At 65.1% G+C, this 55676-nt stretch carries 54 protein-coding genes, 1 tRNA gene and 1 pseudogene (2 of these 56 running past the window's edge); 16 read left to right on the forward strand and 40 right to left on the reverse strand.

The window, feature by feature from the left end:
• Nucleotides 1-355, forward strand: partial view of a tRNA guanosine(34) transglycosylase Tgt gene (tgt, locus tag AC3WW4_RS14695; protein ID WP_488829205.1) — the final stretch only. 785 nt of this gene lie to the left of the window's left edge; only the last 355 of its 1140 coding nucleotides appear in the window; its start codon lies beyond the left edge, outside the window; it ends in the stop codon at nt 353-355.
• A gap of 3 nt (nt 356-358) precedes the next feature.
• On the opposite strand, the gene AC3WW4_RS14700 is transcribed toward tgt, so the two are convergent.
• Both AC3WW4_RS14700 and AC3WW4_RS14705 read right to left on the reverse strand, forming a co-directional pair.
• Nucleotides 359-1039, reverse strand: coding sequence for a CAAX prenyl protease-related protein (locus tag AC3WW4_RS14700; RefSeq protein WP_488829206.1), 681 nt, complete (start codon nt 1037-1039; stop codon nt 359-361).
• A gap of 58 nt (nt 1040-1097) precedes the next feature.
• Nucleotides 1098-3008 carry an MFS transporter gene (locus AC3WW4_RS14705; protein WP_488829207.1) on the reverse strand — a complete coding sequence of 637 codons (1911 nt, stop codon included), beginning with the start codon at nt 3006-3008 and terminating at the stop codon, nt 1098-1100.
• A gap of 41 nt (nt 3009-3049) precedes the next feature.
• Here AC3WW4_RS14705 and thpR point away from each other — a divergent pair, with 41 nt between their 5' ends.
• The gene (thpR, locus tag AC3WW4_RS14710) at nt 3050-3550 is read left to right on the forward strand and encodes an RNA 2',3'-cyclic phosphodiesterase (RefSeq protein WP_488829208.1); all 501 of its coding nucleotides are present in this window, start codon (nt 3050-3052) and stop codon (nt 3548-3550) included.
• 26 nt (nt 3551-3576) lie between these two features.
• Here the strand turns inward: thpR and AC3WW4_RS14715 are convergent, their stop codons facing one another.
• The 4 genes from AC3WW4_RS14715 to AC3WW4_RS14730 all read right to left on the reverse strand — a co-directional run bounded on the left by AC3WW4_RS14715 (nt 3577) and on the right by AC3WW4_RS14730 (nt 6974).
• On the reverse strand, nt 3577-4806 hold the full coding sequence (locus AC3WW4_RS14715) for a CaiB/BaiF CoA transferase family protein (protein ID WP_488829209.1): 1230 nt from the start codon (nt 4804-4806) through the stop codon (nt 3577-3579).
• A gap of 109 nt (nt 4807-4915) precedes the next feature.
• The gene (locus AC3WW4_RS14720) at nt 4916-5383 is read right to left on the reverse strand and encodes an ExbD/TolR family protein (RefSeq protein WP_488829210.1); all 468 of its coding nucleotides are present in this window, start codon (nt 5381-5383) and stop codon (nt 4916-4918) included.
• 23 nt (nt 5384-5406) lie between these two features.
• Nucleotides 5407-6189 carry a MotA/TolQ/ExbB proton channel family protein gene (locus AC3WW4_RS14725; RefSeq protein ID WP_488829211.1) on the reverse strand — a complete coding sequence of 261 codons (783 nt, stop codon included), beginning with the start codon at nt 6187-6189 and terminating at the stop codon, nt 5407-5409.
• A 2-nt stretch (nt 6190-6191) separates the two neighbouring features.
• A complete protein-coding gene (locus tag AC3WW4_RS14730) occupies nt 6192-6974 on the reverse strand; it encodes an energy transducer TonB (RefSeq protein WP_488829212.1) in 783 nt (260 codons plus the stop codon).
• A 182-nt stretch (nt 6975-7156) separates the two neighbouring features.
• Here AC3WW4_RS14730 and tssA point away from each other — a divergent pair, with 182 nt between their 5' ends.
• Nucleotides 7157-8236, forward strand: a complete 1080-nt coding sequence (gene tssA, locus AC3WW4_RS14735) for a type VI secretion system protein TssA (protein WP_488829213.1) — start codon at nt 7157-7159, stop codon at nt 8234-8236.
• 70 nt (nt 8237-8306) lie between these two features.
• Here tssA and AC3WW4_RS14740 read toward each other — a convergent pair whose 3' ends face one another.
• From AC3WW4_RS14740 to AC3WW4_RS14765, 6 genes are all read right to left on the reverse strand, one after another.
• Nucleotides 8307-9110, reverse strand: coding sequence for an OmpA family protein (locus tag AC3WW4_RS14740; protein WP_488829214.1), 804 nt, complete (start codon nt 9108-9110; stop codon nt 8307-8309).
• Between the two features lie 4 nt (nt 9111-9114).
• Nucleotides 9115-10101, reverse strand: a complete 987-nt coding sequence (tagF, locus tag AC3WW4_RS14745; RefSeq protein WP_488829215.1) for a type VI secretion system-associated protein TagF — start codon at nt 10099-10101, stop codon at nt 9115-9117.
• Nucleotides 10098-13976, reverse strand: a complete 3879-nt coding sequence (tssM, locus tag AC3WW4_RS14750; protein WP_488829216.1) for a type VI secretion system membrane subunit TssM — start codon at nt 13974-13976, stop codon at nt 10098-10100. The genes tagF and tssM overlap by 4 nt, the downstream gene beginning before the upstream one ends.
• 17 nt (nt 13977-13993) lie before the next feature.
• The gene (locus tag AC3WW4_RS14755) at nt 13994-15553 is read right to left on the reverse strand and encodes a hypothetical protein (RefSeq protein WP_488829217.1); all 1560 of its coding nucleotides are present in this window, start codon (nt 15551-15553) and stop codon (nt 13994-13996) included.
• A gap of 73 nt (nt 15554-15626) precedes the next feature.
• Entirely contained in the window at nt 15627-15896 is a 270-nt protein-coding gene (locus tag AC3WW4_RS14760; RefSeq protein WP_488829218.1) for a PAAR domain-containing protein, read from the reverse strand.
• A 132-nt stretch (nt 15897-16028) separates the two neighbouring features.
• On the reverse strand, nt 16029-16877 hold the full coding sequence (locus AC3WW4_RS14765; protein WP_488829219.1) for a M15 family metallopeptidase: 849 nt from the start codon (nt 16875-16877) through the stop codon (nt 16029-16031).
• A 139-nt stretch (nt 16878-17016) separates the two neighbouring features.
• Here AC3WW4_RS14765 and AC3WW4_RS14770 point away from each other — a divergent pair, with 139 nt between their 5' ends.
• From AC3WW4_RS14770 to AC3WW4_RS14790, 5 genes are all read left to right on the forward strand, one after another.
• Nucleotides 17017-17814: a hypothetical protein gene (locus tag AC3WW4_RS14770; protein ID WP_488829220.1), complete on the forward strand. Its 798-nt coding sequence runs from the start codon at nt 17017-17019 to the stop codon at nt 17812-17814.
• A 119-nt stretch (nt 17815-17933) separates the two neighbouring features.
• Nucleotides 17934-18662 (forward strand): GTP cyclohydrolase I, encoded by a 729-nt coding sequence (gene folE, locus AC3WW4_RS14775; RefSeq protein WP_488829221.1) that lies wholly within the window; start codon nt 17934-17936, stop codon nt 18660-18662.
• A 4-nt stretch (nt 18663-18666) separates the two neighbouring features.
• Nucleotides 18667-19095, forward strand: a complete 429-nt coding sequence (locus tag AC3WW4_RS14780) for a BLUF domain-containing protein (protein ID WP_488829222.1) — start codon at nt 18667-18669, stop codon at nt 19093-19095.
• Complete coding sequence (locus AC3WW4_RS14785; RefSeq protein ID WP_488829223.1) at nt 19092-20018, forward strand: DUF429 domain-containing protein; 927 nt, start codon at nt 19092-19094, stop codon at nt 20016-20018. The genes AC3WW4_RS14780 and AC3WW4_RS14785 overlap by 4 nt, the downstream gene beginning before the upstream one ends.
• Nucleotides 20015-20875 carry a D-hexose-6-phosphate mutarotase gene (locus AC3WW4_RS14790; RefSeq protein ID WP_488829224.1) on the forward strand — a complete coding sequence of 287 codons (861 nt, stop codon included), beginning with the start codon at nt 20015-20017 and terminating at the stop codon, nt 20873-20875. The genes AC3WW4_RS14785 and AC3WW4_RS14790 overlap by 4 nt, the downstream gene beginning before the upstream one ends.
• A gap of 49 nt (nt 20876-20924) precedes the next feature.
• Here the strand turns inward: AC3WW4_RS14790 and AC3WW4_RS14795 are convergent, their stop codons facing one another.
• From AC3WW4_RS14795 to AC3WW4_RS14815, 5 genes are read right to left on the reverse strand one after another with little or no spacing between them, the layout of a single operon-like run.
• A complete protein-coding gene (locus AC3WW4_RS14795; RefSeq protein WP_488829225.1) occupies nt 20925-21608 on the reverse strand; it encodes an SCO family protein in 684 nt (227 codons plus the stop codon).
• Between the two features lie 8 nt (nt 21609-21616).
• Nucleotides 21617-22543, reverse strand: coding sequence for a heme o synthase (cyoE, locus tag AC3WW4_RS14800; protein WP_488829226.1), 927 nt, complete (start codon nt 22541-22543; stop codon nt 21617-21619).
• 25 nt (nt 22544-22568) lie between these two features.
• Nucleotides 22569-23873 (reverse strand): COX15/CtaA family protein, encoded by a 1305-nt coding sequence (locus AC3WW4_RS14805; RefSeq protein WP_488829227.1) that lies wholly within the window; start codon nt 23871-23873, stop codon nt 22569-22571.
• A gap of 10 nt (nt 23874-23883) precedes the next feature.
• Entirely contained in the window at nt 23884-24567 is a 684-nt protein-coding gene (locus AC3WW4_RS14810; RefSeq protein WP_488829228.1) for an SCO family protein, read from the reverse strand.
• On the reverse strand, nt 24554-25351 hold the full coding sequence (locus tag AC3WW4_RS14815; protein ID WP_488829229.1) for an SURF1 family protein: 798 nt from the start codon (nt 25349-25351) through the stop codon (nt 24554-24556). Before AC3WW4_RS14815 ends, AC3WW4_RS14810 begins: the two co-directional genes overlap by 14 nt.
• A 42-nt stretch (nt 25352-25393) precedes the next feature.
• Here AC3WW4_RS14815 and AC3WW4_RS14820 point away from each other — a divergent pair, with 42 nt between their 5' ends.
• On the forward strand, nt 25394-25615 hold the full coding sequence (locus AC3WW4_RS14820; RefSeq protein WP_488829230.1) for a DUF2909 domain-containing protein: 222 nt from the start codon (nt 25394-25396) through the stop codon (nt 25613-25615).
• Nucleotides 25616-25639: 24 nt separating this feature from the next.
• Here the strand turns inward: AC3WW4_RS14820 and AC3WW4_RS14825 are convergent, their stop codons facing one another.
• The 7 genes from AC3WW4_RS14825 to AC3WW4_RS14855 form a co-directional block, all read right to left on the reverse strand.
• On the reverse strand, nt 25640-26524 hold the full coding sequence (locus AC3WW4_RS14825) for a cytochrome c oxidase subunit 3 (protein WP_488829231.1): 885 nt from the start codon (nt 26522-26524) through the stop codon (nt 25640-25642).
• Nucleotides 26525-26545: 21 nt separating this feature from the next.
• Nucleotides 26546-26776 carry a DUF2970 domain-containing protein gene (locus AC3WW4_RS14830; RefSeq protein WP_488829232.1) on the reverse strand — a complete coding sequence of 77 codons (231 nt, stop codon included), beginning with the start codon at nt 26774-26776 and terminating at the stop codon, nt 26546-26548.
• Nucleotides 26773-27315, reverse strand: a complete 543-nt coding sequence (locus tag AC3WW4_RS14835) for a cytochrome c oxidase assembly protein (protein WP_488829769.1) — start codon at nt 27313-27315, stop codon at nt 26773-26775. Before AC3WW4_RS14835 ends, AC3WW4_RS14830 begins: the two co-directional genes overlap by 4 nt.
• A 118-nt stretch (nt 27316-27433) precedes the next feature.
• Nucleotides 27434-27562 (reverse strand): cytochrome oxidase small assembly protein, encoded by a 129-nt coding sequence (locus AC3WW4_RS14840; RefSeq protein ID WP_488829233.1) that lies wholly within the window; start codon nt 27560-27562, stop codon nt 27434-27436.
• 51 nt (nt 27563-27613) lie between these two features.
• Nucleotides 27614-29236: a cytochrome c oxidase subunit I gene (gene ctaD, locus AC3WW4_RS14845; protein WP_488829234.1), complete on the reverse strand. Its 1623-nt coding sequence runs from the start codon at nt 29234-29236 to the stop codon at nt 27614-27616.
• 40 nt (nt 29237-29276) lie between these two features.
• Nucleotides 29277-30380 (reverse strand): cytochrome c oxidase subunit II, encoded by a 1104-nt coding sequence (coxB, locus tag AC3WW4_RS14850; RefSeq protein ID WP_488829770.1) that lies wholly within the window; start codon nt 30378-30380, stop codon nt 29277-29279.
• A 321-nt stretch (nt 30381-30701) separates the two neighbouring features.
• On the reverse strand, nt 30702-31661 hold the full coding sequence (locus AC3WW4_RS14855; RefSeq protein WP_488829235.1) for a class I SAM-dependent methyltransferase: 960 nt from the start codon (nt 31659-31661) through the stop codon (nt 30702-30704).
• 72 nt (nt 31662-31733) lie between these two features.
• On the opposite strand from AC3WW4_RS14855, the gene AC3WW4_RS14860 reads away from it, so the two are divergent.
• A complete protein-coding gene (locus AC3WW4_RS14860; RefSeq protein WP_488829236.1) occupies nt 31734-32546 on the forward strand; it encodes a ComF family protein in 813 nt (270 codons plus the stop codon).
• Here the strand turns inward: AC3WW4_RS14860 and AC3WW4_RS14865 are convergent.
• The gene (locus AC3WW4_RS14865) at nt 32492-33547 is read right to left on the reverse strand and encodes an AI-2E family transporter (protein WP_488829237.1); all 1056 of its coding nucleotides are present in this window, start codon (nt 33545-33547) and stop codon (nt 32492-32494) included. The genes AC3WW4_RS14860 and AC3WW4_RS14865 overlap by 55 nt on opposite strands.
• 162 nt (nt 33548-33709) lie before the next feature.
• Here AC3WW4_RS14865 and cfa point away from each other — a divergent pair, with 162 nt between their 5' ends.
• The 3 genes from cfa to AC3WW4_RS14880 all read left to right on the forward strand — a co-directional run bounded on the left by cfa (nt 33710) and on the right by AC3WW4_RS14880 (nt 37852).
• The gene (cfa, locus tag AC3WW4_RS14870) at nt 33710-34879 is read left to right on the forward strand and encodes a cyclopropane fatty acyl phospholipid synthase (RefSeq protein ID WP_488829238.1); all 1170 of its coding nucleotides are present in this window, start codon (nt 33710-33712) and stop codon (nt 34877-34879) included.
• Between the two features lie 164 nt (nt 34880-35043).
• The gene (locus AC3WW4_RS14875; RefSeq protein WP_488829239.1) at nt 35044-37080 is read left to right on the forward strand and encodes a CocE/NonD family hydrolase; all 2037 of its coding nucleotides are present in this window, start codon (nt 35044-35046) and stop codon (nt 37078-37080) included.
• Nucleotides 37081-37156: 76 nt separating this feature from the next.
• Nucleotides 37157-37852: a lipase secretion chaperone gene (locus AC3WW4_RS14880; RefSeq protein WP_488829240.1), complete on the forward strand. Its 696-nt coding sequence runs from the start codon at nt 37157-37159 to the stop codon at nt 37850-37852.
• Nucleotides 37853-37858: 6 nt separating this feature from the next.
• On the opposite strand, the gene AC3WW4_RS14885 is transcribed toward AC3WW4_RS14880, so the two are convergent.
• The 3 genes and pseudogenes from AC3WW4_RS14885 to AC3WW4_RS14895 all read right to left on the reverse strand — a co-directional run.
• The gene (locus AC3WW4_RS14885; RefSeq protein WP_488829241.1) at nt 37859-38383 is read right to left on the reverse strand and encodes a hypothetical protein; all 525 of its coding nucleotides are present in this window, start codon (nt 38381-38383) and stop codon (nt 37859-37861) included.
• On the reverse strand, nt 38373-38807 hold the full coding sequence (locus AC3WW4_RS14890) for a hypothetical protein (RefSeq protein ID WP_488829242.1): 435 nt from the start codon (nt 38805-38807) through the stop codon (nt 38373-38375). Before AC3WW4_RS14890 ends, AC3WW4_RS14885 begins: the two co-directional genes overlap by 11 nt.
• Before the next feature lie 457 nt (nt 38808-39264).
• Nucleotides 39265-39507, reverse strand: a pseudogene (locus AC3WW4_RS14895) (PAAR domain-containing protein); the annotation flags it as partial.
• 563 nt (nt 39508-40070) lie between these two features.
• Here AC3WW4_RS14895 and AC3WW4_RS14900 point away from each other — a divergent pair.
• Both AC3WW4_RS14900 and AC3WW4_RS14905 read left to right on the forward strand, forming a co-directional pair.
• On the forward strand, nt 40071-40265 hold the full coding sequence (locus AC3WW4_RS14900) for a hypothetical protein (protein ID WP_488829243.1): 195 nt from the start codon (nt 40071-40073) through the stop codon (nt 40263-40265).
• 490 nt (nt 40266-40755) lie between these two features.
• Nucleotides 40756-41772 carry a tyrosine-type recombinase/integrase gene (locus AC3WW4_RS14905; protein WP_488829244.1) on the forward strand — a complete coding sequence of 339 codons (1017 nt, stop codon included), beginning with the start codon at nt 40756-40758 and terminating at the stop codon, nt 41770-41772.
• Nucleotides 41773-42435: 663 nt separating this feature from the next.
• Here the strand turns inward: AC3WW4_RS14905 and AC3WW4_RS14910 are convergent.
• The 11 genes from AC3WW4_RS14910 to uvrB form a co-directional block, all read right to left on the reverse strand.
• A tRNA-Val gene (locus AC3WW4_RS14910) sits at nt 42436-42510 on the reverse strand.
• Between the two features lie 61 nt (nt 42511-42571).
• A complete protein-coding gene (dnaQ, locus tag AC3WW4_RS14915; RefSeq protein ID WP_488829245.1) occupies nt 42572-43297 on the reverse strand; it encodes a DNA polymerase III subunit epsilon in 726 nt (241 codons plus the stop codon).
• A 20-nt stretch (nt 43298-43317) separates the two neighbouring features.
• Entirely contained in the window at nt 43318-43656 is a 339-nt protein-coding gene (gene fdx, locus AC3WW4_RS14920; protein WP_290732306.1) for an ISC system 2Fe-2S type ferredoxin, read from the reverse strand.
• 6 nt (nt 43657-43662) lie between these two features.
• Complete coding sequence (gene hscA, locus AC3WW4_RS14925; RefSeq protein ID WP_488829246.1) at nt 43663-45531, reverse strand: Fe-S protein assembly chaperone HscA; 1869 nt, start codon at nt 45529-45531, stop codon at nt 43663-43665.
• A 15-nt stretch (nt 45532-45546) separates the two neighbouring features.
• Entirely contained in the window at nt 45547-46071 is a 525-nt protein-coding gene (gene hscB / locus AC3WW4_RS14930) for a Fe-S protein assembly co-chaperone HscB (RefSeq protein ID WP_488829247.1), read from the reverse strand.
• Nucleotides 46072-46138: 67 nt separating this feature from the next.
• Nucleotides 46139-46462 carry an iron-sulfur cluster assembly protein IscA gene (iscA, locus tag AC3WW4_RS14935; RefSeq protein WP_488829771.1) on the reverse strand — a complete coding sequence of 108 codons (324 nt, stop codon included), beginning with the start codon at nt 46460-46462 and terminating at the stop codon, nt 46139-46141.
• 76 nt (nt 46463-46538) lie between these two features.
• Nucleotides 46539-46925 carry a Fe-S cluster assembly scaffold IscU gene (iscU, locus tag AC3WW4_RS14940; protein WP_290732297.1) on the reverse strand — a complete coding sequence of 129 codons (387 nt, stop codon included), beginning with the start codon at nt 46923-46925 and terminating at the stop codon, nt 46539-46541.
• Nucleotides 46926-46976: 51 nt separating this feature from the next.
• Nucleotides 46977-48197 (reverse strand): IscS subfamily cysteine desulfurase, encoded by a 1221-nt coding sequence (locus AC3WW4_RS14945; protein ID WP_488829248.1) that lies wholly within the window; start codon nt 48195-48197, stop codon nt 46977-46979.
• Nucleotides 48198-48332: 135 nt separating this feature from the next.
• A complete protein-coding gene (gene iscR / locus AC3WW4_RS14950; protein ID WP_290732291.1) occupies nt 48333-48866 on the reverse strand; it encodes a Fe-S cluster assembly transcriptional regulator IscR in 534 nt (177 codons plus the stop codon).
• A 242-nt stretch (nt 48867-49108) separates the two neighbouring features.
• Nucleotides 49109-51136 (reverse strand): PhoX family protein, encoded by a 2028-nt coding sequence (locus tag AC3WW4_RS14955; RefSeq protein ID WP_488829249.1) that lies wholly within the window; start codon nt 51134-51136, stop codon nt 49109-49111.
• Nucleotides 51137-51296: 160 nt separating this feature from the next.
• On the reverse strand, nt 51297-53399 hold the full coding sequence (uvrB, locus tag AC3WW4_RS14960) for an excinuclease ABC subunit UvrB (protein ID WP_488829772.1): 2103 nt from the start codon (nt 53397-53399) through the stop codon (nt 51297-51299).
• 161 nt (nt 53400-53560) lie between these two features.
• On the opposite strand from uvrB, the gene AC3WW4_RS14965 reads away from it, so the two are divergent.
• Complete coding sequence (locus AC3WW4_RS14965; protein WP_488829250.1) at nt 53561-54760, forward strand: amino acid aminotransferase; 1200 nt, start codon at nt 53561-53563, stop codon at nt 54758-54760.
• Between the two features lie 117 nt (nt 54761-54877).
• On the opposite strand, the gene AC3WW4_RS14970 is transcribed toward AC3WW4_RS14965, so the two are convergent.
• Nucleotides 54878-55676, reverse strand: partial view of an IclR family transcriptional regulator domain-containing protein gene (locus AC3WW4_RS14970; RefSeq protein WP_488829251.1) — the 3' portion only. Its footprint extends 2 nt past the window's final position; the window shows 799 of its 801 coding nt (coding positions 3-801); its start codon straddles the right edge of the window (only 1 of its three bases is visible, at nt 55676); the stop codon is at nt 54878-54880.

Consider the following 55676-nt stretch of genomic DNA (forward strand, 5'->3'; position numbering starts at 1 on the left):
GGTGGCCGGCGTGGCCACGGGCGTGGACATGTTCGACTGCGTGATGCCCACACGCAATGCGCGCAACGGCCACCTGTTCACCCGCTTTGGCGACCTGCGCCTGCGCAATGCGCGCAACAAGTCGGACGAGCGCCCGATCGACGAGACCTGCAACTGCTACACCTGCCAGAACTTCAGCCGCGCCTACCTGCACCACCTCGACCGTTGCGGCGAGATGCTCGGCCCGATGCTGACCACCATCCACAACCTGCACTACTACCTGAACCTGATGCAGGAAGTGCGCGATGCGCTGGACGCCGGCCGCTTTGCCGCCTTCCAGCAGCAGTTCGCTGCCGACCGCGCCCGCGGCGTCTGAGCCTTACCAGAACTGCCAGTTGCCCATCACCACCACCCAGGCGCCCAGGATGCCGTTGGTCACGGCATGCGCCAGGATCGGCGCCCACAAGGTGCGGGTGTAGCGGTACAACCAGGCGTAGGCCATGCCGGCCACCAGCGCGGCCAGCCACTGCGTGTGGGCCAGCATGAACACCAGCGACGACAAGAGCATCGCCCGCAGCGTCACCGTGCGCGGGTCTTGCGCTTCAAAGTCGGGCTTGTCCACCCAGCGCATCAGGAAGGAGCGCCAGAACAGCTCCTCCATCACTGGCACCAGCATGGCCGCCCCGATCCAGCGCACGATCACCAAGCCCCACAGCAACTGGCCTTCGTCGTCCACCGGCCGGAAGCTGGCACTGGGCTCGCCGATCAGCATCCACGGCTCCGTGAGCCAGACCCACAGCAGGAACACGCCCACGCCCACCCCCACGGACAGCAAGGCGTGCCAGATCGACAGGCCCGCGCCGCGCCCCAGCTCGCCATAGCGTCGCCAGAAGTACACCAGGCTGCTCCCCACCACCAGCACTGAGGCGCCATAGAGCCAGCGCGGGTCCAGCCAGCCACCTTCACTAGCCGGCCACTGCGCCCGCAAGGCCAGCAAGGCCATGAACAGGGCAAAGGGAATGACGCGCGCCCAGGCCGCGGGAGAGAGCAAGGATTTCATCAAGTCCGGTGTGCAATGACGGGGTTGCGGGGATTCTGCCACCCCATCCCCTCGACCGTCAGGGGCTGGGCTCGTCCAACAGGTTCTGCACCCGCACCTGAAGGGCTTCGGGCGTGACGGCCTCAGGCACGATGGGCTCGCCCACCACCAGGCCAATCCGGTTGAACAGACCCCGGCGCAAAGGACGCGCCATGGCCGCGCCGTCGATGCGCGAGAAGCTGGAGCCCCACAGGTTGTGCAGCGCCGCCGGGATCACCGGCACCGGATCGGACGCCAGGATCTTCATGATGCCGGCCTTGAAGGGCTGCATGCGCCCATCCTTGGTGATGGCCCCTTCCGGGAACAGGCACAGCAGATCGCCCTCGCGCAGCACCTGCCGCGCGCGCTCGAAGGCCTGCTCGTAGGCTTGCGGATCTTCCTTTTGTGGCGCAATCGGAATGGCCTTGACCGCGCGGAAGAACCAGCCAATGCCCGGCGTCTTGAAGATGCGATGGTCCATCAGGAAGACCATCGGACGCGGACTGCACACCCCCAGGATCACCGCATCGATGAAGCTGACGTGGTTGCACACCAGGATGGCCGCCCCCTCGGTGGGCAGGTGCTCGTCACCGCGCACCTTGAGGCGGTACACCACCCGCGTCACCACCAGCATCACCAGGCGCACGATGTACTCGGGCATCAGCCAGAACACATAGCCCACCACCAGAATGTTGAGCAAGGCGGTGGCGCCGAACACCTGCGGGATGCTGAAGCCTGCGCCCAGCATGGCCCCCGCCAGCAGGCTGCTGACGACCATGAACAGCGCGTTGAGGATGTTGTTGGCGGCGATGATGCGCGCGCGGTGGCTGGGTTGGGCGCGCAGCTGGATCAGGGCATACATGGGCACGCTGTACAGGCCCGCGCTGAACGCCAGCAACGCCAGATCGGCCATGACGCGCCAATGGGCCGGCTGGGCCACAAACTCACCCACCGACAGCAAGGCCCCGGTGGCCGCGGGCACGGCTTGCGCGGCCAGGTACAGGTCAAAGGCAAACACCGTCATGCCCAGGGCCCCGATGGGCACCAGGCCGATTTCCACGTGGCGGTGCGAGAAGGTTTCGCACAGCAGCGAGCCCACTGCAATGCCCACCGAGAACACCACCAGCAAGAGCGACGCCACCTGCTCATTGCCCCCCAGCACATCACGGGCGAACGAAGGGAACTGCGACAGGAACACGGCCCCAAAGAACCACATCCACGAGATGCCCAGCAGCGAGCGGAACACACTCGGGTACTGGCGGGCCAGTTGCAGATTGCGCCAGGTCTCGCTGAAAGGATTCCAGTTCAGCTTCAAGGCGGGGTCTGACGCAGGCGACACCGGAATGCGCGCCGAGGTCAGCCAGCCCAGCACGGCCACACCCAGACAGGCCATCGCCACCCAATGTGCGCCGGTACGAGGAATGCTCATCAGGAGACCGCCGCCCACATTGCCCAGCAAGATCGCCACAAAGGTGCCCATCTCGACCAAGCCATTGCCGCCCGTGAGCTCGCGCTCGCTGAGGTGCTGCGGCAGGTAGGCGTACTTCACCGGTCCGAAGAAAGTGGAGTGCAGGCCCATCAGCAGCACGCAGGCCAGCAGCAGCGGCACCAGCTGGAACCAGAAGCCGACGCCGGCCAGAACCATGATGCCGATCTCCAGCAACTTGACCGCCCGCATGATGCGCGCCTTGTCATACTTGTCTGCCCACTGCCCGGCCGTGGCCGACAGCAGCACAAAGGGCAGGATGAACAGCGCCCCGATCACCAGTCCGGCCATCTGCGCCGGCAGCCAGCTCACCTGCAACTGGTAGGTCACCAGCACGGTCAAGGCAAACTTGAACAGGTTGTCGTTGGCGGCCCCCAGAAACTGGGTGAAAAAGAACGGGGCAAACCGCCCCTGCTTCAACAGGGCAAACTGACCCTCATGGGCCGCCGACACGTCTTTCACCATGACATCCTCTGTGTTTGTTTCGCGCACTGTAAAGGCAAGTGATGAACGCTGAACCCGCCCTGCGCCTGTTCCTGGCCCTGTGGCCCGATGACGACACCCGCGCCGCCCTGCTCGCCTGGCAACAGGCGCAGAGCTGGCCTGCCGCCGCCCGCCTCACCCGAGCGATCGACCTGCACCTCACGCTGCATTTCCTCGGTCAGGTGCCTGAGGCGCGCTTGCCTGCGCTGAAGCAGGCCTTACCGACCCCAGGTGCACCCGTAACGCTGACCCTGGACCGTATGGAGGTGTGGCCCAACGGTGTGGCCGTGCTGCTGCCCGAGGCCACCCCACCGGCCCTGCTCGATCTGCACGCGCACCTGGGCGACACGCTCACGCAACTGGGCCTGCCGCTGGAATCACGGGCGTATCAGCCCCACGTCACCCTGGCGCGCCGCGCACGGGGCTTGATCCCCCAACCGGCCCCACCCCTGCGCTGGAAGGCGCAACGCTACGCGCTCGTCCACTCCGATCACGGCTACCACCCGCTCCAGCATTACCACTGACACGGGGGTCGACACCAGCGCGGGCATCAAGGCTGCAGTCGAGACAGCACCGCCTCGGTGTCTTCGCCCAGCTCGGGGGCACGGCGCGTGATGGCGCCCGGGGTGCGCGACAGCTTGGGCACGATGCCCGGCACCTGCACGGTCAGGCCGTCCGGGGTGGTCACCGGCAGGATCATCTCGCGCGCCTGGAAGTGCGGATCGGTCGCGATGTCGGCAGCGGTGTAGATGCGCCCCACCGGCACGCTGGCCGCGTTGAGCACCGCCAGCACCTGCTCCACCCGGCGCGCCTGGGTCCACAGGCCAATGGCGGCGTCGATCTCGGCCACGCGCGCCACCCGGCCCGGGTTGCTCGCCAGCTGCGGATCGGTGGCCAGGTCGTCGCGCCCGATGGCGATCATCAGCCGCTTGAAAATCGAATCCCCATTGCCCCCGATGACCACCATGCCATCGACGCAGGGGTAGGCATTGCTCGGCGCAATGCCCGGCAAAGCGGAGCCCGCCGGCTGGCGCACGGCGCCGAAAGCGCTGTACTCGGGCAGCAGGCTCTCCATGCAGTTGAACACTGACTCGTACAAGGCCACGTCCACCACCTGGCCCAGCCCCTTGGGCGCGTCGCGGCTGATGCTGGCCTGGCGGGCCTGCAAGGCCAGCAGCACACCGATGACCCCATGCAGGGCCGCCAGCGTGTCACCCAGGCTGACGCCGGCCCGCACCGGTGCACGGCCGGGCTCGCCATTGAGGTAGCGCATGCCGCCCATGGCTTCGGCCACCACGGCAAAGCCGGGACGGTCGCGGTAAGGCCCAGTCTGCCCATAGCCGCTGACGCGCAACATGATCAGGCCCGGGTTGCTGCGGCTGAGCACCTCGTAGCCCATGCCCCACTTCTCGAGCGTGCCGGGCTTGAAGTTCTCGATGAGCACGTCGGCCTCGTCGATGAGGCGGCGCACCGTGTCACGGCCAGTCTCGGTGCGCAGGTCCAGCACCACGCTCTGTTTGTTGCGGCTTTGCACCTGCCACCACACGCTGGTGCCGTTGTGCAGCATGCGCCATTGACGCAGGGGGTCGCCGCCCGCCCCGCCCTCGGCGGCCGGCGGTTCGACCTTGATGACCTCGGCCCCGAAATCGGCCAGGGTCTTGCCCGCGAAGGGGCCCGCAATCAACTGCCCGAGTTCAATGACCTTCAGGCCCGCCAAGGCCTGTGGAGGGATCTGAGGCGCAGCCTCAGGCGGCGAGGAAGGGGAAACAGGCGTGCTCATGGTGGGCGATGTTAAACCCGCCTCACCCCGCTTGGCACGCCCCCCATCACGGCGAACGCCCAAAACAAAGGGCGCCCTCCCGGGCGCCCCATTCAGTGACCGCTCAGGCTCAAGGCGCCTGTTTAACCTGGCCCTTGGCAGTGACCGGCACGGGCGCGGACACGGGCGCCGGATCGGTCACAAAGCCGATCTTGCTCAAGCCTGCCTTGGCCGCATCGGCCAGGGTTTCGGCCACGGCGCCATAGGGGACGGTCTTGTCCGCCCGAAGATGGATCTCGGGCTGGGTCGTCTTCTGGCCTTCGGTCATGAACCGCGCAGCCGCTTCCTCGCGGCTCAGGGCGGCACCATTCCAGTAACGCACGCCATTGGCGTCGATCGACAAGTCGATCTTCTCGGCCTTGGCCGACATCACCTGCGCGCTGGCCTTGGGCAGGTCCAGCTTCACGGAGTGGCTCAGCAGCGGCGCCGTCACGATGAAGATCACCAGCAGCACCAACATCACGTCGATGAGCGGCACCATGTTGATCTCGGACACGGGGGCGCTGTTGCTCTTGCTGTCAAAACTGGCGAAGGCCATGGCTCAATCCTCGGAAAGCAACATCAGGCCGCTTGGCCCGGCTTGACCACGCGCACCGGCGCAGCCGACGTGGCCGGGGCCTCGCTCTCGACGCTGGTCTTCAGCGTCTGGCCGGTCGACAAGAAGGTGAACAACTCGAAGGCGAAGGCATCCAGGCGGGCGCCCCAGACGCGGTTGCTGCGGGTCAGCCAGTTGTAGCCCATCACCGCCGGGATGGCCACCGCCAGGCCCACACCGGTCATGATCAGCGCCTCCCCCACCGGTCCGGCCACCTTGTCGAGCGTGCCCGCCCCGGTGGCGCCGATGGCCAGCAGTGCGTGGTACACGCCCCAGACCGTGCCGAACAGGCCCACGAACGGCGCGGTGGCCCCGATGGTCGCCAGCACGCTCAAGCCGCTTTCCATGCGCATGGTTTCCTCATCGAGCACCTTCTTGATGGTGCGGGTCAGGAAGTCCTGGGCGCTGCCAGCCTCTTCCAGCTTGGCCGCGCCGAAACGGGCGTGGTGCGCTTGGGCGTGCATGGCATGGGCCGTCAGGTGCGCAAAAGGCTCGTCCACCCCATGCGTGGCAATTTCGTTTTGCACCGATTCCAGCGAGGTGGCGTTCCAGAAGAAGTTCAAGAAAGCCTGGCTGCGACGCTGGCGACGGAACAAGCCCACCCCCTTGGTCACGATCAGGGCCCAGGACACCAGGGACATGATGACGAGGATCACAAACAGACCCTGCCCCACCACGTCGGTCTGGGCAATGAAGTGTGTGAAACCCAGTTCAGGGGCCGCAGGCACGGCAGCAGCAAGTTCAGTCATGTTCAGTCTTCCAAATTGAATGTCAGGGGGGCCAACACCCACACCGAGCGGGCTTGCCCATCTTCCAGGTGCGGCTGAAAGCGCGCTTTCTTCATGGCCTGCACCGCTTGCTGGTCCAGGCGTGGGTAACCCGAAGACCGGGCCACCTCGATGTCTTTGGGGCGTCCTTGCTCGTCCACCAGCACCTTCAGGCGCACCACACCTTGCTCGCCCAGTTCGCGGGAGATGCGGGGGTAGCTCAGCACCGGCTCCACTAGGTAGCGCACCGCCGACGAGGGCAAGACCTTGGGCTGCGCCGAGGCACGCCCGGTTTGGGCAGCGGGGGCGGCGGTCACCGGCCCGGTAGGGGCCACCTGGGTGGCCGGTGCAGCCTGAACCGCCGGCGCCACCTCAGCCGGAGCGGCCGGCGTGGGCGGGGCGGGCGGGGTCACCGGCACCTGCATTTCCTGCGCGGCGGCCGGCCGGGGCGACGCCACCAAGGGCGTTGCAGGACGTGGGGCGGGCGGCGTGGGACGGGGCTGCACGACCGGCTCGGGCTTGGCCGGTGTGGGGGGCACCACCGGCGGTTGCGCCACCTGGCTCTGCGGTTCGTCCGCGATCAAGGCCACGGTGATCGGGGCGGACTCGGCCACCAGCAAGGGCTGCGGCGCCGAATGCCAGAGCAAGGCCGCCGCCCCGGCATGCACCACCAACACCACGCCCGTCAGCCCAACACGCTGCCCCCACGTCAGCTCGACGGGGGGATGCAACAGCTGGCGTTGAAGAGTGGACGCAAACGAAGTCATGCCGCGCAGTCTACCACATCAGTTGCAATTGCGAATCACTCTCATTTGATGAATTCACAACAGCTTACCTTTGCCCCCGTTTCGGGTGATCGCCTCCGCGCGGGCATCGTGAAATGATCCCGGGGCTACCACCTGCCCCTGCCCGACCCCGCGCAGACAGGTGACGAACACACAGGGAAGTCATGGAAATGGAAGTCTTGCTGACGCCGCTGGCCGCACATGCGCCTTGCGGCGACGATCTGTCATTTTCTTCGGAGTTTGACACCATCAACGAAATGCGGCGTGCCGATGACGCCAGCCTCAATCAGGGTGAATGGGTCACCAGCCTCAAGGTGGCCGACTGGCCTGGCGTGGCCAGCACCTGCGAAACCCTGCTGGGTACCCGCACGAAAGACCTGCGCCTGGCCATGTGGCTGACCGAAGCCTGGGCCCTGACCCAGGGCTACAGCGGCCTGGCGCGCGGGCTGCAGGTCTGCACCGAGCTGTGCGCACGCTACTGGGCGCCCTTGCACCCCATCGCTGACGACGGTGACCATGAGCAACGCATCGGCAACATGCGCTGGCTGCTGCAACGCGTGGTCAGCCTGGCCACCTCGCTGCCGGTCGCGCAGGCCCGCAAAGGCACGGTCTACAGCCTGCACGACCTCACCCTGGCGCGCCAACACGCCGCGCTGCTGGAGCGAGAGCCCGATGAGGCCGCCCGCAGCGCCAGCGACAAAATCACCCTGGAGCAGTTCCAGCGCGCCCTGCGCGACACTCCTGCCGACACCCTGCAAGCGACCCTGGCCGCCGCTCGCCAGTGCGAGGCGGCCTTGCTGGCCTGGCAAGCCGTGGTGGACGCCGAACTGGGCGCCGACGGTCCCAGCTTTGTCGCCGCCAAGGAAGCCCTGTCGCAGGCCGTGCATGACATCGAACGCCTCGCGCGTGAGGTGGGCGCCCTGCACGACATGGCGGGTGCGGCGCCGACAGCGGTTACGGCTGTCGCCGACACCAGCATGCCGTCGACCGGCCCGCAAGGTGCTCCCGTGGCGACCGGCCCCTTGCAAACCCGTGCGCAGGCCTTGCAGCAGCTGCGCGACGTGGCCCACTTCTTCCGCCGCACCGAGCCCCACAGCCCCGTGGCCTATCTGGCGGAGAAGGCCGTCAAATGGGGCGAAATGCCGCTGCATGAATGGCTCAGCCAGGTCATCAAGGACCAGGGCGCCATGTCACACCTCGAAGAGCTGCTGGGCCTGGACAAGCCCGCGCACGATCACGGCTGACCGGGTGGTACGCCGCTCACTCGCGGCGTGTGGTCCGGCCCCATCCGGGCTTGACCCGGTTCAATCCGGCTCAACCGCCCACGCGGAACTCGATGCGGCGGTTGCGAGCCCGGCCCTCGTCGGTGGCGTTGCTCGCCACCGGTTGGTCCGGCCCCAGACCTGAGGTGCCCAGGCTGTCGGCGGGCAGGCCCTTGCTGACCAGATAGCCTTTGACCGCCTGTGCCCGCGCGAGCGACAGGCTCACATTCGACGCATGGCTGCCCTGTGCATCGGTGTGCCCGATGACCTCGAAGCGCCGACCCGGCAGACGCGCCAGCGCCGCGGCCATCTCGTCGAGGATCAACAAGCCGGCCGGCCGCAAGACCGCGCTGCCCGGCTCGAACTCGACGATGCGATTGGCCAGCGCCTGGTCCACCACCGCCTGTTCCCGCACGGCCACACGCAGGCCGTTGCGCACGGTGTAGGTCGGGTTGAGCGACTGCGCCATCTCGCTGGCCAGTTGCTGGCGCACCGCCTCGTTGCCCACCTCACCCTTCAGGTCCACCGTCTGCCCCTGTACGCTGAGCTGACCGTGACTGACCTGCTTCAAGGCAGGTGACAGCAGCTTTTGCACATGCTGCGACCACTGCGGCGGCGCCACCACCGAGCCCAGCGACAGCTGGTCCACCACCCGCTCGGCCCCATACAGCTCACGCAGGCGCGTGATCACCGCCACCCGCGTGGCCTCGTCCGGCACGGTCCCGGCCACCACCACCTGGCCCGGCCCCTGAATCTGCGCGCCCCCAGCGGTTTGCGCCCCAACCCAGCTCGAACCTGCCACCAGCCCGGCGAGCACGCCCAGGCGCACCGTGTGCATCCATTTCACCGCTTGCATCACATCAGACTCCGAGAAACACTTCCTGGTAGGTGGCCAGCGCCTGCGACAGGGACAGGCCCGGGTCCCGCAGGTAATTGGACAGTTTGCGCAGCCCGTAATCTGCCTGCACCTCGTCTTCGACCCATTCAGCCTGGTTGACGCTGACCGCCTCTTGCGCCAGCGTGTGCGGGTCGATCAAGGTGCTCAAAGTGGCGGCAGACGCCCCCTGAAAGCCCAGCACCAGCCAGGTCTGACCTTCGTGGCCGACCAGGTACAGCCCCAACTCCACGTCGTGCCGGCGGAAGAAGCCCAGCACCAGCGACAGCCAGAACGCCGCCACCGGTCCGCGCAAGCTGGCATCGTTCACCAGCGGCAGGCACAAGGCCTTGGTCAGGCGCGCGGCGCCCTGGCTCATCACCGGCTGCAGCAGCAGGCCCAGAGCCAGCGTGGCCTGTCGCAGCGACACCTTGACGCCACTGGCCGCGAGCATCTGCTCTAGGCTGGCCACAGTGTGCGTGTCGAGGAACTCCTGCAAGGCATTGCGAGCGGCCGGCTCCTGGACCTCATGGGGCACGGGGGCCTGCAGACTCGCCTGAGCGTGGACCAGATCGGTCGCGGCGTGGGCCACCCCTGCCACCTGATCCAGTCGGTTCCAGACCCGCGACAAGGCCACCGGCGCCACATCCGGGAAGGCGCGCGGCGTGTGAACGTCGAACGAACACGCCGTCACGAAAGGAAAGCGGCGCCCGGACGCATCCTGGCTGGCACGCCAGTGCCCGGCCAGGCCCACCCGGCTGGCCGTGCCCAGGATCGCAAACTGCACAGTGGGCGCGGCGTCGTAGCGCAGCTTCCAGCGTGGGTCGGTGGCCAGACGCTCCATGGTCTGCGACTGCCAGCGATCGAGGTGCTCAATCAAGGCGCTGTGATGGGCGCTGCGCACGAAGTCGCCGCGCGAGGGCAATTTGCCAAAGTACACCAGGTCGTGGCTGGCCGAGGGTGTGGCGCTCACAGTGTGCCCTCCGTCGCCGCCGGCTCGACCGGGCCGGCGATGATGGCCGGCAAGGCGCCCAGGCTCGCCGAAGGCGGCTTGCCACCGGAGGTGTCCTGTGCAGCTGCCGGTGCCGTGGGCGTGTCGGCGTTGGAGATGATGCGCAACTGCACCGCCACCGAGGCCCCGCCCTGCACCCAGCGCAGCTCGAACACCCCGTCATCAATGCGCCGACGTTGGGCCGAGTTGATCATCTTCTCCAGGCCAAAGCGCCCGGGTTCCTGGAAGAAAGTGATCGGTGTGCCGTCGTACGTCACCCCGGCGATCTTCACGCCCGGCGTACCCGGCCCCGGCCAGACGAAGTGCGCCCAGCTGGCCTTGCCGTTGCGATAGCGCAGCACCTGACCATCTACCTCGACGGAGTACTCGGTCAGCCCAGGCACCGCCTGCGGCAGCATCTGGAACACCGTCTGCACCTCGGGGGCCGAACCGCCTGCGGCCCCACCTGCCGAGGCGGCCGTTTGCCCGCCCAGCGGTGCCATCCAGGCGCCCACTCCACCGACGAACTCGGGTCGCAGGCGCACGCCCATGTCGGCCCAGGTGCGCGGCGTGAGGCTGTCGCCGCGCTTGAGCACCAGCGCGCCCAGCGACTGTTCAACGAACTTGCTCACCGCGCCTTCGGCGCCGAAAACCTTGGCCACCTCGACCGGACTGGCCTCGATGCGGGCGTTGCGGTCGAAGGGGTACTTGCTGGCCAGGGTACGCTGATAGGGCTCGAACACCTGGGCCATCCACACGCGGTTGAGCTCGGCCTCGGCGGGCTTGACGATGACGCCATAGGCCTGCATCAGCGGTCGCACCAGGATGGGTCGCAAGGCATTGCGCGCCGACTCGTTCAGGCCGTTGAGCAGTTGCTCGTCTACCAGCTTGAGCGCCTCGGCCAGCTCGCCGCTGCCCTCCAACGTCTGCACCATGAACTGACGCGAAGCCGGGCCGGCATCGCCCTGGGTCTTCATCTGGTTGAAGCGCGAGCGGATCTTGGACAGCGCGCCCAGGTAGTGCCGGATCAGCGGCTCCTGCCCTTCACGCGGCATCATCAGGCGGTTGAGGCTGGCGAACTCCTGACCGATCGGGCCCATGGGAATCTGGGCGTCCTGGCCCAGCGTGAGGTTCAGGTTCACCGGCGTGGGGCTGGGCGTCACGCTGAGGATGCGTTGCTTGAACCACTCCAGGAAGCTCTTCTGGCCCTTGGCCAGGCGCTCGTTGACCAGCGAGGGGTTGTCCCAGGAGGTCTGCTCATACAGGGTGTGCAGCAGCATGCCCACCGGCGAGTTGCTCGGGTCGCCCAGGCGGTTCATGTGCACCACGGCCTGATCGAAACTGGCGAAATCGTGCACCGTGATGCCCTGCATGAACTTCTGCCACTCGCGCACGTACTCGGTCTTGTAGAGCGTGGTGAGCGCCTTCTGGATCTGCTCCGGGCTGCCCTCCAGGGTCAGGTCATCGGCCGCCGCGGTCTTGAGCACCCAGTCGCTGGTCTGCAGCTCCTTGTGCGCGGCGTTCTGGATGGCCTCCTTGACGTACTGCTCCCATGCCTCACGCGTGAAGGCGCCGGACACGGCGTGGCTGCCGGCCACGATCTGGCGGTCGTTCTCGGTGACAAAGCGCGTGACGGTGACGGGCGCAAAGCGGGTGGCGGCACGCGCCTTGATCTCGCCGTACACGCGCTCGCGCGCTGGCATGCCCTTGACGACGCGGCGCAGGTTCTCGCGCGTCTGGTCCAGCAGGGTCAGGTTGAGCTCCTGTTGCGGGAAGGCGGGATCGCTCATCTGCGCCAGGGCAAAGGACATGATGCGCTCGGCGCGCTGGATCAGTTGCTCACGCGGCATGGCACCGCGGTTGGTCTCCAGCCAGCTGCGCCAGAAGCGGGTGAGCTGGTCGCTCATGTGACCGGCTTCCAGGCGGCTGCGGTCACCCAGCATCAGATAGGCCTTCAGCGCGTTGTAGGCCTCGGTGACATTGGTGCTGGACGCCTGGGTGTAGGGGGCGCCGGTCGCTGCGGTGGCCGGTGCGGCTGGCGTGCGGGCGTTCGCCACGGCCTGGGTGCTGACCAGCATCACACCGGAGGCGGCGCCCGCGGGTGCCAGCGGGGTGGCGGTGTCGGCGGCGGTTACCACGGGCGGTTCGCTGTTGCGCTGCAGCGGGCGCAGCTCGGCCGCGCGGCTGTTGACCTCGGTGAGGTAGCCCGCGATGGACTGGGCAGCGGGCTTGAGCATCACAGCCTGCAGGCCATGGAAGTACTCTTCCTTCAAACGCGCTTCAATGGTCTCGCCCTGGTACAGGCCCAGACCAATCGACCAGGGCCGCTCGGCGCGGTAACGCTGCATCTGCTCCAGGCGGTCTTGCAAGATCTCCAGCGCCTCCAGTCTCGACTGCAGGTCGACACGCTGCTGCTGCACCTGCTGCGCCTTGAGCAGATCGGCCTGCACGTGTGCCACCAGCTGGCGGTTGCCCATGTAGGACCAGGTCCAGCCCGCCAGCACGGCACCCACCAGGGTCAGCCCGCCGAAGAAGGCCGCATAGCGCAGGCGCAGCTTGTGGCGGCTGGTGTACTGCTTGACCAGATCGCGGTCGGCAAAGATGACGCGCGAGAACAGCTCCTTGAGGAAGAAACCGCTCTGCGAATAGACCGCGGCCGCCGGGCCCGGCTGCAGCTGCAGCCCGAATTGCTCGGCCACACGCTCGCTGGCGCGGCTGGTGGACTGACCTTCCTGCACGGCGCTGGTGAAGTAGAAGCCGCGGAAGATGGGGCGGAACTGATAGGGGTTGTCCTCGAACAGGGTGTTGAGGAAGGTGCGCAGTGCCGGCTTGAGGGCGGCAAATTCGAGCGGGAAGGTCAGCACGCCTGGCGGCAGTTGCTCCCCGCGGTGCAGCGACATGCGCGCCACCGAGGCGTCTTTCAAACCCTGGTAGAGCACATCGAACTGCTGCTCAAACTGGGCGACGACATCGCCCCGGCCGGTGGTGTCGTACGGCAGGGTCGCGCCCCAGACCTTGTCACGCTCGCTGCGTTCACGGTCTTCGAAAAAGTCGACGAAGCCGGCAATCAGGTCGGCCTTGGTGAACAGCACGTAGACCGGCGCGAACACCTCGAGCTTCTCGGTGAGCTCCTGCACGCGCTGGCGCAGCTTGCGCGCCAGGTCGATCGCGAACTCGGGCTTGTTGGCGCCCAACTCGGCCACGCTGACGGCGATGATGACGCCATTGAGCGGCGCCTTGGGACGGTGCTTTTTGAGCAGAGACAGAAAGCCCAGCCACTCGCCCCGGTCTTCTTCGTGCACCGAGTAGCGGCCGGCCGTGTCCAGCAAGATGCCTTCGGTGGTGAAGTACCAGTCGCAATGGCGTGTGCCGCCAATGCCCTGGATGACGTTGTCGGTGTTGTCGGCAAAGGGGAACTTCAGGCCCGACTTGACCACGGCCGAGCTCTTGCCGGCGGCCGGGTTGCCGATGACGGCATACCAGGGCAACTCGTACAGCGCGGCCGCGCCGGAGGTTTCGCCCAGACGCGAGGTCTTGATGAGCTTGACGGCCTCGGTCATGCGCTCGCGCACGGCCGCCACCTCGTCCTGGCGACCCACATCGGCCGCTTCGCGCACGGCCTTGTCGGCCTCGTCGGACATGGCCTGCTCCAGCGACTGCGCCGCGCGTTGCGCCCGCCAGCGCCGCACGCCCCAGACGATCAGCCAGGCCAGCCCCAGCAGGCCCAGCACGGCCCCGGCCCAGATCAGCCCGACCTTCAGGGTGTCGGCGCCCAGCAGCAGCAGGCCCGCCAGCGCCGCCACGCCGATGACGGTCAGCGTGCGGGTGTCAAGAAGAAAACGCCAGATTCTTTGCATGGGGACTTCCAGGTCGTTCAGGCCGCTTCGGGGACGGCGGGCATGGGGGGCATGGGCGACAGGGCCACCACCACGCGTTCATGAGAGGACTGCACATGGGTGGCCACGGCCACCCGCTGCGCCTGTTCGCTTTGACGCAAGGCCGCGCAAGCCAGCGCCGTGGGCACGAGCGCACGGGCCACGCCCAGGTCGCCGCAGGCCTCGCCCACACGGATCACCTGCTGCAAGGGGTCGAGCTCGGGCGCGACGCTTTGCAGGGCTTCGAACAGCTCGCCGGTGCGGCTGGCACGGTGATCGGCGTCCGACACCACCATCAGGCCCTCATGGGGTGGCGTCGAGCGCTGCAGGACTTCGGTGAGCACGGCCGTCAAGGTGGTGCAACCGATGCGTCCGGCGGCATCGGCCGATTTGTCACGCCGGCTGGAGACCGGGCGCCACAGGCGCATCGCCTCCGGCATCTGGGCACTCAGGTGAGGCCATTGCGGATGAGCCAACAGCAAGGCGGCCGCGCCCTCGCCCGGCACGCGTCCGGTCTGGTGCTGAGCGGTGAACAGCTCGCCCATGGCCTGCAGGTGATCGATGCGATCGGCATCGATGGCGCTGTCCACAGCCAGGATGAGCAGCAGTTCGGGACGCGGCTCGCGGGCCCAGCGCAGCAGGTGCTGGTCGATCTCGGCCCAGAGGCTCTCGGCCTGAGCCAGGGATGCGACCTGCCAGACAGGCGTGTGGGCGTTCACCGCGGCCACCCAGTCCAGCAACATGCCGCACTGGGACTGCAACCAGGCGGTGGCTGCCTCGCGATCGGCCTCTTGCCAATGGGCCGGCCACAGCACCCGCACGGCGACCCGCGGGCGCTGCGCCTCGCGGGAGGCTTGTTGGGCCAGCGCCATGGGCCGCGCGACACCGGACAGGTGCGCCTTGCCGAAGGCCTCTCCGTCGCTGAACGCTGCTGCCTCGCCAGATGCCGATGACATGCCGCCATCTGTCAGGTCGGTGCGCAGGCTGGTCAAGGTGTCCAGAACCCGGTGCAGCGGTGCCTCAATCAGGGCCAAGACCCGCAGCACGCCGACAGGCAGCCCGCCCTCGTCGGGATGGGTCAGTTCGCCATGGGCCAGCAGCCAGTCTTCCAACTCGATCTCGGGCACCCGGGCAGTGAACACGGGCAGTCCGTCGAGGTCCTGCAGGTGGGCGTCCAGATCCGGGCGCGCACCGCCCGCTTGCAGCGTGGACCAGGCCGTGTCGGCATCGGTCCCAACGGGCAGGTGGACCGCTTCGGCCAGCACCCAGGCCGAGGCATCGCGCTGCGCCTGGGCTTCGGCCGACAGCGCCAAGTCAAGCTGCCCCTCGCCCGACGACAGCGAGGCTGCCGGCGTCGCTACCGGTGCGCGCAGGCGCTGCACGCCCCACAGCGCGGTCAGCAGGCCCAGGGTCAACAGCACGGGCAACACGATCAACTGCACGACGATGTCGGCCATGCCGATGTCACGCTCGGCGTTCTGCCATTGCCAGAGGGTGACCAGCCACACGATCGTGGCGATCACCAACCCCAAACCCAGCGCTTTCAAAATCCTGGCCATGCCCTGACTGCCTGCTCGATGACCGTGCTGCCACGCGGCAGCACCTGTGACGGTGTGGAGAGCCCGCAAGGGCTCAGATGCCGGTGGAGACCGCCTGTCCGGAGATGAGGGTGGCGCCGCAGGCGCACATGTCGCCGTGGCGGGCCGCAGGCTGGCCGTCGATGATCATGGTGGGGTCGCCACTCACGATCACGGTGGTGCCGCCGTGGCCTTTCTTGGGGCAGGTGACCTTGTCGCCCACCCGCGCAATGCGGCGGCCATGGGTGTCGGTGCTGCCCGACGCCCCCACCACGGTGCCGCCATGGCTGGTGCTGTCCCCCAAGACAATGAATGGACGTCCCATGGTCCGCGCGCTCCCTGATCTCTTTGTGTGTGCGGTCGGAAGTACCGACGCGGGCGCAGTCTAAGGCGCCACACCCCCATCTCAGCCCCCCCGCTAGAGGGGTGACACTGTGACAGTCTGTGTCAAGTGCACTCAGCGGTTACGCGCGGCCCGCATGGCCTCGCGCACGCCCGGCTTGCGCCATTCGACGTGGCCCAGGTCCATCATCTGCCAGCGACCGCCCCAGGTCAGGCCCAGCCGCTCGGCCACCTCGCCATAGAGCTGGTAGCCGCGCATGGCCCAGGGATCCTTCTCGCTGATGACCAGCTTGCCGTCGCGGTAGAAGGCGCAGTCGGCGCCCAGACCCCATTGGTGGTAGCTCTGCCAGGCCCCGGCGTTGGTCACATGCCCCCCCTTGGCGGCCAGCAGGGTCTGGCGCTCGGGGCTGCGCCAGCCTTCGAGCAAGGCCATGTCGTAGCCATGCTCTTCTTTCATGATCTTGAAGGCCCGCAGCAGCCGTTGCACGAAGGCCGGGTCCATCTGCTCCCAGCGGCGATCGGCGCTGGCGAGCAAGGGGCGCACGACCTCGACCTCGGCGGTGTGGAAGACCTCGGGCGGCAAGGGCGGCGGGGGCACCAGGTGCTCACCTTGCAGCAGGTGCGCCACCTGCGGGTTGAGGGGGTCGATGCGGTCGTCGAAGCCCTCCAGCGTGCGCGTGCCCCACAGGCTCCAGCTCAAGGCGAGCAGCACCGGCAGCGACAGGAGCGTGCCGCCGCCCAGCACCCAGGTCCAGCGACGCCACCACCAGCGGCGGGCACCCTGCACGCCCGCACCAGTCTGCTGCCACAGGCGAATCGGCGCGTACCGCGCCTGCGCGCCCAGGTGCAGCCCGACTCGCTGACCTTGCGCGCGCCCCCGCTGCCACCAGCGTTGCCAGCGCAGCGCCAGCGCCTGCCGCCAATGCGGAAACACCAGCAAGGCCAAAGCGGCACTGCCCAGCATGAAATACCCCAACACCCACCCTGTTTGCATCATTCTTGTAACCAGTTTTTGCAGCCAGCGAGCTCAGCCTTTCGCGACGGTGCCCGCCTCCCTAGAATGCGCGAGTTCACACATTCCAAAACAAAACAGGGAGTCGGGCTTGAGCCATGACCAGGGCCTGACTTGGCCCCGCAACACCCATTCTTCGCCGCTGCACGCTCAGCCTGCGCTCGACCGCCCCAGCCTGTTTGCCGGCATGGAGCCCGACGAGGACGACGACCCCGAGCGCGTGCGGATTCTATCGACGCTCGCGGCCAGCCGCCCCCCCTCCAAACGGGCGTCCACGCGCGCCCGAGCGCGCCGGGGGCGTGGCAACAGTTGGCAGTTCAAAGCGCTGCTGGTTCTGATGGGACTGGGCATCGTGGGCCTGCTGGTTGGCTTTGCCATGGTGCTCGCACAAGGTCACCCCCAGGCGCGCCTGGAGGCGGCCCCGGAACCAATGGCCCCCGCTGTGGCGGTGCAGGCCAAGGCGGTGGCCTCTGCCGCCTCAGTCGCTTCTCTGCCGACCCAAACCGCCGTGATCGAAGACTTGGCGCCGACCGCGCTCACGCCAGTGAGCACGGTGGCAGCGGCCTCGCCCCTGGCCGCCTTGAACGCGGCACCGGCTGCCGCCCCAGACCAGCCGCAGGCAAAGGTGGTCGCCTCGGATGCACCAGATCAGCCCGCCCGCGCGCCGACCCCAGCTGCTGCCGAGCCCCATAGGGTGATCAAGGCCACGCCACCACCCTTGCACACCGATGCCCACAGCCGCAAGCCTGAGACAAAGCGTGGTCAGGATGCCGACGTGGCCTTGCTGGAAGCGATGTTCACCCACTCCCGCGCCACACGCACGGACGGTGACAAACAGCGACTGTGCGCGCAGCAGCCCCAGATGGCCGGCTGCGCCAAGCCACGCTGATTCTGGCGCGGGGAGCCCCCCCTGCTCGGTGAGGGCTCCACCCCACACCGAGCAGGGTGCGGTTTTGGACGCTACGATGGCTGATTGCTGCACGAGCACCTCGTAGCCCAGGACACGTCATGACCCACTCCCCTTCCCCCGACCCGAGCCGCCCCTTTGACGATGAAGGCGTGCCGGTGTCGCTGAAGATCCGCCAGCGGATCCAGGCCGCCCAAAAGCGCTTCCACGCCAATGACAACATCGCCGATTTCATCCGCCCGGGTGAGCTGGAGGCGCTGCTGGACGAGGTGGAGAGCAAGATGCGCGGCGTCTTGTCCAGCTTGGTGATCGACACCGACAGCGACCACAACACGCAGGACACGGCCCGTCGCGTGGCCAAGATGTACCTCAACGAGATCTTCCGGGGTCGCTACCAGGAGGCACCCCCTGTCACCGAGTTCCCCAACGTCGAGCGCCTGAACGAGCTGATGATCGTCGGGCCCATCACGGTGCGCAGCGCCTGCTCGCACCACCTGTGCCCGATCATGGGCAAGGTGTGGATCGGCATCATGCCCAATGAGCATTCCAACCTGATCGGCCTGTCGAAGTACGCGCGCCTGATCGACTGGATCATGAGCCGCCCACAGATCCAGGAAGAGGCCGTGACCCAGGTGGCCGATGTCCTGCAGTCGCGCATGAACCCCGATGGCCTGGCCGTGGTCATGGAGGCCGATCACTTCTGCATGCACTGGCGCGGCGTCAAGGACATGGACTCCAAGATGATCAACAGTGTGATGCGGGGCTCCTTCTTGAAGGACCCCAATCTGCGTCGCGAATTCCTGTCTCTGGTGACCCACAAGAAAGGCTGATGCCATGTTGGTTCGACTGCTTTATGCCAGCCGCGCAGCCCAGACGCTGACGCCCGACGTCATTGAGAGCATCCTGGCGGCCTCTCGCAAAACGAATCCCGCCCTTGGCGTGACCGGTCTGCTGTGCCACAGCGACGAGATCTTCATGCAGGTGCTGGAAGGGGGGCGCGACACGGTCAACCACCTCTACAGCCGCATCTGCAGGGACAGCCGCCACCGCGATGTGATCGTGCTGCACCATGAAGAGATCACCGAGCGGCGCTTCTCGAACTGGACGATGGGGCAAGTGAATTTGGAGCGGGTCAACCCGTCCATCTTGCTGAAGTATTCCGAGCGACCGGTGCTGGACCCGTATGCTGTCTCCGGCAAGGTGTCGATGGCCCTGCTGGATGAATTGCTGGCCACGGCCTCCATCATCAGCCGGTCAAATTGAGCACCGGGCACCCGACGCTGCTGGGCCTGGATTTCAGCTGCGCGCCCACACGGCGCAAGCCCTTGACCCTGGCCCAAGGGGTGCGCGCCGGCCATGCGGTCAAGCTGCTGGCCCTGGAAGCCCTGCCCAGCCTGGATGACTGGGCCACGCGCCTGCAGCCTGCCGGGATGGCGGCGGCAGGCTGGCCCCACGACTTCGTGATGGGCTGTGACTTCCCTTTTGGTCTGCCACGCCCCTTTGTGCAGGCCCTGGCGGCACACGGCCCCGGTGAGTCCTTCGCGAGCCTGCGTGAGGCACAGGCTTCGTTGGCCGAATGCGACCGGCTGATCGACGCTCTGCATGCGCATTGCGGCGACCGCGCCGGCTTTCAGCGCCTGATCGACGGCTGGGGGCAGACTTGGGATACGCCACGTCCTGCGGGCAGCAAGCTGCTGCACCGCGCAGCCGACCGCGCCGTGCCGGGCTTGTCGAGCACCAGCCCGCTGCAAACCCGCTATGTGCCGGTGGGCAAGATGTACTTCGAAGGCATGAAGCGCTTGGTGGACGCCGACGTGTGCCTGCCCGGGCTGCGCACGGGGCGCACCGATGCCATCGCGCTGGAGGCCTACCCGGGCCTGCTGGCAGGTGAGATCCTGGGACGCCGCAGCTACAAGAGCGAGACCGACGCCACGCCCGAGCGCCTGATCGCCCGTCTGGACCTGATCGACGCGCTGGAGCAGGGTCGCACCCGCCTGGGGCTGCGGCTCAAGCTGACGCCGGCCCAACGCGACCACCTGGCCGCTGACCCGAAAGGCGATCGCCTGGACGCGGTGCTGTGCCTGATGCAGGCAGCGTGGGCACATGCCCGGCATGAGGCCGGCGCCACACTCTGGGGCCTGTCGCCCGATCTGGACCCGGTCGAAGGGTGGATACTCACGGCATGAGTGAGACGATGTTTGACATGATCGAGGTGCAGGGCCAGCCGGCCGTGCGCGTGCAATCGCCCGATGGGGCCCAGGCGACCGTGCTGCTGCACGGCGCGCAGGTGATTTCGTGGATTCCCGCTGGCGGGGCGAACCAGCTGTACCTGTCGCCCGAGGCGGTGATCACCCCAGGCCAGGCGGTGCGCGGTGGCGTGCCGGTGGTGTTTCCGCAGTTCGCGCAACGGGGCCCGGACACCAGCCTGCCCCGCCATGGTCTGCTGCGCACCCGCGCGTGGACGGTGGAGAGCAGCCGCCAGGAAAAGGACCATGCCCAGCTGACGCTGGTGTTCGACGACAGCGCCGAGACGCGCGCGCTGTGGCCCCACAGCTTCACGGTGGAAATGACGGTGTCGGTGAGCAACACGCGCCTGGATCTGGAGCTGTATGTGCAGAACCCGGGTCAGACGCCGTGGTCCTTCACCGCGGCGCTGCACACCTACTTGGCGGTGTCGGACGTGACGCAGGTGCGCCTGCTGGGCCTGGAAGGCCGCCCCTTCGAGGACACGGTGCTGGACGAGCGCCACATCGAAGATCACCCGGAGAAGCGTTTCTACGGCGAATTCGACCGCATCTACAGCGGCGTGACCGACCTGCTGCTGCGCGATGGCCCCCGCCGCGTGAACATCACGCAGGCGGGCTGGCCCGACGCGGTGATCTGGAACCCGGGGCCGCAAAAGTGCGCCGCCCTGACGGACATGCCCGCTGCCGACTGGCAGCGCATGCTGTGCGTGGAAGCCGCAGCGGTGTTCGAGCCCATCACCCTGGGCCCTGAGGAAGAGTGGAGCGGGCGCCAAAGCTTGGTCTTGCTGACCGAGTGAAGCGTCCGCCAGCCTCGGTGGGTGGCAGGATCGCCCCGCTGGCCGCCCTTTACTGAGCGGCCGAGGCCCCCACCGGTGGCAAATCGAGCAGCTGGCGCACGTCGGCGGTGAGCTGCTCCAGCGGCATGCCGTAGCGGGCAAACAGGCGCACCTGTCCCTTCGGGTCGAAGATGTAAGAACCCGCGGTGTGGTCGATGGTGTAGCCGCCACTGGGCGTCTCGACCTTTTGGTAAAACACCTTGAACTCGCGGCTGACGGCCTGGATTTCTTCGGACGAGCCGGTCAAGCCCACGAAACTCGGGTCCATGGCCTGCAGGTAACCCTTGAGGACTTGCGGGGTGTCCCGCTCCGGGTCCACCGAGACAAACACGCCCTGCACCTTGTCCCCGTCCGGCCCCAGGCGGCGGCGCAGCTCGGCGAGCTCGGCCATGGTGGTGGGACACACGTCGGGGCACTGCGTGAAGCCGAAGAACACGAAGACGACCTTGCCTTTGAACTCGGACAGGTCGCGCAATCGCCCGTCGACATCCTTGAGGCGCAGTTTCTGAGCGTAGGTGGCGCCGGTGATGTCCACCCCATTGAACTTCAGACCCGCCTTGGGCTTGGTCATGTCGGAGATCTGGTCACAGGCACTCAGGCCCCAGGCCGCAGACAGGCTCAGGACGGTGGTGGCGGCCAGCATCAGGGTGCGGCGGCGGGACAAATCAAGAGACGAAACAGGCTTGCGGGTCATCGGGGCGCTCAGATCTTCCAGTAATGGTCGACCAGCAAGGCGGCAAACAACAGCATCAGGTAGATGATGGAGAAGCGGAAGGTCTTGCGGGCCAGTGCGTCACTGTAACGCCGCCACAGCCGGAAGGCATAGACCAGGAACAAGATCCCGAGGGTGAGCGCCGAGGCCAGGTAGAGCCAGCCGCTCATGCCGTAGATGAACGGCAGCAAGGTGCCCGCCAGCAGAACCAGGGTGTAGAGCAGCACATGCAGGCGCGTGAAGGCATTGCCATGGGTGACGGGCAGCATGGGCAGGCCGGCCTTGGCGTAGTCTTCGACGCGGTAGAGCGCCAACGCCCAGAAGTGCGGTGGCGTCCACAGGAAGATGATCAGGCAGAGCATGAGCGCTTCGGGCCCGACCTCGCCGCGCAGGGCGGCCCAGCCCAACACGGGCGGCATGGCGCCAGAAGCCCCGCCGATGACGATGTTCTGCGGGGTGAGGGGCTTGAGCACCACGGTGTAGACCACGGCATAGCCCACGAAGGTGGCCAGCGTCAGCCACATGGTCAGCAGGTTGACCCACAGGGCCAGGATGACCATGCCCAGGCTGCACAGCACGCCGCTGAACAGCAAGGTCTGGCGCCGGGACAGATCGCCGCGCGCGGTGGGGCGCCAGGCGGTGCGCTTCATGCGTGCGTCGATGCCCTGCTCGATCAGGCAGTTGAAGGCGGCGGCGGCCCCGGCCACCAGCCAGATGCCGACGCAGGCCGCGACCGCACGCAGCGCTTCGGCCTGGGTGGGCACGCCCGGCACGGCCAGCAGCATGCCGATGACCGCGCAAAAGACGATGAGCTGGACGACCTTGGGCTTGGTCAGCACATAGAACTGACGGAAGGGAGACAGCGGAGCCGGCGCCGGCAGCGCAACGGATGAGGACGCAGCAAGGGCATCTGACATGGGCATCCTTCGGTGGGTGAACACACTATGGGGTGGACACACGGGCCACGCCAGGGTGAAGTCCCTGATGCGACGGAGCCCGCGCGCCCACGGGCTCATGAACGAGGCGAGGCAAGACCAGCAGGCGCACCAGACGCCAGACCAACAAGGCGGCGCCCAGGGTGTGGGCCAGGGCGGCGGCCAGCGGCCAGCCCAGCACCACATTGCTCAGACCGCTGAGCAGCTGCCAGGCCAACAGGCCCCACAGCCACAGGCCTTCGCGGCGCCAGGGATGGAAAACCTCACTCGCTTCGGCTTGGCCATCGAATGGCGCATGGGCTTGAACTTTGGTTGCAGCGGCAGCGTCGGGGCACCAGGCACGCAGGGCTGCACCGTAGCGCCACAGGGCCACGAGGACGACAAGGGCCATGAGGCGATGGCTCATGTGGATGGCGGTGAGTGCGGCCATGCTGATCGGCTCGCCTTGACCGTTCTCACCCAGGGCGCGCAGCAGGTGAAAGCCGCTGGCGAAGTCCATCTCGGGCCACCACTGGCCCTGACAGGTGGGGATGTCGCTGCACACGAGCACGGCGTAGTTGGTGCTGACCCAGCCGCCCAGGGCCACCTGGGTCGACACCAGGGCGAGCACGAGCCAGCCCCAGCGTCGCAACGGGGCTTGGGCCCAGGCACGCAGGCTGCCCCCGAGGGAGCGGCTGCGGAGGACCTTGGCGGCTGAGTGTCCAGAGGGTCTCATGCCTTCCAGCACCCGCACCTGCGCAGTCAACAGGCCCACACCCAGCAAGGCGCCCAGCAGGTGCAAGGTGACGATGAGCGGCTGCAGCTTGAGCGTGACCGTGAGCGCGCCGAAGGCACCCTGCGCGCAGACCCACACAAAGGTGGCTGTGGCCCACCAGGGCGACAGGCTGCCACGGCGGTCACGCAGCCACCACCCTGCCAGCATCAGCCCCGTGATCAGCGCACCCACACCGGTGGCCAGGTAGCGGTGCGTCATCTCGATCCAGGCCTTGCTGTGCGTGACCGGCCCGTGAGGCAGCGCCGCCTGCTCGGCCGCGATCTGGGCGTGGGCGGCCCAGGGACTGGTCTGGCCGTAGCAGCCCGGCCAGTCGGGACAGCCCAGGCCAGAGTCGGTCAGGCGCGTGAAGGCACCGAACACCACCAGGTCGATGGTGAGAAACAAGGTGGCCACCGTCAGGGCATGCTGCCAAGCTGGCCAGCCTTTCAGGCCCGCGCGGCGGGCGCGCCACATCACGCCGCCTGCGGCCAGCAGCGCGAGCATCGCCCCGCACAAGGCCACTTCCAGCGCCGGGTTGAGGTTGATGAGGTCGATCATGCGGGGGCCCTCAACGGCCGGCCTCGTCCCACGACTCGCTGGCCTTGAGCAGGCGCATCAGGTCTTTCTTGATGCGCACCGGATCGGCATCGGCCGGGAAGCGCATCATCCAGTCCCCGCGGGGATCGACCAGGTACAGGTGACTGCTCAAGGTCTGGCCCACCTCGGGTTGCAACCAGTGCGACAGGCGCGTGGCGTCCACCCGTAGCGTCCAGGCCGAGGCCAACGCGGGCAGCAAGGCCGGTCGCACCTCAGCCTGATCGGGGATCAGCCAGACGCGATCGACCCGGTCCTTGTCGCGGCCGAGCACCTCGCGCAACTGACGCTGCAGGTAGAGTTGGCGTTCGCAGCCGGCATCGCAGGCCCCGCCCGCGACACTGACCAGCAACCATTGGCCTTGCAGGGCCTTGGCCGTCACGGTCTGCCCCTGCAGATCGGTGAAGGTCAATCCCGGCTCGGCCGACATCGGCTTGGGCGGAGTGATCAGCGTGCCGTGGTTGGTGCGCCCTTGCGGCTTGATGACGTAGTAGCTCAGGTAAGACGCGACGACCGGTGCGGCACACACGGCCCAGATCAGCAGCATCTTGAAGCGGCCCATGCGCGTGCGCTGGGCCGAGCCCGTGCCGGCAACGGGCAGGCTGTGGACGCTGAGTTGCAGCAGGGGGTTGGAAGGGGCTGCGTCAGGAGGCTGCATGGTGGGCACGTTGGGCAAGGCGTCGGGGACGGAAGATCTGGAACCACAGGGTCAATCCGGCAGCCAGGGCCGACAAGGCAAACCACTGCGCGGCATAGGCCAGGTGCTTGTCTCGCCCCAGGTCGGGGGCTGCCCACTGGCGACTCAGCAAGGTGTCCGGGCTCTGAGGTTCAGCTTGCACCTGAAGCACAGCGCCGGGAAGCGGGGATTGCCCCAGCCAGGCTTGCCAGAATGGCGCATCGACGTTCTGGCGGATGAGGGGCTGGGAGGGCGTGCCCGTGACCCCAGGCAGCGGCTCAACGCCCAACTGGTAGACGCGCGAGACCGAGGCCACCACCCGGCCGGGCACTGTGACCCGGCCGGTGGCGGTGGGCAGATCGGGCAAGCGTTGGCGATCACGCACGTCACGCGGGACCCAGCCGCGCTGCACCAGCAGCAGGCGCCCATCGCACGCGCTGCCTGGCGCATGCAGGCGCAAGGGCGTGAGCACCTCGAAGCCGGTGCGTCCGTCGTGCGTGCGGTTGTCAAGCCAGACGGTGCGCTCGGCAAGCCAGGTGCCAGTGAGCTGAGCGGGGCGTTGCACAGGCAAGGTCTGAGCGGCGCGACCGTCACACGGCCAGTCGGCCGACTGCCAGGCGGGCAGCTGCTGGCGCGTCTGGAGCAGGGTCTGCGCCTGCTGTTTCTCATCGGCGCGCCGCAACTGCCACTGGCCCAGCGCCGCAGTGGCCAACACCGTGACCACGCCAGCCACACACGCGATGACTCTCGAGGCACCTGGGGTCATCTCGCTGTGCTCACGTCCGTGCTGTGCCCATAATCGGGCCGCATGAAACTGATCTTTGCTCTGGCCTTGTTGGCCATCGTCGTCACCCTGGCCCTGGCGGGTCGGGCCATGTTGCGTGATCGGCAAACCGGCACCCCAGCCCCGCGCCGCATGATGCGGGCCCTGGCCTGGCGGGTGGGGCTGTCGGTGGCCTTGTTTATCTTCATCTGGATCGCGTATCAACTGGGCTGGATTCAACCGACCGGACTCCCGCTCAACCGGTGAGCCCGGCGGGTGGCGTGCTCCACCTCAAGTCCAGTAGACAACCACATACAGGCCCAGCCAGACCACGTCCACGAAGTGCCAGTACCAGGCCGCGCCTTCGAAGCCGAAGTGGCGCTCGGGCGTGAAATGACCACGCTGCAGACGCAGGGTGATGAAGAACAGCATCAACGCCCCCACGAACACATGCAGGCCGTGGAAACCGGTGAGCATGAAGAAGGTGGAGCCGTAGATGCCCGATGACAGCTTGAGGTTGAGGTGGGTATAGGCCTCGAAGTACTCATAGCCTTGCAGACACAGGAACGAGGCGCCCAGCAAGACAGTGAGCCACATGAAGCCCACGGTCTTGGCGCGCTGGTTCGCCAGCAAGGCGTGGTGCGCGATGGTGAGCGTGACCCCGGAGGTCAGCAGCAAGGCCGTGTTGATGGTCGGCAGCGGCCAGGGCCCCATGGTGCGGAAGGGCTCGACGGTGCCCGCCGGCGAGGCGGTGTAGCCCGGAGCATCCGAGGGCCAGATGGCCTTGAAGTCGGGCCACAGCAGCGCGTTGTCGATGCTGCCCAGGTTGGGCAGCACGTGCAGGCGAGCCCAGTACAGCGCACCGAAGAAAGCACCGAAGAACATCACCTCGGAGAAGATGAACCAGGCCATGGCCCAGCGGTAGGACACGTCGATGCGCTGGCTGTACAGGCCGCTCTCGCTCTCGCGGATGGCATCCCCAAACCACTGCTTGAGCACCACGGCCCACCACAGCAGGCCAAAGGCCAGCGAGTAGGCGCCCCAGCCCACACCATTGACCCACTGCCCTGCCCCGAGGATGACGAAGAACAGGCCGATGGCCGCCATCACCGGATGCCGGGAGGGCCCAGGCACGAAGTAGTACGGGGCCTGTCCTTTGGGAACCGCTGTCGACATGTTGTGCTCCTGGGCTGACATTTACTGGGCGATGCCGCTGGCGATGATCCATCGCACCAGCCACACCAGCCCCAAGACGAACACCAGGGCGGCCAGCACCCCAGCGACGATGACGTGCACCGGATTGATCCGGGCCACATCCTGCGCGTAGTCACTGGACTTGCGCACCCCGAAAAACGACCACGCCACAGCCTTGAGCGTTTGCCAGAACGAGCCGGGACGTTGGGCGGCCTGACGCAGGTCGTCGCTCATACCGCCCCCTTGGGCGCGGCGGGCACCTTGCCGCCCACCTCGAAGAAGGTGTAGGACAGCGTGATGGTGGCCACGTCCTTCGGCAGCTTGGGGTCGATCACGAAGGTGACCGGCCAGCGCTTGCTCTCCCCCGGCTTCAGCGTGTGCTCGGCAAAGCAGAAGCACTCCAGCTTGTTGAAGTGCGAGGTAGCCTGCTTGGGCGCATAGCTGGGGATGGCCTGCGCAGCCATCGGACGGGCCTGCCGGTTGTGAAACTCGTACATCACGGTCATGAGCTCGCCAGGATGCACCTGCACCGAGCGCACGGCCGGCTTGAAGTCCCAGGGGCCACGCGCGTTGGCATCGAACTCGATGGTGATGCTGCGGCTGCGATCGACCTGGGTATTGGGCTGGACCGACGAGGTCGCCCCCGGGATCTGCCGGTCGCCCAGGCTGAGCACATTGATGCCCAGCGCCGCGCAGATGTGGCGGTACATCGGCACCATGGCGTAGCCAAAGCCGAACATGAGCGTCGTGATCACCGTGAGCTTGCCCACCATGGCCAGATTGGCCTGCCGCAGGCCCAAACGCGCGCGTTTCGGGCTGTGGTGGCGGGATGGGGAGTGCGTCGACTCGGACATGGGCGCGGGCAGACTGAAGGCGAGAAGCGGCTGGGCCTCAGTGAGACGACAGCAGCATGATCTTGGCGACGAAGCCAATGAAGAACGTCGCTGCCACAGACGCCAGGATCAAGGCCAAACGCACATTGCGCCGGCGGCCCAGCTTGATGGAAGGGGTGACACTCATGGAACGCTCCTCCTCAGAACTTCACGCAACATCAACCGGCGCCAGCCCGACTCAGCCCACCACACGCGTGGCCGACGGGTCGAGCTTGGGTGGCGTTTCGAACGTGTGGAAGGGCGCGGGTGAGGGCACCTCCCACTCCAGACCTTCCGCGCCGTCCCAGGGCTTGGCCGGGGCCGGTTCGCCCTTGCCACGCATGGCTGGAATCAGCACGCCAAAGATGAAGTACACCTGCGCGAAACCGAAGGCGAAGGCCCCCACCGAGGCGATCGCATTGAAGTCGGCGAATTGCATGGGGTAGTCAGCGTAACGACGCGGCATGCCCGCCAGCCCCAGAAAGTGCATGGGGAAGAAGGTAACGTTGAACGCGATCAGCGACCACCAGAAGTGCAGCTTGCCCTTCCACTCCGGCACCATCACCCCGGTCCACTTGGGCGCCCAGTAGTAGAAGGCCCCGAACAGCGCAAACAGCGAGCCAGCCACCAGCACATAGTGGAAGTGCGCCACCACGTAATAGGTGTCCTGCACCTGGATGTCAATGGGGGCGACGGCCAGGATCAGACCGGTGAAGCCGCCCATGGTGAACACGAAGATGAAGCCCACCGCCCACAGCATCGGACTCTCGAAACTCATGGAGCCCCGCCACATGGTGGCCACCCAGTTGAAGATCTTCACGCCCGTGGGCACCGAGATCAGCATGGTGGCGTACATGAAAAAGAGCTGGCCCGTCACCGGCATGCCGGTGGCAAACATGTGGTGCGCCCACACGATGAAGCTCAGGATGGCGATGGAGGCGGTGGCGTACACCATCGAGGTGTAGCCGAACAGGCGCTTGCGGGCGAAGGCCGGCACGATCTGGCTGATGATGCCGAAGGCCGGCAAGATCATGATGTAGACCTCGGGGTGACCGAAGAACCAGAAGATGTGCTGATACATGACCGGGTCACCGCCACCGGCCGGATTGAAGAAGCTGGTGCCAAAGTGGCGGTCGGTCAGCGTCATCGTGATGGCGCCCGCCAGCACCGGCATCACGGCGATCAGCAGGTAGGCCGTGATCAACCAGGTCCAGGCGAACATCGGCATCTTCATCAGCGTCATGCCAGGGGCGCGCATGTTGAGGATGGTCACGATGATGTTGATCGAGCCCATGATGGACGAGGCGCCCAGCAGGTGCATGGCGAAGATGCCGGCGTCCATCGACGGGCCCATCTGCAGGGTCAAGGGCGCGTACAGCGTCCAGCCGGCAGCGGGGGCCCCGCCGGGCATGAAGAAGGAGCCCACCAGCAAGCAGGCGGCCGGGATCATCAGCCAGAAGCTGAAGTTGTTCATGCGCGCAAAGGCCATGTCGGAAGCGCCGATCTGCAGCGGCAGCATCCAGTTGGCCATGCCCACGAAGGCCGGCATGATGGCCCCGAACACCATGATGATGCCGTGCATGGTGGTGAGCTGGTTGAACAACTCGGGGTTGACCAGTTGCAGACCGGGCTGAAACAGCTCGGCCCGGATGCCCAGCGCCAGCACCCCGCCGATCATCAGCATGGTCAGAGAGAACAGCAGGTACAGCGTACCGATGTCCTTGTGGTTGGTGGCAAACACCCAGCGCCGCCAGCCGTGCGGATGGCCGTGGTCATCGTGGGGATGCTCACCGTGGCCGGCGTGATCCAGAACTGCGCTCATGAATGGTCCTTTCCTGATCCTGTAAGGCGCGGGGCCTGCTTCACTTGCGCGCCGCCATCACCTCGGCGGGCTGTACGGTTTGGCCCGTCTTGTTGGACCAGTGGTTCTTGGTGTACGTGATCACCGCAGCGATCTCTGTGTCCGACAGCTGGCGCCAGGCCGGCATGATGTTGTTCTGGCCGTTGAGCAGCACATGGATCTGCTTGCCTTGGTCGGCGTCCAGCACCACCGCCGAGCCGTCCAGCGGTTTGATGGCGCCGGCGCCCTTGCCGTTGGGCTGATGGCAGGCGGCACAGTTGGCGGCGTAGACCTTCTCGCCGCGAGCGAGCAACTCGTCTTGCGTCCAGACCTTGTTGGGATCATCGGCCTTGGCCTGCATGGCCTTGTGCTGCTCGGCCACCCAGGCGGCGTAGTCTTCGGCGCCCAGCACCCGCACATGGATGGGCATGTAAGCGTGTTCCTTGCCACACAGCTCGGCGCACTGGCCGTAGTAGTCGCCCACCTTCTCAGCGCGGAACCAGGTGTCGCGCACGAAGCCGGGGATCGCATCCTGCTTGATGCCAAAGGCCGGCACCATGAAGGAGTGGATCACGTCGTTGGCCGTGGTGATGATGCGGATCTTGCGATCCACCGGCACCACCAGCGGGTTGTCCACCTTGAGCAGGTAGTTGTCTCCCTGCGGTGTGCCGGCATCCGACAAGGCGCGCTGTGAGGCGTCCAGTGTGGAAAGCATCGAGATGCCCTCGCCCTCGCCCTTCAGGTAGTCGTAGCCCCACTTCCATTGGTAGCCGGTGGCCTTGATGGTGAGGTCGGCATTGGTGGTGTCTTTCTGGGCCACCACCACCTTGGTCGCGGGCAGGGCCATGCCGATCACGATGATGAAGGGGATGACCGTCCAGATGATTTCGACCGTGGTCGATTCGTGGAAGGTGGCGGGCTTGGCGCCCTTGGACTTGCGGTGCTTGAAGATGGCGTAGAACATCACGCCAAACACGCCGAGGAAGATGGCGCCGCAGATGTACAGCATCATGTAGTGCAGCCATTGCTGCTCGGCGGCGATGCGCGTGACCGGCGGGTGCAGGTCGAGTTGCCGAACGGCAGGCCCCCCGGGCAGATCATTGACAGCCCAACTGGCCTGCGCCATCAGGAGGAACAACCAGCCAGCGAGTGGGCGACTCAGTGAAGACAGGCGCTGTGCCCAAGATCCAAACGAACGAACTGCAAACCCGGGCACATAGCTCATGTGTTGACTCGTCGTGGTTGAACGGGGTCCTCACGGACCCGTACACGGCCCTGGGATCACCCTGAAGCCGTACACCGACCCACCCTGCGTATAGTTGTGCAACGCAAGGTGTTCAACTCATTCTAGTCAGCGACTTGCGCTACCTCAACCGGGAATGCGCGATTCCATGCTATGAATTACCCGTGGTTTGCATGGGAATGCATCACCCTGTGACGACTTGTGTCAGCCCGGCTTGTCGCCCTGGCGGATCATGCGTTTCATGTCCTGCAGGGACACACGGGCCTCGGCCTCCACCTTGATGCGCGGCGTGGGCTTGATGGCGTGGCCGTACACCAGCTCGACGGTCAGCCCCAAGCGGCCGTCGGGTCGCATCAGGCGCTCGCGCAGGGCGTCGAGCAGGCGCTGACGCCAACGCGGCGTCCGCAAACCGGCAAAGCGGCCTTGGGCCACGTTGCCACCCCAGGTTCGCAGTTCGGCCAACAGGGCCTCTGGCGTTTCCCAGGTCAGGGTCAGGCGCTCCATGTCCATCACCGGATCGGCAAAACCGGCCTGCACCAGCTCGTCGCCCAGGTCGTGCATGTCAATGAAGTCGATGGTGGGCAAGGGCCAGCCCAGCGCGGCGTACACGGCGCGCAGTTCGCGGGCGGTGTCGGGCCCCAGGCCGGAGCACATCAGAAAGCCGTTGATGGCCAGGTGCTCATACCAGCGGCGCATCAGGCCAGGCAGGTCGGCGCTGGCGTGCAGGGTCATGTTGGCCCAGAGCATCTGCGCGCCATCGGCGCCGTCGCGGCGCCACGGCGCATCGGCAGGCACGGGCTCCACATGGGCCTGCGGCACCTCGCGCCGCCACAGCTTGCGCCAATCGCGCGGGGCGGTCTGTGCCAGTTGGGCCTGGCTGCGCTGCGCCAGCTCGCCCGAGGGCTCGACCACCCAGCGCTGCGCCTGGGGGTACTGCGCCTGCACCAACTCAGCGCCAGCCCCCAGAAAGGCCGACCAGTCGATCCAGTCCTGGGGCTGCAGGCGAATGGGCGCCAGCTTGGCCGCGAGGCGGCGCGCTGCTTCCTGATGGAGCCAGGGGGCTTCGGGCAAGGCGGCCAGGCGACGCGTCTGGCGCTGCAGGGCGCGCCGGTGGGGAGCGCAGGCGGGCGAGGCCGAAACGGCGGCAGAAGAAGAGTCGGACATGGGATGAAAAGGCGCTGAAGCCCCCACTGCGGGCGATGGCGCACGCTCGGGATGCATCAGTATATTGAGCCCATGCCAACCGTGCTGTCACCCGGGGCTTCTCGCCTGCGCGCCTGGCTGAGCGCCTGCGGTCTGCCCACCCACCTTCCCACCACTTGTCTGATGTGCAGCCAGTGGCAGGCTCAGCCCCTGTGTCAAGCCTGCGTGGACCGTTGGCTGCGCCCGGTGCCGCGCTGCGTGCGCTGCGCCATCGCCCTGCGGGGCCACGTCGCCGATGGGGTCTGCCCCGCTTGCGAAGACCAGTCACCTGAGTTTGACCGGGCCATTGCCGCCCTGGACTACGCGGCCCCCTGGATGGGCGTGCTGTCTCGCCTCAAGTTTCAGGAAGGCACCGCACTGGCACGGCCACTGGCCGGACTCATGCAGCAAGCCATCGCACAGCGCCCTCACAGGGTCGACCTGATCGTCCCGGTTCCCCTGTCGCGCACTCGCCTGCTGGAGCGCGGCTACAACCAGACCTGGCTGCTCGCACAGCACCTGTCGGCCAGCCTGCGGCACCCCACGCGCCACGATGTGTTGCAACGCGCCCGGCACACCGAGCGACTCATGAGCCTGGATGCCGAGGCGCGGCGCGCTCAGATTGCGGGGGCTTTCGAGGTGCCGGAGACCGCCCTGCCCCACATTCAACGCCGCCACATTGCCGTGGTCGACGATGTACTCACCACCGGCGCCACCTTGAACGAGGTCGCCCACACGCTGCGGGAGGCGGGGGCAAGGAGCGTCTCAGCCTGGGTGCTGGCACGCACGCCCGCCCCCGATCGCTCACGCGCTCATGCGACGGAGTCAGGGTTGGCAGAAGTCGTCCACTCATTGAGCAGACGGTAACCCAGCGCCAGCAATGTCGGCCCCAGAAAGACGCCGATCACGCCGAAAGCCAGCACGCCGCCCAGCACCCCCAGCAGCACCACCGCAAAGGGCAGACGCGAGCCGCGGCTGATGATGAAGGGCTTGATGACGTTGTCCACGGTACTGACCAGGAAAAAGCCCCAGGCCGCCACGAACACCGCCCAGCCCAGCTCGCCTTGCTGGAACAGCCAGATGGCGGCCCCGCCCCACACCAGGGGTGGGCCCACCGGGATCACCGAGAAGAAGAAGGTCACCACGCCCAGCAGCATGGCCGCCGGCACGCCCGCGACCAGGAAGCCGATGGCGGCCAGCACCCCCTGGGCCAAGGCTGTGCCGAGGATGCCGTAAATCACCCCGTTGACCGTGCCCTGGGTGATGTCGATCAGGTAGCCCGCGCGTGCGCCGGCCAGGCGTGACAGCGCCACGCGCAAGCGCAACGCCAGCGACTCCCCGTGCAGGAACAGAAAGAAGGCCAGGAACACCGACAACCCCAGATCGATCACACCCTTGCCCACCACCCGCCCAGTGTCCAGAGCCAGCTTCTGCGCCGGATCGGCCAGCTTGCTCAGCTCAACCATCAGGCGCTTGCCATCGTGCGCCAGGCGCTGCCAGTACTCAAAGAGAGAGTCGCCAACCAGCGGCAGTTTTCGCAACCAGGCCGGCGCATCGGGCAAGCCGCTGTTCATCAAGTTGGCAACACCCTGCCCCATTTGCGCAATGTTGTCGGCCAATCCAAAAGCCAGCGCCGTCACCGGGCCCAACACGACCAGGGTGATCAAGGCCGTGACCAGACTGGCCGCCATCACCCGCCGCCCTTTCAACAGGCGATCCAGCCACAGCAGCGCGGGCCAGCAGGTTGACGCCAGAATGGCCGCCCAGGCCAGCGAGCTCATGAAGGGCCACAGCACATAGACACAGCCGACTCCGAGAAGAGTCAGGGCCACGATGGCCAGGAGACGGTCGGCGCGGAGAGGATCCATGTGTCGAGAAAGCGGGTTGGATGAGATAGGTGTGGCGCAACTTTCGCAGAAAGCATTGTCGCTGTCATTGGCCGCCACACACGCTCCGCACACCCGCCCCCTTGACGCCACGGGCCATCGTTGCTGCAATGCACCCGTGTATCGCACGTCAGGGTGATTCCCATGGCCCAACACGACCTCGCGCGCGCCCCGCAGCCCATCCACAGCTGGGACAATGCAGCGCACCGTCATCTGGCGGCCCTGCTGGCCAGCGCGGATGTGCGCCTGGACGGGCAGCGGCCCTGGGATCTGCAACTGCTGGGCGAAGGCGTCCCCGAGCGTGTCCTGGCCCACGGCAATCTGGGGCTGGGCGAGACCTACATGGACGGTCTGTGGACCTGTCAGCAGCTCGACCAGCTCTTTGACCGCCTGCTGCGCGCCGACATGGCCTCACGCGTGCGCAGCCTCAGCACCGCCTGGCATCACCTGCGGGCCCGCTGGCTGAACCTGCAGACCGAGCACCGCGCCTGGCAGGTCGGCCAACAGCATTACGACCTCGGCAATGCGTTTTACACGGCCATGCTCGACCGCCGCATGACCTACACCTGCGCCCTGTGGGAAGGCGCCCGCGACCTGGACGAGGCCCAGGAACACAAGCTGGAGCTCGTCTGCCAGAAGCTGGGCCTGCAAGCCGGCATGCATGTGCTTGACATTGGCTGTGGCTGGGGCAGCTTCATGAAGTACGCTGCCGCACGCCATGGCGTTCGCTGTACCGGCGTGACCATCTCGGCCGAGCAAGCTACGCTGGGCCATCAGTTGTGCGAGGGCCTGCCGGTTGAATTCCGCCTCATGGACTACCGAGGCTTGAGCGAGCGCTTTGACCACATCGTCAGTCTGGGCATGTTCGAGCATGTGGGCCACAAGAACCACGACGCGTACATGAGCGTGGCCAAGCGCTGCCTGGCGCCCGGTGGGCTGTTCCTGCTGCACACCATCGGACGGAACGAGCCTGGACACGGCACCGACCCGTGGATCCACAAGTACATCTTCCCCAATGGCGAGCTGCCCACCATCGCGCAGATCGGCCACGCCTGCGAGCGGCGCTTCGTGGTGGAAGACCTGCACAACTTCGGCGCCGATTACGACCGGACTCTGATGGCCTGGCACCAGCGTTTCGAAGACGCTTGGCCTCGCTTTGCCGAGCAACTCGGCGAGCGCTTCCATCGCATGTGGCGCTACTACCTGCTCTCCTGCGCGGGCGCCTTCCGCGCGCGCGATGTGCAGTTGTGGCAATGGGTGCTCTCACATCCTGGCCGAACCGGGGTGTACCCGCGCGTCTCTGCACCTCACTGAGCCCCAAGAGATGCGTCAACGCATCTCTCGCGTCGCCAAGGCTCACCTTTTCACCCTTGCTGTCAGTTGCGAGTCCCCCTCGAACGGGGCATTTCGGGGGATTACACGGAGGCCCCCTTGAATGTGACTCGGTACAAAGTCACATTTCTCGCTGAAAGGACCTCATGGACCTCCGTACACGCACTTTGCGCCCCCTCGCGCTCGCCGCCCTTGCCAGTTGCCTCATGGCTGGCGCCCTGACCAGCGCCGTGGCGCAGACCACCACGCTGGGCACCCGCGGCACGCTGAGCCAGGCCAACGCCCCCACGACCACCAACCCCTACGTCAACTGGTCCACCTACGACCGCGACGCCGACCACCCGCGCGCCATCTCGCTGCCGCTGCAGTACATCACCACCAGCACGGGTGACAAGCTGTCGGTGCGCGTGTCCGTGCCGGCCAACATCTGGGGCCAACAGGTCTCCGGCAAGTTCCCCGTCATCCTGACGCAGACCGCCTATCGCAACGGCGTGGGCCAGATCCTGGGCAGCATCGCCTCGGGCGACACCACCCTGATCATCGGTGGCAAGGACGACTACATGATCCGCCGCGGCTACATCACCGTGGCCGTGGACGCCTGGGGCACAGGCATGTCCACCGGCGAGACGCAGCTGATCGGCGAGGCCGAACAGCAAGCCTACGGCGAGGCCGTGAAGTGGGTCACCCAGCAGCCCTGGTTCAACGGCAACCTGGGCCTGGCCGGCACCTCCTACTTGGGCATCACCAGCATGCTCACCGCCAAGCAGCAACACCCCGCCGTCAAGGCCGTGTTTGCCGCCGTGCCCATGGGCGACGCCTACCGTGGCGTGGTCGGCGTGGGCGGCATGCTGAACGCACAGTTCCTCAGCATCTGGCTGCCGCTGACGCACGGCCTGAGCGTGGGCGCACTCAACACCGTCGAGCAACTGCTCAACCCCAAGCTGGCCTCGACCATCAAACTGGCCAACCAGCAACACATCAACGCCATTGACAGCTGGTACCTGCCTACCGTGAACAACGGTCTGGCCGGTCAGGTCGGCATTTCCACCGACGACGGCTCGTTCTGGTCGGTGCGCTCGCCGATCGAAGGCGCCAACCAGATCAAGGTGCCCACCTTCTTGGTCGGCGGTACCAACGACATCTTCCAGCGTGACGTGCCCCTGCTGTACGAGCAAGTCAAGCGCAACGCCAACACCAAGCTGATGGTGCTGCCCGGCTCGCATGTGGGCTCGATCATGAAGCTGATCGGTGGTGCAGATGGGGTCCCCAAGGGCCGCCACCTGCTGCTGCAATGGTTTGACCAGTACCTCAAGGGCAAGAACACCGGCGCCGCTGCCATGCCCAACGTGACCCAGTATGTGCAGGGCTATGGCACCGGCTCTGCCGAGCGCTACGCCCGCGCCACCGACTGGCCGCACCCGCAGATGTCGGCCCAACGCATGTTCCTGCGTGAAGGCAAGCTCCTGAGCGCGCAGGCCCCCACCTCGACCGAAGTGGGCGCCTCGGTGACGGAGCCGAAGGCTCCGGTGGTGAGCGTCTCGCGCAACGGCGATGCGGTCAAGGCCGAGGTCACGCTCAATGACGGCAGCAAGTGCTCGAGCAGCTACGACCAGTGGACCCTGGGTATTGGCGGCATCCTGGGTGGCTCTTGCTACAAGGACGCCACCAAGGTGGAGACGGCTCAAAATGCCGCCATCTACGAGACCCCTGCCTTGGGCTCCGACCTGTACCTGAACGGCCCGATTCAGGCCGACGTGTGGATCACCACCACCCAGACCGACGCAGCCCTCGCCGTGCGCGTGGACAGTGTCTCTCCTGATGGCGTGGCCACACCGATCAGCACCGGCCTGATGTCGGCCCGCTACCGTGCGGTGGACACCAGCCGCTCGCGTTACGTCAACGGCGTGATGATCCAGCCTTGGCATCCGTTCACAGCCGCGTCGGCCCAGGCCGTGGTGCCGGGCAAACCCATGCTGGTGCCGGTCGAGATCTTCCCGAATGCAGCCCTGATCCGCGCCGGCCACAAGCTGCGCGTGGCCATCAGCGCCAGCAACCAGGCGCAAGGCGTGTGGCCGCTGCCGAACCAGGCCAACGCCAATGGCAACACCACGGTCATTCTCAACAGCGCGGAGCACCCCTCCAGCATCGTGCTGCCGGTGGTGCCCGCCAACACCCTGAATTGATCTGAACTTGTCTCAGTGGTAGAAATTGCAGGGCCCGGTGTCGTTGCTCAACGGCGCCGGGCCCTGTGCACATGTCATGAACAAAACTTTTGTCGCTGCCCTCTCTGCCTTGGTGCTGCTGCTTGTAGCGGTGCTGATGTGGCCGGACTCGCCCTCAAGCGATGACGCCTCCGGCCTGCCGGGCGGCACCACGACCTCGCGTGGCACGCCGACCGCGCCGGAGAACCGTTTTCCGTGGGAGACCGCCGGCAGTGCCGCGCGCACACCGGCAACCTTGGACCAATTGCACACCCTGCCGGATGGCCGCCTGCAACTGTCGGGCAGCACCCGCGATGTGCTGAACACCTTTTTGACAGAACGCCCGCGCGCTGCGCCCGAGGTGATCGCCGCCCAGTTCAAGGAAGCCGCCCAAGCCCACTTGCGCGAACCCGCCTTGAGTGAGGCCGTCGACCTGATGACGCGCTACGCGGCCTACCAGGATGCGTTGAGGGCCACGCAAACCCAGCCGACGCCAGCCCCCAATGTGGAGCCCGGCTTGGCCGCCATCCTGCAACTGCAGCAAGCCAGTGCCTTGCGAGAGCAGTTTCTGGGCAGCGAGTTCAAGGAAGCCTTGTACGGGCAGGAGGAGCAAGTGCAACGCTACCAACTGGCCCGACAGCAGATTCTGTCGGTGCAAGGCTGGAGTACGCAGCAGCGCGATGAGGAGTTGGCCGCGCTGGAGCGAGAGTATCCGCGTGCGGTGGTGGAGGCGGCCGGGCGAGGCCCACGCTGATACGCATCACCTGCAAGTGGGCTTTTCAATCTCGTATCCGACACTCAAGTAGAGATGTGTCCGCACTGCCTTGCCCACGCTTTCGATCAAGTGGATGCCCTCTTGGCTGACACAAATGCGAGCCCTGCGCATTCGTCCAGAAACATCCCTGGCTTCGAGAAGCTCGCCGCGACCGTGCACAAGCTGCGACTTGCCAATGTATGCCGCACCGATGAACGGCGAAACAGCCCAAAGTTTGGGAATGCGCGCGCGATAGGCCCACACCGCGTCTTCGGCCACCTCGTTTGACGCAAGGAGTTCTGTCGAGTCAATCTCGACCAAGTCCTGGCTCAGCAATTCTTTGCAACACCCGGGACCACCTTCACTTCGTTCGAACTGAAAGGAAATCTTTGAACCGGGTTGCACTTTGCCCCCCAGGATCAAGATGACGTGCCCTGCCCCGTCCAGCTGCACCAAGCCGAACTCAGCGCCATGCGTTGCAGTTGACAAACAAGCCCCAAGGAACAGCGCCAGAACGTGTTTAGCGACCATTGTCTGACCAGTGCGGAGGGTCCGAAACCAGCTTGCGAACGCCAAAGGTGGCGCCGACGGCATGCAAGTCGTCTGCCTTCTTGATCTCAACGTCATTTCCAGATGCATCCTTGATGGTCTTTCCCACAATGCCGGATACCTTCATATCGATCGCAGCTCGCTCCGTGTGGCGTGAAATCAAAGCTGGCGGATAAACAATCGTGAAGGCCTTGGCCATCGCTGCAGCAGCCTTCTTAGAGGCATCGGGCGTATCGTGAACCCAGTCAATGTTCACACCATCCATCGCTGGCACCTTATCGGCTGCAATCATCCCACGGGCAATCTTGGAGCTGTAATGCATCATGTAAGCACGCTCGAGAGGTCGGTAGGTCGCAGCAATTCTGACGCTGGCGCCACAAGCCTTGATTGCATTGATGAACGCCACGGAATTTGCGCGAAACCCTGGCTCCAGATCATCAAGACTGGCGCTCCCCGGAAAACGCGCCACCCAATGTGGGCCGCTCCTGTCGCGAGCTGGGACGTCAGTAACAGCAGGCGTCGTATCGGTTCTGGGCGTCAGCTCCGCAGTCACTGTTGTCGCCATGATGGTGCACCTCCAAAGTTGCCTTCTGCTTTGTTCTTGAGCCGACTCTCTCAGTCAGTCCGTTTTCATCCGTTACCCCTGAAACCGAGCGGCCATCTTCCAACGTAATGCGATACGAGACTTTGGTCAAAGGCTCGCCCGTGACCTCATCACGCACCAGAAAGTGAATGTCGTACTCATGGTTCTCGGGCAGAAATGAGCTGAGAAACCCAAGGCGCTTGCTCTCGGCAACAGGCGCCACGCTGGCAGCATGGGGTGTAGCCGACCCCACGCTCCCCTCGCCAATGCGTGACACCATCTGACTTGATATCAACGTCGCGCCACAAGCGCACTTGTCGCCGTGCCTGGCCACCGGCGCCCCGTCGACGATCATGGTTGGGTCACCCGTGACGATCACGGTGGTGCCGTGCCCCTTCTTCGGGCAGGTAACCTTGTCACCGACACGCGCCAGACGCTTGCCGTGCGTGTCTGTGGTCATGGTGGCACCAATGACCACGCCGCCATGGTCGGTACGGTCACCGATGACGATGAGAGGCCTCATTCACATCCCCCTTTTGAATTCTTGTGGAAATGTAGCAAGCCATCACTGCTGCGAGCACACCCCTTGGGGTAGAGTGCGGTAACCAGGGGGTGACTCTGTCGCGCCAGCCATCTTCATCGACATGTTTGGTGATCCGCTCACCAATCCAAAGCAGCTGTCGATTCGCAAGGTGGAGGATGTGGTCGCCAAATTTGAAGGCGGCAAGAACATTCAGGCTGGAGACTGCGAAGCCAGTAACCTGCGCATTCTCAAGGTGAGCGCCGTCACGTCTGGCACGTATGTCGAGTCGGAGTGCAAGCCTGCCCCAACGACTACGTGCCGCCAACACAGCATTTCGTGCGTGTGGGTGACATGCTGTTTTCGCGCGCCAATACAAGCGAGTTGGTCGGCGCAACAGCCTTGGTTGAACACACCAACGGTAGCACCTTGCTGCCAGACAAGCTGTGGCGCTTTGTATGGAAAGAGGAAGTCGTCCCCTCCTACATGTGGGCGCTGTTTCAATCGAAAGCTGTACGCCAGCAACTCAGCAACTCAGCAAGTTGGCATCTGGCACAAGCGACTCCATGCGCAACATCTCGCAGACCAAGTTGTTCGAGCTCGATTTGCCAATTGCCAAGCTTGAAGACCAGCGCCGATTTGGCGAGCTCATCAACTCGGCAAGATCGATTCAAGCCCAACAGCAAACAGCATTGATGCAGGCCCAAGCCACCTTCAACGCCCTGCTCGCCCAGGCCTTTGCGCCCCATGGCTCCCTTTGATTGATAGATGCCATGTGAACTCCGTTCTAGTCGTTGTTGAGTGACTCGGGAGCGATTGGCGCAAATTTGGCGCAAATGCACCAACAGACCAGCCAAACGGGCATTTCCGGGGGCTTCCGGGAACGAGCGTGGGGCTCGTCGCAAAGCAAAAAGCCTCACAAATCAAGGACTTGTGAGGCTTTATATGCTTGGTGGGCGGTGCAGGGTTCGAACCTGCGACCCCTGCCGTGTGAAGGCGGGAAACAGTGTTTTTTAGGGTGCGCGTTTGTCCTGCTCCCCTCTACAACCCCCATGAATAAAGGCATGTTCGTCCACCCATGTCCTATGATGACTGTCCGTACATTGTCCGTACGGATAAAAGCAGGGGCATCAAGTGGCACACGACCTGAGCAAGAAGACCGAACGCAGCAAGCTCACCCCACGGCGTGAACCCTATTGGGTGCGCGTGGAGATTGGCCTGTATCTGGGCTTTCGGGTGATGAGCGACAACGTGGGCACCTGGATTGCCCGACGCCAAGACGGCACCAAGAAGACCTACCAAGCCCTAGGCCACCACGACCTGTACGACGACGCCAAGAAGGCCGCACTGGCATGGGCTGGACGGGTTGACGCTGGCGTGACCGACAAGGCCCCCACGGTGCAGGCCGCTTGTGAGCACTACGTCAAGCACCAACGAACGGCAAAGGGTGAGGACGCTGCAAAGGATGCCGAGGGCAGATTCAAGCGACTGGTCTACGGAACCGCCTTCGGCAAGATCACGCTAGACAAGCTGAACACCATCAAGGTGCGTGCATGGCGTGATGGTCAGATTCCCAAGGGTGACGACTTCGACGACGACACCGTGCGACGCGCCAAGGATTCGACTAACCGGAACCTTGCCGCCCTCAAAGCCGCACTGAACCTTGCGCACCGTGACCGCCTCACATCCTCAGACGACGCATGGAAGACAGTGACCGCGTTTGAAAAGGTGGGCAAGCGACGAACCATTTTCCTGAACACCGACGAGCGCAGAAAGCTGGTGGCTCAGTGTGGCGCTGGCCTGCGCGAACTGGTGACCGCCCTACTCCTTACCGGCATCCGCCCTGGTGAACTGGCCGGGTGCGACGTGGCCGACTTCGACAAGATCACAGGAACGCTGACCATCCGTATCAGCAAGACCGAGGCCCGCACCGTGCCCCTGTCGACGGTGGCAATCGAGCATTTCAAGACAGCGACCAAAGACCGCATAGGAGCCGCGCCATTGATCCCTGACGGCTTCGGCAAGCGGTGGAACAAGGACGCATGGAAAAAGCCATTCAAGGCCGCTGTGGTGGCCGCTGGCCTGCCTGATAAGACGGTGATGTACACCCTGCGTCACTGCGCAATCACGGAACTGATCGCCGGGGGCATGGATTCCCACCTAGTCGCCAAGATCGCGGGCACGTCCACGGCAATGATTGACGCGAACTATGGGCACCTGCGCGTCGACAAGACCCGTGCGCTCATGGACAAGACGGCGATGCTGTGACCCAGCCCGACAAGAACCTGCCCGAGAACCGCGACAAGGACCTGGACAAGAACCGCCACAACCCCAACGAAAACTCGTTCGTCGGCTGGGTCAAGAACTAGGTGGACAGCTTCCCCGGCCACATCCGCCCTAGGGAGCGCCCCCTTGCAGAAGGCGTTTTAGCCCCTGAGACCGAGGAAAAAGGCGAAGCGCAGACCACGACGAAACGCGACACTTGCGCCCCTGAGAAGCACACCAAAACAATAACCCTACGGTTTGCTTGGTTATTCTGATAGAGTTGTCCGGGTGGACTTACCGAAGTCCACAAAAGGAGAAGGCCCAACGTGTACCACCACGATGAGCCTTCAAGACAGCCAAAGCCCGAAGGCTCTGAAAGTCTCCCTGCTACGGGACTTGAAGGGTATCTGCGAAGCCGTACACATGAGAGGCGGGGTTTCTGCACGCATCGCCCGCGTGCGCGCGCGAGAGGGGAAATCATGAGCAAACTTAAGGTTCGCGCTTTCACGCATCCCGCGTGAGGGTGGCAATCAGCGCCAGCCTGATGCCCTGATGCGACACGGAAAAGCCGCCCCGATAAGGCCATTCTCAAAAGGCACTATCCGTACATTGTCCGTACGGGCAAAAAAAAAGCACCTAGCCGTTAGGCTAAGTGCTTGATTTTCTTGGTGGGCGGTGCAGGGTTCGAACCTGCGACCCCTGCCGTGTGAAGGCAGTGCTCTACCGCTGAGCTAACCGCCCGAAACTGGTTCGGGACTTGCCGCGTTGCTGATTTTTTTGTCTCAATCAGCGAAGACCTGAACTATAGCACGGTTTCAAGCGACTTCCACAAACTTTTCCCGCCGGACGCTTTGTCGAGATCTTGCAACGCCTTGTCAAAGGCTTCGGCTTCCTCGGGGCTGGGCTGAATCACCGGCAGATCAAAGGTGCGCAGGTCGATGGCAGCCACGTCGAATGCGCCCTGCCCTTCATTGCCCGACTCGTCCTCCGCCTCGATCAACAGGGCATCCTGACCCCGGGTCATGTTGATGTAGACCTCGGCCAGCAACTCGGCGTCCATCAAGGCGCCGTGCAAGGTGCGGTGCGAGTTGTCCACCTCCAGACGGCGGCACAAGGCATCGAGGTTGTTGGACTTGCCCGGGAACATCTCGCGGGCCATCAACAAGGTGTCGATCACCCCACTGATCTGCTCGGTGAACTTGCCCCGGCCGCAACGCGCCAACTCGGCATTCAGAAAGCCGATGTCAAACGCCGCGTTGTGGATGATGACTTCCGCGCCTTCGCAGTAGTCCATGATCTGATCCACCAAGGCCGCAAACGTGGGCTTGTCGGCCAGGAACTCGTCGGTCAGGCCGTGCACGCGCACCGCGTCTTCGCTGTTGAGCCGCTCGGGGTTGATGTAGAAGTGCAGATGCCGCCCGGTGAGGCGACGGTTGACCATCTCGACGCACCCGATTTCAACGATGCGGTCGCCCGAGTCAGGACTCAGGCCGGTGGTTTCGGTATCCAGGAAGATCTGTCGGGACATGGAGCACCTGCTGCAATGAATCAGTGATTCTCGCGCGCGTGGTTGATCGTGTACTTGGGAATCTCGATGGTGAGGTCCTGGCCGGCCACGATGGCCTGGCAACTCAGGCGGGAGTCTGGCTCTAGCCCCCAGGCGCGGTCCAGCAGGTCTTCCTCGGTCTCTTCCATCTCGTTGAGGCTGTTGAAGCCTTGACGAACGATCACGTGACAGGTGGTGCAGGCTGCGCTCATGTCGCAGGCGTGCTCGATCTCGATGTGGTTTTCCAGCAGGGCTTCGCAGATGCTGGTGCCGGGCGCCGCGGTGATTTCCTTGCCTTCAGGGCAGAGGCTGGCGTGGGGCAGGATCTTGATGATGGGCATGGTGAATCAGAGCTGGTCAAGTTTGCGACCCGCCAGAGCCTGGCGGATGCTGCGGTTCATGCGTTCGGCGGCGAAGCCTTCGGTACCGTGGGCCAGAGCCTTGGTGGCCGCTTCCAGCGCCTCCAGGTCGCCGCGGTCGCAGCGCTGGCCGATCTGGGCCATCAGGCCATCGATTTCAGCGCGCTGCTCGGGCGACAGCAGGTCGCCATCGGCCGCCAGGGCGGTGCGTGTGGCTTCGAGCATGCGCTCGGCTTCGACGCGGGCTTCGCGCAGGGCCCGGTCCTTCATGTCGGCGGCGGCAGTGGTGAAACCTTCGCGCAGCATGTGGGCCACCTGGTCATCGGTCAGCCCATAACTGGGCTTGACGACCACCGAAGCTTCCACGCCCGACAACTGCTCCTTGGCCGACACGCTCAAGAGGCCATCGGCATCGACCTGGAAGCTCACGCGGATGCGGGCGGCACCGGCGGCCATCGGCGGGATACCGCGCAGCTCGAACCGGGCCAGCGAGCGGCAGTGTTCGACCTGCTCGCGCTCGCCCTGCACCACGTGCACGGCCAGGGCGGTCTGCCCGTCCTTGAAGGTGGTGAAGTCCTGAGCACGTGCGCACGGGATCGGGGTGTTGCGCGGGATGATGCGCTCGACCAGGCCACCCATGGTCTCCAACCCCAGCGACAGCGGCAGCACGTCGAGCAGCAGGTGCTCGCCTTGCGCGTTGTTGCCGGCAAGCTGGTTGGCCTGGATGGCGGCGCCCAGCGCCACCACTTCATCGGGGTTCAGGTCGGTGAGGGGTTGCTGACCAAAGAAGCCGCCCACAGCATCGCGCACGGCGGGCATGCGGGTGGAACCACCCACCATGACCACGCCCTTGACCTCGTCGGCCTTGACCTTGGCATCGCGCAGCACGCGCTTGACCACGGCCAGCGTCTTGTCAATCAGCGGCTTGGCCAGCTCGGCCAGCTTGGCGCGCGTCAGCGTCACCGAGAGCATGCCGCCCGACAGGGCGCACGACAGGTGCGCGCTGCCATCGGTGGAGAGCTTTTCCTTGGTGCGGCGCGCCGCGACCAGCACAGTGCGCTTGTCTTGCGGTGTGGTGGCCTGCATCTGCGACTGGGCCAGGGCGTACTCGGCCAGCAAGTGGTCGATGTCGTCACCGCCCAGGGCCGAATCGCCGCTGGTCGCGACCACCTCGAACACGCCGTGACTGAGTTGCAGCAGCGAAATGTCGAAGGTGCCGCCGCCCAGGTCGTAGATGGCGTAGAGACCTTCGGCGCCGTTGTCCAGCCCGTAGGCGATGGCGGCGGCGGTGGGCTCGTTGAGCAGGCGCAGCACATTCAGACCGGCCATCTGGGCCGCATCCTTGGTGGCTTGGCGTTGTGCGTCATCGAAATACGCCGGCACGGTGATGACGGCGCCGAACAGGTCGTCGTTGAAAGTGTCTTCGGCGCGCTGGCGCAGGCTGGCCAAAATCTCGGCCGACACCTCGATGGGCGACTTCACGCCGGCCACGGTGCGGATCGCGACCATGCCCGGCTGGTCTTCAAACTGATATGGCAGGCGGCCCGCATCGGGCAGGTCTGCCAGGCTACGCCCCATGAACCGCTTCACCGACACGATGGTGTTTTGCGAGTCTTCGGCTTGCGCGGCCAGCGCTTCAAAGCCAATCTGACGGCGGGTCTGGCCCTTGTCATCGAGCAGGTAGCGCACGGCCGAGGGCAGGATCACACGGCCACTCTGGTCGGGCAGGCATTCGGAGATGCCATTGCGCACCGAAGCCACCAGAGAGTGTGTGGTGCCCAGGTCAATGCCCACCGCAATGCGGCGCTGGTGGGGGTCGGGCGATTGCCCAGGTTCGGAAATTTGCAGCAGGGCCATGGTCGGTTCGTGTCTTCAGATGGCGTCTTCGTAGCGTTCAAGGCGGGCATCGATCTCTTCAAGCAGGCGATCGATGAACATCAGGGCGCGCACTTCCTGCGCAGCCTGGGTGGGGTTGGCGTCCACATCGAGCAGGTGGGTCACACGGGCGATGCGGGCCTTGCGGTCGAGCTGCACCTCGTCGGACAAGGTCTCGACCTCGGCGGCGGTGTCGGCCTCTTCCAGGGCTTCACGCCACTGCATTTGCTGCATCAGGAACGCACCCGGCATGGCGGTGTTGCTCTCGGACTGCACGGGCACACCGGCGAGCTCGCACAGGTAGGCCGCGCGCTTGAGCGGGTCCTTGAGGCGCTGATGCGCTTCGTTGACGCGCACCGCCCACTGCATGGCCAGGCGTTGGGCCGCACCACCTTCGGCGGCAAAGCGATCGGGATGGACCCGTGCCTGCAAGGCCTTCCAGGCGGCGTCCAGTTGGCTGCGCTCCAGCGCAAAGCCCTTGTGCAGTCCCAAGAGGGTGAAGTCGTCAGCGTCGATGTTCATGGTGTTTGAAAAGGCGAAACCCCACCACAGGGTGGGGCTTCATCCGACGCAAGGCATGTCAAGCGCCTCAGATGCGGAAAGACTCGCCGCAACCGCAACGGTCGCGCTCGTTGGGGTTGTTGAACTTGAAGCCCTCGTTGAGGCCTTCGCGCACGAAATCGAGTTCAGTGCCGTCGATGTAAGGCAGGCTCTTGGGGTCGACCAGGATCTTGACGCCGCGTTGCTCGAAGATGATGTCTTCGGGGTTGATCTCGTCAGCGAATTCAATCTTGTAGGCCAGGCCCGAGCAACCCGTGGTCTTGACGCCCAGGCGCACGCCCACACCTTTGCCGCGACGCGACAGGTAGCGGGTGATGTGGCGCGCGGCGGCCTCGGTCAGGCCCACGGACATGGTGGCATCGACCGCACCGATCTCGGCCAAGGGGCCGTTGCCAGGCCCACTGGTGCACGAGCCGGAGGTGGCTTGATCAGCTTGCATGTTTGGTCTTGTAGTCGTTGACGGCGGCTTTGATCGCATCTTCCGCCAGGATCGAGCAGTGGATCTTGACCGGAGGCAAGGCCAGCTCTTCGGCGATCTGGGTGTTCTTGATGTCGAGCGCTTCGTCCAGCGTCTTGCCGCGCACCCACTCGGTCACGAGCGAGCTCGAAGCAATGGCCGAGCCGCAGCCATAGGTCTTGAAGCGCGCGTCTTCGATCACACCAGTGGACGGGTTGACCTTGATCTGCAGCTTCATCACGTCGCCGCAGGCCGGGGCGCCGACCATGCCGGTGCCGACCGTGTCATCGCCCTTTTCAAAGGAGCCGACGTTGCGGGGGTGTTCGTAGTGGTCAATGACCTTGTCGCTGTATGCCATGGTGTTACTCCAAATCTCGTCGGTGACTGCGGAAGTCCGTAGCCAGCAGCATCAGTGTGCCGCCCATTGAATAGTGCTGATGTCGATACCGTCTTTGTACATGTCCCACAGCGGCGAGAGCTCGCGCAGCTTGGCCACGCGGTCCTTCAGAGTGGTGACGACAAAGTCCACTTCTTCTTCGGTCGTGAAACGGCCGATGGTCATGCGCAACGAGCTGTGGGCCAGCTCGTCGCTGCGGCCCAGGGCACGCAGCACATAGCTGGGCTCCAGGCTGGCCGAGGTACAGGCCGAGCCCGAAGACACCGCGATGCCCTTGATGCCCATGATCAGCGACTCGCCTTCGACGTAGTTGAAGGAGACGTTGAGGTTGTGAGCGACACGCTTGTCCAGATCGCCGTTGACGAAGATCTGTTCGATGCCTTGCAGGCCGGCCAGCAGGCGGTCACGCAGGGCCTTGACGCGGGCGTTCTCTTCGGCCATTTCTGCTTTGGCGATGCGGAAGGCTTCGCCCATGCCGACGATCTGGTGCGTGGGCAAGGTGCCCGAGCGCATGCCGCGCTCGTGACCACCACCGTGCATTTGCGCTTCGAGGCGCACACGCGGCTTGCGGCGCACGTACAGGGCGCCAATGCCCTTGGGGCCGTAGGTCTTGTGCGAAGCCAGGCTCATCAGGTCGACGGGCAAGGTGGCCAGGTCGATGTCGACCTTGCCAGTGGCTTGGGCCGCGTCCACGTGGAAGATGATGCCCTTTTCACGGCACAGCGCGCCGATGGTCGGGATGTCCTGGATCACGCCGATCTCGTTGTTCACGTACATGACCGAGATCAGGATGGTGTCGGGGCGGATCGCGGCCTTGAGCACGTCCAGGTCGAGCAGACCGTCGTCCTTGACGTCGAGGTAGGTGGCCTCGAAGCCCTGGCGCTCCAGTTCACGCACGGTGTCGAGCACGGCCTTGTGCTCGGTCTTGACCGTGATGATGTGCTTGCCGCGGGTCTTGTAGAACTGAGCCGCGCCCTTGAGGGCCAGGTTGTTGGACTCGGTGGCGCCCGAGGTCCAGACGATTTCGCGGGGGTCGGCGCCGATCAGGTCGGCCACTTCCTGGCGGGCCTTCTCGACGGCGGCTTCGGCTTCCCAGCCATAGGCGTGGGTGCGCGAAGCCGGGTTGCCGAAGTGCTCACGCAGCCAGGGAATCATGGCGTCGACGACGCGGGGGTCACACGGCGTGGTCGCGCCGTAGTCCATGTAGATAGGGAAATGCGGGGTCATGTCCATGGTGGGGACTCAATGGCTGGCGCCGGACAGGTCAACGCGACCCGGCAGGCAAGCGGTACAAGAGATCGCTCAGAAGTGAGGCTGAATTATCAGGGCGCGCCACCCTCTGCCGAGACAGAGGGGGCCGGATGCCCCTTATTTGGTCAGGGCTGCACCGAGAGCGAACACGGAATTGGGCGCGGTGATCTTGATGGGCTTGACCACAGGCTGGGTCGAGATGGCGCGCTTGATGGGCTGCGCCTCGATCGACACGCCCTTGGCCAACTGGTCGTCCACCAGCTTGCGCAGGCTGATCGAGTCGAGGTACTCGATCATCTTGTTGTTCAGGCTGGTCCACAGGTCGTGGGTCATGCAGCGACCGCCGTCATCGCCCATGCAGTTTTCCTTGCCGCCGCAACCGGTGGCGTCGATGGGCTCATCGACCGCGACGATGATGTCGGCCACGGTGATGTCTTCGGCCTTGCGGCCCAAGGAATAGCCACCGCCCGGACCACGGGTGCTCTCGACGAGTTCGTGGCGACGCAGCTTGCCGAACAGCTGCTCAAGGTAGGACAGCGAGATCTGTTGACGCTGGCTGATGGCAGCCAGGGCGACGGGGCCGGTGTGCTCCCGCAAAGCCAGATCAATCATGGCCGTTACAGCGAAACGGCCCTTGGTGGTCAAACGCATGGCATAACTCCTTATGCGGGATCGGACGTTGCCCCACGCTGGCCCTGGGTCGGTCAGCGCTGGACCCACCGGGATCTCCGGCAGATCAGGGAAAGGTCAATCCCGAGTGTTTGGGTCGATTATACGCTTTCCTACTGTTTTGGTCAACTTTAGGTCAGGGTTGACCCGAGGATGACGCCGGAGCGCCAATGAAAAAGAGCCCCGAAGGGCTCTTTCGTATCAAGTGCTCCGAACCAGGCTAGTTAGACGCCAATCGGGCCACCGTCCGCACGTTGGATGACCACGGTCGAAGAACGTGCACGCACCGAGGCCGGCGCCGGCGCCACGGTGGCATCCGTGGTGCCGTAGGCAGGCCAGTTCACCGGGTGCTGGATATTGATGAAAATCGACTTGTAGTCCGGCGTGAAAGCAAAACCGGTGATCTCCGCGTCGTTCGGGCCAACAAAGAAGCGACGCAGCTCACCTTGGTTCGACGCGTTGATGACAGGACCCGTGCCAGTTGCGTCAGCCTGGGCACCAGGAATGACGGCCAGCATCTGGTCGTTCGTCGCCCTGGCCACGTCGTTCTTGCGGCCACCATCGAGACCGTTGTCCGTCTGGATCCACAGGATGCCACGATCGTCGAATGCCAAGCCATCGGGGCTGGCCAGTTGGTTCGAAGCCGTGAGTCCCGAAAAATTGATGGCCTTTTCAGCATCGGTCGCGGATGAGCCGAACACGAAGATGTCCCAGCTGAACTTGTTCGAATCAGCCTTGTCATGCCAACGAATGATGTGGCCGTTGGCGTTGGGCGCCCGTGGGTTCGCCGCATCAGCGGTGGTGCGACCGGTGTTGTTGGTCAGCGTGAGATAGACGTCACCGTTAGACGGGTGAACCGCCGTCCATTCCGGACGATCCATCGGCGTCCCACCCACCAAACCTGCAGCAATGCGTGTGCTGATGATGATTTCTGCCTGGCTGGTGAAATCGTCGGCCAGCGTGCCGACGCCACCCTTCTTGGGGCTGCTCAAGGTCAAAGGCAACCATTCGCCAGCGCCGCTCGCATCGAAGCGAGCCACGTACAGCGTACCCTTGTCCAGATACTTGGCGCCTACCGCCAGGCGGTCGGTACGCTTGGCATCGGCCGGATCCCAGTTGGCTTCAGAAACAAAACGGTAGACAAACTCACCTGCCTTGTCATCGCCGCTGTAGAAAGCCAAAGGCTTGCCAGCTTGAGGCAGGCTGTAGGCGGAGCCCTCGTGGGCAAAGCGACCCATGGCGGTGCGCTTGGTGGCCACGCTGTTGGGATCATAAGGATCGATTTCCACCAGATAGCCAAAGCCGTTGACTTCATTGCGCCAGTCATCCAGAGCCGTTGCACCGGAGGGAGTCACATTGAAACGCGCAAACTCGCCCTGCTGCTCGGAGACATCTCCAGCGGCCGTTTCCCACTTATAACGACCTGCTGCCGCCTGCACACCATCTCGCACTTGAGATGCAGTCCGAGTGCCAGTGTTGACGAAACAAGCTGCCCAGTTTTCTTCAGCCGTGATGTAGGTACCCCACGGCGTGGTCCCGTTACCGCAGTTGTTGTTGGTGCCACGCACCATCGTGCCCAGGTTCGAGAAAGGCGTCTTCACAGAGTCCGTGCCACGGACAGGACCTGCAATGTCCATCGGGGTGGCAGACGTGAAGCGGCGGTTGTACCGCGAGTCCTTGACGATGTCCCATTTGCTGCCAGTCTTGCGGATGTGCATCACGGCCACGCCATGTGCATTGATCTCCTTGCGCACCTCTTCGGCTGGGCGCTTGCCGCCCACCGTCGTGGCGCCGGCAGGGTGCAGGGTGCTCTGGTCGATGTATTCGTGGTTGACCACCAGAATGCCCTCGGTCGAGCTGCCCTCCAGCGGGAAATAATGCATGCCGTCGTGGTGCATGCCAGTAGAGTTCAGCAAGTCGTTCGACGTATTGGTGCCATCGTTTTTCCAATCTGCAGCATTGCTGTTGAGAGGAGTGCCCCATGCACCCAGCACCTGCGCCACATATCCTGCCGGCACAACGCACGCATCGGTCATGCTGTTGGGCAGCGACTCAAAACCAAGCTTGAGCTTGGGGGGCGGTGTCGCACCCTGGCTGGCCGCTGGCGACGAATTTCCGCCGCCACATGCTGTCAACCCCACACCTGAGAAAAGCGCCATCGCAGCAGCAAGACCACCGCGTGTCACAGTGCGGCGAGACAAATGCGCCTCCATGACGAGACTGAGTGGCGTGTTACCTGAGTCGTTGGTCACGACCTTGTCAGAAATCGATTTACTCATGATGTGCAATGAATGATGGGTTAGAGCGGAAATGCGCTAGCCCAACTATCCAATTGCCTTATGAAACGCGTGTTAACAAGCGATGACAACTTTGTCACACGGCGTCAGGAGTAAAGACCGAGCGGCCAACGGATCAAGCGCGCTGCGCAGCCCTCGCCACATGGTCATGCACCACCGCCCCAAACGCCTGCTCCTTGAGCAAGGCGAGCTGGTCGCGCAGGCGGGCTGCCTGCTCGAACTCCAGGTTGCGCGCTGCTTCCAGCATGTCTTTCTCCAGCTGCTTCATGCGCTTGCTGAGGTCGCGCTCTGACAACGCTTCACTACCCTCCATCGAACGCGACAACGCCTCGGCCGCACGCAAGTCGTCCTTGGCCGCGTTGGACATGACACCGTCGATCAGCTCCTTGACCTTCTTGTTGACGGTGCGTGGCGTGATGCCGTGGGCTTCGTTGTGCGCGATCTGCTTGGTGCGGCGACGTTCGGTCTCGCCCATGGCCTTGCGCATGGAGTCGGTGAGCTTGTCGGCGTACAGGATGGCGCGGCCGTTCTGGTTGCGCGCGGCCCGCCCGATGGTCTGAATCAGGCTGCGCTCGGAGCGCAAAAAACCCTCCTTGTCGGCATCCAGGATCGCCACCAGCGACACCTCGGGTATGTCCAGCCCTTCGCGCAGCAGGTTGATGCCCACCAGCACGTCGAAGGTGCCCAGGCGCAGGTCACGCAGGATCTCGACCCGCTCGACGGTGTCGATGTCGGAGTGCAGGTAGCGCACCTTGACGCCGTTTTCCGTCAGGTAGTCGGTCAACTGTTCGGCCATGCGCTTGGTCAGCGTGGTGATCAGCACACGCTCATTGATGTCGACGCGGATGCGGATTTCCTGCAGCACATCGTCGACCTGATGCGTCGCCGGCCGCACTTCCACGATGGGGTCGAGCAAACCGGTCGGGCGCACCACCTGCTCGACCACCTGGCCGGCATGTTGCTGCTCGTAGGCCGCCGGTGTGGCCGAGACGAACACCACCTGGCGCATCTTGGTCTCGAATTCCTCGAACTTGAGCGGGCGGTTGTCCATGGCCGAGGGCAGGCGAAAGCCATACTCCACCAGCGTGGTCTTGCGCGAGCGGTCGCCGTTGTACATGGCGCCCAGCTGGCCGATCATGACGTGGCTTTCGTCCAGGAACATGAGGGAGTCGGACGGCATGTAGTCCACCAGCGTGGGGGGCGCGTCACCCGGCGTCGCGCCCGACAGGTGCCGGGTGTAGTTCTCGATGCCCTTGCAGTGACCGACTTCCTGCAACATTTCCAGGTCAAACCGGGTACGCTGCTCGACGCGCTGGGCCTCGACCAGTTTGCCCATGCCCACCAGCTCCTTGACGCGCTGGTTGAGCTCTTCCTTGATGCTTTCAATGGCGACCAGCACGCGCTCGCGCGGGGTCACGTAGTGGCTGGACGGGTAGATGGTGAAGCGCGGAATCTTCTGGCGGATGCGGCCGGTGAGCGGATCGAACAGCTGGATGGAGTCGATCTCGTCGTCAAACAGCTCCAGGCGCACGGCCAGCTCGGAGTGCTCGGCGGGGAACACGTCGATGGTGTCGCCACGCACGCGGAAAGTGCCGCGCGCAAAGTCGGCGTCGTTGCGCTTGTACTGCATGCGGATGAGCTGGGCGATGACGTCGCGCTGGCCGTACTTGTCGCCCACACGGGCGATCAGGACCATCTGCATGTAGTCCTCGGGCTTGCCTATGCCGTAGATGGCCGAGACGGTGGCCACGATGACCACGTCGCGGCGCTCCAGCAGGCTCTTGGTCGCACTCAAGCGCATCTGCTCAATGGCCTCGTTGATGGCGCTGTCCTTCTCGATGAACAGGTCGCGCTGGGGGACGTAGGCCTCGGGCTGGTAGTAGTCGTAGTAGCTGACGAAGTACTCGACCGCGTTGTTGGGGAAGAACTCGCGGAACTCGGCGTAGAGCTGGGCCGCCAGGGTCTTGTTGGGCGCGAACACGATGGCCGGGCGCCCTTCCCGGGCGATCACATTGGCCATGGTGAAGGTCTTGCCCGAGCCGGTCACGCCCAGCAGGGTCTGGTAGCTCAAGCCGTCTTCGATGCCTTCACACAGCTGGTCTATCGCCGTTGGCTGATCCCCCGCTGGTGGGTAGGGTTGATACAGCTCGAACGGGGAGTCGGGAAAATGCACGAATTGGCCCGGAGCAGGCGGCGCATCCCCCTGCCCCAAGGGCATGTCGGGGGTCTGAAGAGAAATCGGTTCTGACATCCGGGTCGCAGTTCGCTAAAATAAAGGGTTTGCCCGACACGGCATTCGTTCGCCACAAGCGCACGGAAGACGCTGTCGGCCTCGTCTTCCTTTCATCAGATTACCCCAACCGTCCGGAGACTGCTCGCATGGCCTCGCTGTTCGCTACCGTTGAAATGGCCCCCCGGGACCCCATCCTGGGCCTCAACGAACAATTCAATGCCGACACCAACCCCAACAAGGTGAACCTGGGTGTGGGCGTCTACACCGACGACAACGGCAAGCTGCCCCTGCTCAAGTGCGTGGCTGCGGCCGAGCAGCAGATCGCTGCGGCCCCCAAGGCCCGTGGCTACCTGCCCATCGAGGGCATTGCCGCCTACAACAAGGCCGTGCAAGGCCTGGTGTTCGGTGCCGAACACGCTGCTGTCACCGATGGTCGCATCGTCACGGCGCAGGCCATTGGCGGCACCGGCGGCCTAAAGCTGGGTGCCGACTTCCTGCACAACGTCAGCGGCAAGAAGCAAGCGCTGATCTCCAACCCGAGCTGGGAAAACCACCGCGCCATCTTCGAGACGGCCGGTTTCACTGTGGGCACCTACCCCTACTACGACGAAGCCAAGCGCGGCATCAACTTTGACGGCATGCTGGCTGCGCTGAACGCGGCTGAAGCCGGCACCGTGATCGTGCTGCACGCCTGCTGCCACAACCCCACCGGCTACGACCTGACCGAAGCCGAATGGGATCAGGTGATCGCGGCCGTCAAGGCACGCGGCTTGGTGGCCTTCCTCGACATGGCCTACCAAGGCTTTGGCGAAGGCATTGCAGAAGACGGCAAGGTGATCGGCAAGTTCCTGGACGCCGGCCTGAACTTCTTCGTGTCCACCAGCTTCTCCAAGAGCTTCTCGCTGTACGGTGAGCGCGTCGGCGCCCTGAGCATCGTCAGCGAGTCCAAGGAAGAAGCCGGTCGCGTGCTGAGCCAGCTCAAGCGCGTGATCCGCACCAACTACTCCAACCCGCCCACGCACGGCGCCACCGTGGTGGCCATGGTGCTGAACTCGCCCGAGCTGCGCAAGCAGTGGGAAGACGAGCTGACCGAGATGCGCGTGCGCATCAAGGACATGCGCGCGGCCCTGGTTCAGGAGCTGACCGCCGCCGGCGTGCAAGGCGACCTGGGCTACATCACCCGCCAGAAGGGCATGTTCAGCTACTCCGGTCTGAACGCTACTCAGATGCAGCGTCTGCGCGCCGAGTTCGGTGTGTACGGTGTCGATTCGGGCCGCATCTGCGTGGCCGCACTGAACACCAAGAACATCAAGGCCGTGGCCGCGGCCATCAAGGCTGTGATGTGAATGCGCTGAGCGCATGGGGAGGCCTCGGCCTCTCCACCCAAGACAAAGGCTCCAGTTCGGAGCCTTTGTCGTTTCTGGGACGCCTCGTGTGGGCGCCTTGTCGGCTTCGGATTGGCGTCAACGCGGCATCAGGGCGCTGATGCGCTCGGCCACCGCCTGCAGGCGCGGCAGGAACTGTTGCTGCATGCCTGCCACCGTCTGGCGATGCGGCTGGCTGCTGACATTGATCGCGGCCACCACCCGGCCCGCCCGGTCGCGAATCGGCACCGCCAGCGAGATCAAGCCCATCTCCAGCTCTTCGTTGATCATGGCCCAGCCCTGACGGCGCACCTGGGCTAGCACCTGCAGCAACTCGTCGTGGTTCACGATGGTGCGAGGCGTGCGCGCCTCCAGCGTCATGGCCGCCACGCGGCGCTCGCGCTCGTCCTCGGGCAAGGCCGCCAGCAGCACCCGCCCCATGGACGTGCAGTACGCCGGCAGGCGCGTGCCCACGCCCAGGTTGATCGCCATGATTTTGTTGGCCGGCACGCGCAACACATAAACGATGTCGTTGCCGTCGAGCACGGCGGCTGACGAGGACTCCTTGAGCGTCTGCGTCAACTCTTCCAACAGCGGTTGCGCCAGACCCCACCAGGGCTGCGCACTGAGATAGGCAAAGCCCAACTCCAGCACCTTGGGCGTGAGCCTAAAGTGGCGCCCCTCCAGGTCCACATAGCCCAGCGTCTGCAGGGTCAACAGGATGCGGCGCGCGCCCGCGCGGGTCATGCCCACGCGCTCGGCACATTCCGACAGCGTCTGTGTGGGTGCCTCCGCCCCGAAGCTGCGCAGGACGTCGAGGCCACGCGCAAACGACTGCACATAGCTGTCACTGGGTTTGAGAGAGGCGGCGCCCCCCTCTTCGGACGAGATCAAGGAC

Source organism: Aquabacterium sp. TM01, assembly GCF_057808345.1.

Coding starts and splice junctions, on each gene's coding strand:
- AC3WW4_RS14700 (WP_488829206.1), bottom strand. CDS start 1,039: ATGAAATCCTTGCTCTCTCCCGCGGCCTGGGCGCGCGTCATTCCCTTT.
- AC3WW4_RS14705 (WP_488829207.1), bottom strand. CDS start 3,008: ATGGTGAAAGACGTGTCGGCGGCCCATGAGGGTCAGTTTGCCCTGTTG.
- thpR (WP_488829208.1), top strand. CDS start 3,050: ATGAACGCTGAACCCGCCCTGCGCCTGTTCCTGGCCCTGTGGCCCGAT.
- AC3WW4_RS14715 (WP_488829209.1), bottom strand. CDS start 4,806: ATGAGCACGCCTGTTTCCCCTTCCTCGCCGCCTGAGGCTGCGCCTCAG.
- AC3WW4_RS14720 (WP_488829210.1), bottom strand. CDS start 5,383: ATGGCCTTCGCCAGTTTTGACAGCAAGAGCAACAGCGCCCCCGTGTCC.
- AC3WW4_RS14725 (WP_488829211.1), bottom strand. CDS start 6,189: ATGACTGAACTTGCTGCTGCCGTGCCTGCGGCCCCTGAACTGGGTTTC.
- AC3WW4_RS14730 (WP_488829212.1), bottom strand. CDS start 6,974: ATGACTTCGTTTGCGTCCACTCTTCAACGCCAGCTGTTGCATCCCCCC.
- tssA (WP_488829213.1), top strand. CDS start 7,157: ATGGAAATGGAAGTCTTGCTGACGCCGCTGGCCGCACATGCGCCTTGC.
- AC3WW4_RS14740 (WP_488829214.1), bottom strand. CDS start 9,110: ATGCAAGCGGTGAAATGGATGCACACGGTGCGCCTGGGCGTGCTCGCC.
- tssM (WP_488829216.1), bottom strand. CDS start 13,976: ATGCAAAGAATCTGGCGTTTTCTTCTTGACACCCGCACGCTGACCGTC.
- AC3WW4_RS14755 (WP_488829217.1), bottom strand. CDS start 15,553: ATGGCCAGGATTTTGAAAGCGCTGGGTTTGGGGTTGGTGATCGCCACG.
- AC3WW4_RS14760 (WP_488829218.1), bottom strand. CDS start 15,896: ATGGGACGTCCATTCATTGTCTTGGGGGACAGCACCAGCCATGGCGGC.
- AC3WW4_RS14765 (WP_488829219.1), bottom strand. CDS start 16,877: ATGCTGGGCAGTGCCGCTTTGGCCTTGCTGGTGTTTCCGCATTGGCGG.
- folE (WP_488829221.1), top strand. CDS start 17,934: ATGACCCACTCCCCTTCCCCCGACCCGAGCCGCCCCTTTGACGATGAA.
- AC3WW4_RS14780 (WP_488829222.1), top strand. CDS start 18,667: ATGTTGGTTCGACTGCTTTATGCCAGCCGCGCAGCCCAGACGCTGACG.
- AC3WW4_RS14790 (WP_488829224.1), top strand. CDS start 20,015: ATGAGTGAGACGATGTTTGACATGATCGAGGTGCAGGGCCAGCCGGCC.
- AC3WW4_RS14795 (WP_488829225.1), bottom strand. CDS start 21,608: ATGACCCGCAAGCCTGTTTCGTCTCTTGATTTGTCCCGCCGCCGCACC.
- cyoE (WP_488829226.1), bottom strand. CDS start 22,543: ATGTCAGATGCCCTTGCTGCGTCCTCATCCGTTGCGCTGCCGGCGCCG.
- AC3WW4_RS14805 (WP_488829227.1), bottom strand. CDS start 23,873: ATGATCGACCTCATCAACCTCAACCCGGCGCTGGAAGTGGCCTTGTGC.
- AC3WW4_RS14810 (WP_488829228.1), bottom strand. CDS start 24,567: ATGCAGCCTCCTGACGCAGCCCCTTCCAACCCCCTGCTGCAACTCAGC.
- AC3WW4_RS14815 (WP_488829229.1), bottom strand. CDS start 25,351: ATGACCCCAGGTGCCTCGAGAGTCATCGCGTGTGTGGCTGGCGTGGTC.
- AC3WW4_RS14820 (WP_488829230.1), top strand. CDS start 25,394: ATGAAACTGATCTTTGCTCTGGCCTTGTTGGCCATCGTCGTCACCCTG.
- AC3WW4_RS14825 (WP_488829231.1), bottom strand. CDS start 26,524: ATGTCGACAGCGGTTCCCAAAGGACAGGCCCCGTACTACTTCGTGCCT.
- AC3WW4_RS14830 (WP_488829232.1), bottom strand. CDS start 26,776: ATGAGCGACGACCTGCGTCAGGCCGCCCAACGTCCCGGCTCGTTCTGG.
- AC3WW4_RS14835 (WP_488829769.1), bottom strand. CDS start 27,315: ATGGTGGGCAAGCTCACGGTGATCACGACGCTCATGTTCGGCTTTGGC.
- AC3WW4_RS14840 (WP_488829233.1), bottom strand. CDS start 27,562: ATGAGTGTCACCCCTTCCATCAAGCTGGGCCGCCGGCGCAATGTGCGT.
- ctaD (WP_488829234.1), bottom strand. CDS start 29,236: ATGAGCGCAGTTCTGGATCACGCCGGCCACGGTGAGCATCCCCACGAT.
- coxB (WP_488829770.1), bottom strand. CDS start 30,380: ATGGCGCAGGCCAGTTGGGCTGTCAATGATCTGCCCGGGGGGCCTGCC.
- AC3WW4_RS14855 (WP_488829235.1), bottom strand. CDS start 31,661: ATGTCCGACTCTTCTTCTGCCGCCGTTTCGGCCTCGCCCGCCTGCGCT.
- AC3WW4_RS14860 (WP_488829236.1), top strand. CDS start 31,734: ATGCCAACCGTGCTGTCACCCGGGGCTTCTCGCCTGCGCGCCTGGCTG.
- AC3WW4_RS14865 (WP_488829237.1), bottom strand. CDS start 33,547: ATGGATCCTCTCCGCGCCGACCGTCTCCTGGCCATCGTGGCCCTGACT.
- cfa (WP_488829238.1), top strand. CDS start 33,710: ATGGCCCAACACGACCTCGCGCGCGCCCCGCAGCCCATCCACAGCTGG.
- AC3WW4_RS14875 (WP_488829239.1), top strand. CDS start 35,044: ATGGACCTCCGTACACGCACTTTGCGCCCCCTCGCGCTCGCCGCCCTT.
- AC3WW4_RS14880 (WP_488829240.1), top strand. CDS start 37,157: ATGAACAAAACTTTTGTCGCTGCCCTCTCTGCCTTGGTGCTGCTGCTT.
- AC3WW4_RS14885 (WP_488829241.1), bottom strand. CDS start 38,383: ATGGTCGCTAAACACGTTCTGGCGCTGTTCCTTGGGGCTTGTTTGTCA.
- AC3WW4_RS14900 (WP_488829243.1), top strand. CDS start 40,071: ATGCGCAACATCTCGCAGACCAAGTTGTTCGAGCTCGATTTGCCAATT.
- dnaQ (WP_488829245.1), bottom strand. CDS start 43,297: ATGTCCCGACAGATCTTCCTGGATACCGAAACCACCGGCCTGAGTCCT.
- fdx (WP_290732306.1), bottom strand. CDS start 43,656: ATGCCCATCATCAAGATCCTGCCCCACGCCAGCCTCTGCCCTGAAGGC.
- hscA (WP_488829246.1), bottom strand. CDS start 45,531: ATGGCCCTGCTGCAAATTTCCGAACCTGGGCAATCGCCCGACCCCCAC.
- hscB (WP_488829247.1), bottom strand. CDS start 46,071: ATGAACATCGACGCTGACGACTTCACCCTCTTGGGACTGCACAAGGGC.
- iscA (WP_488829771.1), bottom strand. CDS start 46,462: ATGTCCGTGGGCCTGACCGAGGCCGCCGCGCGCCACATCACCCGCTAC.
- iscU (WP_290732297.1), bottom strand. CDS start 46,925: ATGGCATACAGCGACAAGGTCATTGACCACTACGAACACCCCCGCAAC.
- AC3WW4_RS14945 (WP_488829248.1), bottom strand. CDS start 48,197: ATGGACATGACCCCGCATTTCCCTATCTACATGGACTACGGCGCGACC.
- iscR (WP_290732291.1), bottom strand. CDS start 48,866: ATGCGTTTGACCACCAAGGGCCGTTTCGCTGTAACGGCCATGATTGAT.
- uvrB (WP_488829772.1), bottom strand. CDS start 53,399: ATGCCCTTGGGGCAGGGGGATGCGCCGCCTGCTCCGGGCCAATTCGTG.
- AC3WW4_RS14965 (WP_488829250.1), top strand. CDS start 53,561: ATGGCCTCGCTGTTCGCTACCGTTGAAATGGCCCCCCGGGACCCCATC.